The sequence below is a fragment of the Coleofasciculus sp. F4-SAH-05 genome, assembly GCF_040222985.1.
GTDB lineage: Bacteria > Cyanobacteriota > Cyanobacteriia > Cyanobacteriales > Coleofasciculaceae > Coleofasciculus > Coleofasciculus chthonoplastes.
The window spans coordinates 1-57671 of record NZ_JAVKBY010000127.1; the positions used below are offsets into that span (position 1 = coordinate 1).

The following is a 57671-nucleotide window of genomic DNA, read 5'->3' on the forward strand; positions in this document are numbered from 1 at the left end:
GCCAAAAAAGCGAAGAATCCTTAGTCCTCCCCCGTGCCAAAAAAGCGAAGCATCCTTAGTCCTCCCCCGTGCCAAAAAAGCGAAGCATCCTTAGTCCTCCCCCGTGCCAAAAAAGCGAAGCATCCTTAGTCCTCCCCCCTCTTGTAGGGGGGAACGAGGGGGGTAGGGGGGAACGAGGGGGGTCCGGAGTTGGGGTTAGGGGATGAGGGGGAAATGTCGAGGAGTAAATAGACACAGCTTAAAACCTTGCCAGCATTAGTTTTCGCCTTAAGTTGACACCAATGCACGTCTATGCACCCCTACGATTGATGTATTAACAATAGAATAAATGTTGTATCATTTTATTAATACATAAGCCCCCAATGATTAAGAATAAGCGAAACTATCTAAAATAGCACGAAAAAGATTGTCCATTATGAAATCGTCTGGGTTGGTTTTCCGCTGCTTGTTTACTCTTGTGTCTCTATGCCAAGCGATTCTCTGTGGAGTTGCGGCACTAATTGGAGATTCCGCCGCCCTAGCCCAATCCATCACCCCAGCCGCAGACGGTACGGGTACAAATGTTACACAAAATGGTATCCAATATAATATTGACGGTGGCAGTGTTTCTGGAGAGGGGAGTAATTTATTCCATAGTTTTGAGCAGTTTGGCTTAGATGCGAACCAAATTGCCAATTTTCTGGCAAATCCTAACCTGGAAAATATTCTCAGTCGCGTCACGGGGGGAAATGCGTCGATTATTAACGGTTTGATTCAGGTGACTGGGGGAACGCCTAATTTATATTTAATGAATCCGGCGGGAATTATTTTTGGGGAAGGTGCGAGTTTAAACGTTCCCGCTGATTTTACCGCTACAACCGCCACAGGGATTGGATTTGAGAATAACAGTTGGTTTAATGCCAGTGGTGCGAATAACTATCAGACGTTAATTGGCACACCCAATCAGTTTTCTTTTAACGTATCCCAACCTGGAACTATTGTTAATGCTGGTGATTTATCCGTATCACCCGGGCAAACTATCACCTTACTCGGCGGTACTGTAATCAATACGGGAACAATCACAGCGACAGGAGGAACCGTTACCGTTGCAGCGGTTCCGGGTTCCAATTTAGTCAAGATATCTCAGCCAGGAAAATTACTATCCTTAGAAATTGAACAACCCACGAATGGTATGGGAGAACCCTTACCCGTTACCCCTCTAGATTTACCTGAGTTGTTAACCGGTAAGGAGGATGTTGAGACTAGGCTTGATGTAACGCGATCGGGAGAGGTTAAATTAGCCGATACTGGGGTCATTTTACCGCAGGAGACAGGGGTTGCGATCGTTTCTGGCACAATTGATGTTTCTTCTGTAGAACCTGTAGGGGCGCACCGACGTGCGCCCTCATCAGCAACTGGCGGTGAAATTAATGTTATTGGCAATAAAGTTGGTTTAATTTCTGCCAATATAGACGCTTATGGGATGAATGGTGGAGGCAATGTTCGCATTGGTGGCGGGTATCAAGGGAAAGATTTTGTGCCAAATGCCTCTCGCACGTTTGTAAGTAGTGACTCCGTGATTCATGCTGATGCTTTAACAGAAGGGGATGGGGGTAAAGTCATTGTTTGGGCAGATGATACGACTGGATTCTATGGAAACATTAGTGCTCGTGGTGGCAATAATACTGGAGATGGTGGATTGGTTGAAGTTTCAGGGAAGCAAAACCTGCTATTTCAAGGCTTTGTAGATACCAGTGCTGTTAATGGTAACCTAGGTACGCTACTCCTTGATCCAGTTAATCTGACTATCGTTAACGGTAGCGCTGGAGCGGATGATGCTCAACTGAATTTAGGTGTACCCGTAGGATCTTCCCTAGGTGAGATTCTATCAGGAGATGGTTTACCTAACAATTTCACCATTTCTGAAACGGCTTTAGAGACTTTACCTGCTACAACTAATGTAGTTTTGGAAGCAACAAACAATATCACCATTAATGATTTAGATGACAATTCTTTAACTTTTGGCTTTGGCTCTGGCAGCTCAATTCAGTTCATAGCTGACTCGGATGAAGACGGAATTGGTAACTTTTCAATGAATACTGGAGATACCATCAGGGCTGAATCTAGGGATATTATCATTTCGGCTGGAGGAAGTGTAACTTTAGGTGAGATTAGTACCTTTGTCAACTCTAGTGATAACGGAGGTGATATCAGTATCACCTCCGCCAACGGGAGCATCAGTGCTGAGACACTCGAAGCTCGTTCCTCAGATGGTAATGGTGGGGAAATTACCCTCAATGCTGATGGTGATATCACGGTGACAGACTCTATCTTTTCTCTGGCAGTGTTTGGTAATGGCAACGGTGGAGCCATTACAATTAACAGTATCAATGGTGGAGTTAATTTAGAGCGTGTCAACTCTAGCACCGGTGGTGGTATTGGCGGATATGTTACTATCTCTGCTGCGGATGACATTATCATCGATGATTTTGGTGATGCTCCTTTAAATACTGCAGCTTCTACCAGTGGATCTGGGGGAAATGTAACAATTAGCAGTAGTAATGGAAATATTTGGATTCCAGATGGTATAGATACTACGGGGGGCAATAACGGGGGGGGAGGCGACAAGGGTGGCAATATCAACCTTAATGCTGCTGGGAATATTTTAGTAACGAGTGATATAAACGCTATTGGTGGTTTTGGTACAGGAGGTACTGTTAATTTCAGGAGTAATAATGGTACGATCGCTGTTCAAGGTGACATCAGTGTCACTGGTGCGGATAATGATGGTGGCGATGTTACCCTGTATGCTGAGGATAATATTGATATCTTTCAAATCAACACCGGTAGTTATTATAATGGCGGAGCGATTACGATTATAAGTAATAGCGGTGGTATTCAAACCGCTGATATCCGATCTTCTGGTTCACCTTATAGCGGTGCTGGTGGCGCGATTAACCTAACAGCAACAGAGGAGATTAACACAGGTCAGATTGACTCAACTGGTATATTGGGTGGTGTAATCTCCATAAGTACGAATGGTAATATTAATACAGGTCAAATCGACTCTTTTGGTGAAAGTTTCTTTGGCACAGAGGATGCAGTAGGTGGAACAATTGACCTAACTAGCAACAATGGTGCAATTACTGTTCAAGGATTAAATGCTTCGGCGAGTACTGATGAAGGTACAGCAATTGCAGGTGATATCACTGTTATTGCTGGTGTCAGTGCTACTATAGGTGATGCAATCAATGCCACTGATTCATCAGAGGGGGGAATGATTATTGTCACCAGCGATGAAATTAACATTGGTGCAACCAGTAACGGTGGAACGATTCGACTGGAACCGTTTACACCGGATCAAACAATTGTTATTGGCACCTCTGACAATAATACAACAGCATTAGATTTGACTGAAACAGAACTTGATAATTTAGTCAATGGTTTTAGCTCGATTACTATTGGTGGTGGGCAGGGAGATAACACATTCATTTTCAATAGTAATGGGTTTTTCTTTAATCTGACTGTTGACGGTGTGGGCGGCAACAACACAATTGAATCAGACAGCATTAATTATTGGGATATCAATGAAGATAATGGCGGCAATGCTAAGTTTTTAGGGGATGATATTATTGTCGAAAAAATACCTATATTTTTAAATATTCAGAATTTGGTTGGCAGCAATCAAGATGACTTATTTAGATTTATCAACAACGCGACAATTAGTGGCACAATTGATGGTGGAGAGGGTATGGACACCCTCAACTATTCCAGTAACAATAATCCGGTCACAGTAAATTTAGCGTCAATTGGTGCAGAAAGTATTGAGTCAGTTATTGGCAATACGGGTAGCACCTTAATTGGCACAGATACAGCAAATATGTGGAATGTTACAGCTAATGATGCTGGAACGGTTAATGGAACCTTGAGTTTTGTAGATTTTACTAACTTGAGTGGCGGTAATGCTAACGATACATTTCAATTGAATACTGGAGTCACGTTTAACGGAACCATCAACGGGGGTGGAGGAAACAATACAATAATTGCTAGTGACACCCAGAACACCTGGAATTTAACCAACTCTAATGCTGGCACTATTAATGGCAGTAACTTTACCGCAATTAATAACCTTACAGGGGGAAGTAATAACGACACATTTAGTTTTAATGATGGCGTTACCTTTACCGGAAACGTTGATGGCGGTGCAGGAACAGATACCCTAGACTACTCCGCTTATACCAGTCCCCTAACCGTCAATTTAGCCGCGTTGGGTGGGGTAAATATCGAACAAGTTCAAGGAACCGCTAACGCTACCAGTACCCTAGTTGCCAATAACACTGCCAATAATTGGACGATTACGAATAGCAATAGCGGCACGATTAATGGCACAATTACTTTCAATACTTTCTCAAATCTGACCGGAGGGAGTAATAATGATACATTTCAGTTTAATGAAAACGTTACATTTTCGGGAACCATTGACGGGGGTGGAGGAAACAATACAATAATTGCTAGCAATGCACCGAACACTTGGAATTTAACCAACTCTAATGCTGGCACTATTAATGGCAGTAACTTTACCGCAATTAACAACCTGACAGGGGGGAATAATAATGATACGTTTAGTTTCAATGATGGCGTAACCTTTACCGGAAACGTTGATGGCGGTGCAGGAACAGATACCCTAGACTATTCAGCCTATACCAGTCCCCTAACTGTAAACTTAGCCGCGTTGGGTGGGGTAAATATCGAACAAGTCCAAGGAACCGCAAATGCAACCAGTACCCTAATTGCTAATAACACCACTAACACTTGGACGATTACCGGAAGCAATAGCGGTACAGTTAACGGACTCACCTTTAGTGACTTTTCTAACTTGACAGGTGGAACCTTAGATGATACCTTCCAATTCAATAACCCGGCGACTATCAGCAGCACTATTAATGGAGGTGCAGGAAATCTTACCTTAATCGGCGATGAGCTTAATTTTACAGGCAATATCTCTGGAACCGGAACTTTAACCCTACAACCATTGACTCCAACCCAAGGGATTCAACTCGGAGGTGCGGATAGTGGTAGCACAAGTATTTTAGATTTAACCGCATCAGAACTGAATTCTCTACAAAATACATTTACCTCAATCACCATTGGGGGAACAACTAGCAGTGGTGCAATTACCCTAGCCGATGATATTACATTTCAAACCCCGGTTACATTACAAGCACCTGTGGGTTCAGGTTCCATCAATACCACCGCCGGAACCATCACCGGAGAGGGGAATGCGACGATTACCTTGCTGGCGAATCAAGATATTATTACCGATGACATTATCAATCGCGATCGCACTCTTACCATTACCAGCAACAATGGTGCGATTACTACAGGCAATCTTACCGTCGGTGCGCTAACACTGACAACCAGTGGCGGCGATATTTCGGTCAATAGTTCTAATCCTACCGTCTTGTCCGGTTCCGGCATTATTCAAACCCGTGGCGGAACCGTTACCCTCAACACAACTGATTTGAAAGGGGTTGGGGTTACCTTAAATACCAGTAACCCCACGGGAGATGGGGGGGATATATACCTTAACGCAAATTCGGGTAAATTGGCGATCGCAAATCTGAATAGTTCTGGATTGACGGGTGGCGATATTGTCATTCAAGCTGAATTAGAGATAACCACAGGTGCAATTAATACCAGTGGGAGTTCCGGTGATGGGGGTCATGTTACCCTTGACCCTATCGGCGATATTCAGGTAACTTCGATTAACGCTCAAGGTGGTGATAATGGTACAGGGGGTAACGTCGATATCACCGCAGGCAAATACTTCCGCGCCACAGACACCTTTACTGACCAAAATGGGATAGACGCCAGTATCTCCACGGCTGGTAGTAACGGTGGGGGAGATATTACCATTCGCCATGGAGGTGACGCACTCACACCCTTTAAAGTCGGTGATGCAGAAATTAATGGTACGGCTGGCGTTCTCACCAGTGGAGACATTAGTATTATCCCACTGCGTTCCTTTCCCCTGACTCACCGAGAAGGAAATATTGCAATTATTCGCGGTGATATTCCCACCAGTACCGTCGATGATCCCCCGATAAATCCGGTTAATATCACTCAACCCAATCAAGTTAACGAATCTGCCGAGGAAGATAGCATCTCAGACGAAAGTAGTCCAATCGCAGTCTTATCCACAACCAACACAACTACTCCAACCGCTGAAGCTGAACTGACTCAACAAGAAGGCGATTTCACGAATGCGTATGAAAGCCACTTAGGGATTAGTAATACCCAAACGGCTACGCCTGAACAAGTGCAAACGACACTGAGTCAAATTGAACAACAAACTGGCATAAAACCTGCCTTAATTTACGCCTTCTTTAAACCCCAAACCCCAACTACAGAAAAACCCAATCCTAAAGACAAAACCGAAATTATTTGGCAATTTAATCCTTCCACCCCTCAACGCCAACAACTTTCTAGTAACCCCAATCCTCAACCCAGTGACCAACTGGAACTCGTCCTAGTTACTGCCTCTGGAGACATCATTCGCCGTCCTGTTCCCGGTGCAACACGGGACAAAGTGATGCAACAAGTACAACAACTACGTCGCGCTGTCACCGATGTTCGCATTCCGCGTCCTTATAAAGAGTCGGCGAAACAACTTTATGATTGGTTAGTTTCCCCCATTGCAGAAGAGTTACAAGCTCAACAGATTAATAATCTCAGCTTTGTTATGGATAGTGGTTTACGTTCCCTCCCTATTGCCACACTTTATGACGGAAACCAATTTATTATCGAGAACTATAGCGTGGGATTAATGCCAAGTTTTAGCCTCACCGATACCCGTTATGTGGATATCCGAAATGCTACTATCTTAGCCATGGGCGCATCTAAATTTGAAGAACAAAACCCTTTACCTGCTGTCCCCAAAGAGTTATCGATTATTACCAATCAATTATGGTCAGGTACATCTTTTCTGAATCAAGATTTTACCCTAGAAAATCTTAAACAAGCCCGGGCTAGTCAACCTTTTGGCATTCTCCATCTAGCCACCCATGGGGAATTCAAACCCGGAAAACCGAGTAACTCCTATATTCAGTTTTGGCATACCCGATTAACCCTAGACAAATTGCGGGAATTAAAATTAGATAATCCCCCGATAGAACTAATGGTATTAAGTGCCTGTCGTTCAGCCTTAGGGGATGAGGAAGCAGAATTAGGATTTACCGGATTAGCGGTACAAGCTGGGGTAAAATCGGCATTGGGTAGTCTCTGGTATGTCAGTGATACTGGGACATTAGGACTGATGACCACATTTTATCAACAGTTAAAACAAGCCCCAATTAAAGCTGAAGCCTTGCGACAGGCACAAGTCGCAATGATTCAGGGAGAAGTTCGATTAGAAAAGGGTCAAATTGTGACGCAGAATGGTATCTTTCCCCTACCTCCCCAGTTAACTGAATTACCGGATCAGGAACTTACTCATCCTTATTATTGGAGTGCGTTTACTCTAGTGGGGAGTCCCTGGTAGTCTACCAGGTTTTGGGGGAACTTTTAATCGGAAATGGCTGATTGAGTTGAGTGGGTTTAAAGGGTGTGCGATCGCAGGATACTGATGGATCAGATTCTATCAAATCCGCCTTGATTACCCCCTGTTACCTTAGTCAGGGCGGGTTTAGTTGCATTGGGGTGAGGTCAAAAACGGTAATCGTGAAACCCGCCCCTACATCAATTTATCTTAGCCCCATTGTAGTGCGATCGCGTCTCCAGATCGGGATAATATCGGGATAATAAGGTGAGGAGATCGCAAACCTTGGGTGCATCCCTAAGACCAAAGCCAAAACCCCGATCATCCTCCCGTAGGGGCGACCCGCTTGATTTAATTGACAACACCACTCCATTTAATTAGGTCGGGTCGCCCTGTCCTAGCCCAGTTATTGAGGTTTAATGGATGTGCGATCGCGTCTCCAGATCGGGATAATATCGGGATAATAAGGTGAGGCGATCGCAAACCTTGGGTGCATCCCTAAGACCAAAGTCAAAACCCCGATCATCCTCCTGTAGGAATGACCCGCTTGATTTAATTGACAACACCACTCCATTTAATTAGGTCGGGTCGCCCTAAATCTCCAATCATCTGGAATCCTTCAGCAATAAATAGTACAGGTTTCCATTCCCGCCAATGACGCCAGCGCGATCGCCCGCCAAAACTCCTGTCCCCATAAAGATATCCACTCGTCCGGGTCCTTTAATCGCACTTCCTGTATCTTGATCTAGAACATAGCGACTCACCCACCGCGATTCCAGTTGTCCTTGAGCATTAGGATAGGGAATCCGAGTTTGAATCAACGCCAACGCCCCTGGAGGCATTAAAGATTTATCCGTAGCAATCGATCGCTCGGCTGTCACAGGCACACCTAGGCTTCCGGTAGCGGGTGCGCCATTGGTTTCTCGGAAGAAGACAAAACTTTGATTCCGAGGTAAATACTGATCCAGTTCACTGGGAAATTGACTGAAATAATCAAGTAACACGGGTAAGGTTAACCCTTCCAGAGGCAACTTGCCATCTTTGACCAATTCTCGCCCCACACTGGTGTAAGGATAATCAGTCTTCCCCGCATACCCAACACTCATCACACTCCCATCGGGCAATTGCAACCGGGCAGAACCCTGAACATGAATCAAAAACGCCTGGAGGCGATCGCGCAACCAGACGAGTTCTAACCCATTCAGGGGACTATTTTCACCAAACCCATCCACGCCTTCTAAATCAGCGCGAGTTGGGTGAGGGGTTTTCCAGGTATTAAAGTTTGTCGGTAAACGGTACAGGGGATAGCGATACTCGGCACTAGGGGTACGACTCGCTGCATAAATGGGTTCAAAGTACCCCGTAAATAAAACCGTTCCCTGATCATCATTTCCCACCGACTGATAAACCTCAAACTCGCGATTTACCGCCGCTTGCAGTTCAGCCGGGGAATTGGATGTGAGCAGAAGTTGACGAAATCGCACCAGAGAACGGCGCACTCGTTCCAAGGTTATTCCGGGGATGGAATAGTTTTGGTAGGCGGCGGCTGCTGTCGGCGTCGCCAGATAGCGCAGGCTATGGTCAATCGACTTAAGTAAGGCTTGCCGATCGCCAGGTTGTTCAGGAGTCCCCCAGAGTTGCTGATCAAACCCCAGTGAGTTCAGTGTCACCGATGAGGTATCGGGATTGATTCGTTCTAAGGGAACATCAGGAACAGCCAAACTACTGCCACTGAATAACAATATCCCTAAACTCAGGGAGAGACTCGTCAGTTGTTTTCTCATGCTTGTCCAAACTTTGACGTCGTATCATTAATCATTAGCCATTGGATGTTGTACCAATGACCAATGACAAAAGACTTCATCCTAAAATCGCTCGACGCTACCCCCGAAGATGGGTTCCACCCGAATCGCTAAAACGCTGGAAGGGCGTATCACCATATATTCGCCCTGAATATTTTTAATCGGGACGTTGATAAAGTCCTTAGACTCAGATTTGGGTACGAGTTCACCACTGTACCATTTCTGAAACTCTTGAATCGTGGTAAAACGCACCTCTTCCCGGTGACCGCCAGCCATAAGAATGTGAACGGCAAACTCATCTGGAGTTCTAGGCATAAAATTTTCTCCTCAATCCATCCCAATTATTATCTGTGACCATGAGGGATAAATCACGTCCATAAATTAAACCGTTGCAGTAATGTTTCTAATACCACAGGCAAGGTCTTTTGTAAATCCTCAGGTTGGCGAAATAATAGCTGCTGGTGCTGGGGAACATCAAAGGGAAACTGTCCCGGTAAATCGGGGCGTTCCATCTGTACCAGTAAAATTTGTTCGCGGCGCTTGCTGGTGAGGGCGTAACCGATTTCGACACAGACTTGGGGATTGGGAATCACCAGAGGTGTCTGTTCTCTGTCCACTTTCGCGATCGCGGTACCATCGGCGATAAACAGCAAACTCTTACGGATGTGGCGCATCTGGGTACTGCTGAGGCGCATCGGTTCACCCGCAGGGCGACGAGACTGTTCTAGGGTTAGGGGAATACGCGATCGCTGATTGAAGCCCTCTAGGGTATCATTGAGGCTATCCCGTAGCGCTTCACTGGCACGAGAGCATTCAGTTTGATGACTCAAAAAGATAATTGGCTCAAGTTGCGCCATTACCTCTTGCTTAGTGAAGTAAATCTCGTGGGAGATCAAATCAATATTAGAAATGGCGTAGCCACCGCTCCCTTCGATGTAAAACTCCACCGTTTCCCCATCCAGGTAGCGTCCAAACCATTCCGATTGTTTGACATCCTGACTATCGTCTAAGAAGTCAGCCCTTAACCCTGATTTGAGCAAGCTGTTTTTGCTCAACCGCAAATCGTGAGGGCGTTTCTCCAGTTCTCTAATTGGTTCGTAGTCCTGGAGATACCAGGCTTTCAGAGCAATGATTGCCATGCTGTGTGATCAAGGATTCCGCGCCTAACATTAAAATTCCCAGTTTTGGAATTTTAGCAGTAAGCGGAAATATCTTCACCACATTCATCGGCTAAATAGCACAACGCCCGGAAGCGTAATCCCACAACTTCCTCATAGAAGGGATTCAGCTTACACAAGGGGGGAATGTGAAACAGGGTATGCCCAAATAGTTTAATGTCGCGCTCGAAGGGACATTGGGCGGGGATCAGATGGCAGATCAAGTGCGCCAGTTGGGGATTATGGACTTCAAACCCATCAATCCACTGTTTCATCGGTTTGAGCAAATCGAACCCTTGTTTCGGTTGGGGGGGTTGGATTGGAGTTGAGGATGGCTGTTTTGGCTCAATCCAAACCCACTTCGTAAAAATCAGTTTCTTTGTTGTAAAATCAGATACACTCATAACTCTTTCCTGTGCTAGCAACAAACCAACTAAACTACTTGTTATCCACCTACAACTACTCTGGCATTTACACCGGATGAATGTCCGTAAAGGTTTAGTGAAGTTTCAACGCGAATTTTGCACGTTCTGTAAACTTCAGATGAGCAAAAGCTGGTGTATTCCAAGTGTTTCGGTTCTGTTGGTAATCACCCAGATATTAAGAAAACTGGGTTTTATCGGCTCAAATACCTACGTCAACTCCAACGTTAAGTAGCCCATTTAAAACAGAAGAAAGTCAGGATAATTTTGCTTCCAGTTTCGATAGTAACACTCAAATGCAAGCCTTGAGCGACCCTCTACAGGATACAGAGGATGTAAAAATAGGGGAAATTCAGTATCTCCTATCTGAAACCGAACCAAACCCACAGCTAGAACAAGCTATTTTACAAACGATGCCCGATTATGCGAAACGGGTTGAGCCGGATGACTATAGCCGCTACTACTATAACTTTGTTGATATTAATGGTGATAAACAGCCGGAAGCAATAGTTTATTTAGTGGGAAAATATACTTGTGGTTCGGGAGGCTGTAATACCTTGATTTTTACTCAAGATGGTCAAGATTATCGGTTAGTGACAGAAATGACTGTAAGTCCATCTCCTATCCTAGTGACTAATCAACGCACAAATGGATGGAATGATATAGTTTTCCCGTATTCTAAAATAGTGCGCCAGGGTGATGATTATACTCAAAAACTGTACTACGCACGAATGCAGTTTGATGGTCAGGCTTATCCTTCTAACCCGTCAGTAGCACCAGAGGTAGAACCTGGCAACACTCTAAATGGTATAGCTGTAATTACTGATGACATATCTGTTGATTCGGGTATTCTCTTGCGTCCTAATACTCAATTATCCAATCTAGCAATTAATGGTAATGGCGATGAATTATATGTTGATGATCGCTGTCTTCCTAACCAAACCCTCGACCGGATAGACAGCTTCCGCGTTACCTACACATCTGAGTTTATCGCTCAAGGTCAAAGGTATTGGCTATCAGCAGCAACCTATCAAGATGGTGCATCAATTTTTTGTATATCTCAACCCAATTTTGCCGAAGCGAAACCATTAAATACCAGTGAATTTGACTATCAATTTGTTGAGAATATCGTCAGGGATGAAAACAGCGATACTGTCTTTATTGTTACCATCAGGGAAGGACAAAATTATCCTGTACCCCTGACAGATTACAGATTGGATTTAAGTAACCCTGAAAGACCAGTAGTGACCCGAATTGGTACTCGATAGATAATATATAGCTGTAGTAGAGACGTTCCGGCGGAACGTCTCTACTAAATGATGTGTCCTAACCGCTATGGCGGTTGCTATATAAGACTTGATGGCATCCTATCAATATTGTAGAGACGTACCATGGTACGTCTCTACAGCCGGAATAATCTAAGAAGCCGCCTTAGCCGCTGTACGCTGGCGACGACGTCCTACCGTTTTCACAGGTGCTTCCTCTGGATTTTGCAGTAAGAATACTACGAGAGGACGACTTTGCAGTTCGCGACGAGTTAACCGTTCTAAATCCCCCTCAATTTTCTGTTGCAATCCTGTCCAGTCAACTTCTGGTTGTTTTTTGCCATCTAAGGATTTGGCAAAGTCTGTCCACTGCTCACTCAATGTCCGCTCAATCCGCTTAATTACTAACTGCTGGAGTAGGGATTTCTCCACACTAGCCACGACACCCCGCAGGTGAATTTCGGGTTGGGCAAGGAGTTTACCCTCCCAACTCACGGCGGCGGCGACAGTTACTACACCGTCTCCCGCTAACTGCTGACGTTCTTTGAGGACTTCATGATGCACGATACCGGAGCGATCAACTAACTCAATACCGGAGGGGACTTGACCGACAACACTAATGCTATTTTCGGTTAATTCTACCATATCGCCGTTATTGGTAATCACGATATTTTCCGCTGGGATACCCATCTTTTGCGCCATTTTGCCATGTTGGATCAACATCCGGTGTTCCCCGTGAACAGGCATGAAAAATTTGGGTCGGGTTAAGGCGAGCATTAGTTTATGATCTTCTTGAGCGCCATGACCGGAAACGTGAATTCCTTGATGGCGTCCATAGATAACATTTGCTCCTTGCATCATTAGGCGATCAATGGTATTGACAACCGCGATCGTATTACCGGGAATGGGATTCGCGGAGAAGACTACCGTGTCACCCTCTTGAATTTTCAGTTTCCGGTGTTCCCCTTTGGAAATACGGGTGAGAGCAGCTAAAGGTTCACCTTGAGATCCAGTGGTGAGAATTAATACTTTTTCTGGGGGTAAACTATTGGCGGCGTGGAGTGGCTCGAATAAGCTATCGGGACATTTTATATACCCCAGATTACGAGCTTGGGCAATAACATTGAGCATGGATCGACCGACAACAGACACTACGCGGTTTTGTTTTTGTGCCAGATCTAAGATCAGTTGCACTCGATGAACTGATGAGGCGAATGTGGTGACCAGTATTCGTCCCGGTGCTTGGGAGAAAATACGATCCAGATTGGGATAAACAGACGCTTCAGACGGGGTGTGTCCGGGAACTTCGGCATTGGTGGAATCGCTGAGGAGACAAAGGACACCTTTTTCCCCGTGTTCGGCTAATCGTTGAAAATCAAAGTATTCACCATCGACGGGGGTATGATCAACTTTGAAGTCTCCGGTGTGGACAACGACGCCAATGGGGGTGTGAATCGCTACGGTAAAACTATCGGCAATGGAGTGAGTGTTGCGAATATATTCAACCATAAAGTAAGAACCGATCCGCACCATGTCACGAGGACTCACGGAATTTAACTTGGTGCGATCGCTAACTCCAGCCTCCTCAAGTTTGCCTTTCAGCAGCGCCATCGCCAGTCTAGGTCCGTGAATGACGGGAATATCGAATTGCTTCAAGTGATAGGGAAGTCCACCAATATGATCTTCGTGACCATGAGTGACAATCATGCCCTTAATTTTATGGCGATTTTCTCGCAAATAGGTCATATCGGGTAGAACGATATTAACCCCGTGCATTTCATCATTGGGAAATCCTAATCCTGCATCCAAAAGGATAATTTCGTCGTTGAACTCGAAAATGCAGGTATTTTTGCCAATTTCATGCAGCCCACCTAAGGGAATAATTTTTAGAGCGGGTGAAGATTTTTTGCTAGTCAATTTGCCTCCTTTGAGAGTTCTATTACTCATTAATTACAACCTTAAACCTGAATTGAAAATTGCCATTTCTTAGGAAATATTTTCTGGGCGATAAACTTGTCTTATTTAATCTAGACTAACTCAACTTGGTCAGAAATGGTAGCTTTTCTTATTTGAGTTATCAGTGAACCTATCGGAAAGAAAAAACATAAGATGTGATCCATCATTAAGAACGGCTATAAAAATCCAGACAATAAAGAACACGAGGTTACCATTCAAAATGGTATCCTTGGCTCAATGCCTGCTGTCATTAATTCAACTTGATTCACAAGTTTTATTAAAAAACTGAGCTGGTTTCTAGAGTTTATCGATAAAAACTATGGAATCATCGATAAATTATCTCTCTAGCACCTCAATGGGCAAGGAGCAGATAATAGGCTACTTTAGCCCAAAAATCAAGAGTAGTTCATAGATAAATGTTTCGTTGTATTTATTTTACGGTAAATTTAACTCTCCTATACATCTACATCAACAACATGAATGGCAATTTAAAGTAAAGAAAGGTCTTGGAGAACCGTCTTGACTTGTTGTTCCAATTCCATCGGCAGCTCACTCAATGGTGGGCGCGTTGAACCGACGTCCCATCCTTGAAGTTTTAATGCAGCTTTGAGTGGAATAGGATTGGCAGTACAAAACAATACTTTAAATAACGGAAAAAGCTTTAAGTGAATGTCTCTGGCTAGGTCAGTTTGACCCGCTTGGAAAGCCTGGATCATCTGCCGGAGTTCTAGACCAACGAGATGGGAGGAAACACTGACGACTCCACTTGCCCCTAGTGCTAATAAGGCTAAGGTAAAGGAATCTTCTCCTGAGTAAATGGCAAAATCCGGTGGCGTCAGACGCCGTACTTGACTGCCTTGCTCGAAGCTACCACTCGCCTCTTTAATCGCTACAATATTGGGAATTTCCGCTAAACGGGCAACGGTTTCCGGTTGGAGGTTTTGACCCGTGCGACCCGGTACATTGTAGAGCATCACAGGCAAGTCAGGACTAGATTTTGCAACTGCCTGGAAATGATTATAGAGTCCCTCTTGTGGGGGTTTATTGTAATAGGGAACAACTTGTAATGAACCATCTACCCCTAGTTTAGCGACTTTTTGGGTGGCTGAGATCGCTTCTTGGGTAGAATTTGACCCTGTGCCAGCAATTACCTTGGCTTTTCCCGCCACCGCTTTCTGCACGACCTGAAATAACTGAGACTCTTCATCCCATGTCAGTGTCGGTGATTCACCCGTCGTACCACAGACGACAACGGTATCGGTACCCTGTTCCACTAAGTGAGCCGCTAATTTCTCAGCAACCTGATAATTCACACTGCCGTCTTCTTTAAACGGCGTAATCATTGCCGTTAATACACGTCCAAAATTGACCACCCTTATTTCACTCCTATTTGGTCGTTAGTCATTGGTCATTGGTCATTGGTCATTGGTCATTAGTCATTAGTCATTAGTCATTAGGGATAGAGCTAAAATCAACTCTGAACTAACGACAATAGAAACACAACAGCTTTGCCACAGGATAGAACAAAGAACATCAGACCAATGACAAATTAATAAGCGGTTCTCCAGTTGGCTAAAATTCTGTGCAAATCTCGGCATAACTATACCCATCCTTTCTGTGCATAGGTTTAACCTGATCAGGTTTACAGTAGCAACGTTTACCATTCACGCGAACCTCGATGCGTTTCTCGTTTTGAACGACAACGCGACCAACAACTCCGTCAAGGGTTCGAGCAATATCACCTGTTTTCCACGGTGTTTTGTACGATTGGCGCGGCTTGGAGCAGGGGAAGCCGAATTTATCCATCCGACATAGCCGACGAGTACCATGCCCCGTTGCTTTGACTTGCAAAATCTTTTGAGTCAAGAGATAAAGCGTTTCTGTTACGCCAACACAGGCAGCGTCCAGCCAATGTGTCTTGGGAAGCCCTAGCCGAGTACGGTTGTACTTAGTTTGTCCGCCTGTCCCGGTCGTTACAACAAGCCCAGTCCGAGATAACGTCTCGAACAGTTTCCAGCGCGTTGCGTTAACCGCCGCAGTATCTTTGAGAGGTGATGAAGCCTGTTTGAGGATACGAGAAACCAAGTCAGGTTTACCTTTAAGGAAGTCCCGAATATCCTTTGTTCCCTTTTTTATGTTGCACTTTTCACACGCCAAACATAGGTTGGAAACACGGTCTGTTCCACCCTTTGCTCGCGCCAGAATATGCTCAACCTGCAACGGAACATTTTCTTTCAAGCAATAGGTACACTTGCGTCCCCATTTCTCTAAAAGGTATTCACGGACTTCGTAGCCCGCAAGAGTTCCTTGCTGATACTCTGCGCCAGAAATCTCTGGGTTTTCCATTTGCTGAGTATCAAATCGAACTAACTCCTGTCTGATTTCAGCAATTGGAGCAAACCTTATGAGTCGCTTTACCCAAGTCTCAGTTGTTAGAACACGGTGCAACAGAGAAGGTGCTAACCAACCTTTAGGTCGTCTACGGTTGAGAAACCGAGCTTGGCGGTATCGAGTATTGCGCTGTCTCCGTCCTCTGCGAACAGCTTGGCGAGTTAACAGAGAGTCCTTAATCTGTTGCCCTCGATGTTCTAGTTCCATACCCCAAATCACCTCATCCCGGTTGCTCACAAGTGAAATTCCGGTTGTTTTGGAACCTGGGTCAATCTTAAGCGTGAGTGGATAGGTGACAATATTCTCTACCACTCGATTCATGATCAGTGTGAACGGGTAACGACGGAAGACGGCGGCTTTGCCTGCTTCCATCAGTTTCCGAGCGTGAGCGGGATGAATCGGATTCATCGGTTTTTTGTTGGCATCAATTAGAAAAACGTAGTTTGACATAATTGGTCGGTTTGACCAGTCCTTAAGTAATGTGTGCTTCGGGGATGTTAGAGTCTGGCTTGTTCGGGTTGAAACACTTGCTCTATAAACCTTTCGAGCATTCCTTAATCTCAACCGACAGAGAAGAGCGAACTAGCAAATTCGTAGGTGTCTTGACCGCTCTAACGTAGGTCTAATCCTGCCCCTGGTGGGTGAATCAATCTGTTTACACAGATTTAAGTAGGTTTAATTCACCCCATCATTGCTGTTGCTGGCTTTAACCAATTTCGTTCCACCAACAACTCGGCAATTTGTACCGCATTCAACGCTGCCCCTTTGCGAATTTGGTCACCACTCAACCAAATCTCTAATCCACTGGGATGAGACAAGTCTTGTCGAATTCGCCCCACCAGTACATCGTCCTTACCCGTAGCATCTATCGGCATAGGAAAATAATTTGCCTGCCAATCTTCCACCAGTTGCACTCCCGGCGCATTAGCCAGTAACTCCTTGGCTGTGGCGACAGACATGGGTTGAGCAAACTCTAGATTAATCGCTTCTGAGTGAGCTCGCAGCACCGGAACTCGAACACAAGTGGCGCTGATGCGGATCTGGGGATCATCGAAAATCTTACGGGTTTCATTGACCATTTTCATCTCTTCGGTGCAATATCCCTGATCATTCAAGGGAGAATTGTGTGGAAACAGGTTAAATGCCAAGGGGTAGGGAAAGCTTTCCGTTGGTGGCGTTTGCTCCTGCAAAATGGCTTTAGCTTGGGCTTTGAGTTCTTCCATCGCCCGTCTACCTGCACCGCTAGCTGATTGATAGGTAGCCACGACAATTCGTTGGACAGGTTGCACCTGATGCAGGGGCCAAACGGCTACTGCCATTAATATCGTCGTGCAGTTGGGATTGGCGATAATCCCTTTATGCTTCGCCGCCGCTTCCGGATTGACCTCGGGAATAACCAGGGGGACGTCAGGATTCATGCGAAAAGCGCTGGAATTGTCAACCACCACAGCTCCCTGCTCAACGGCTTTAGATGCCCAAGCTTTGGATGTTGACCCCCCAGCCGAGGCTAAAACCAAATCCACCTCTTTAAACGAATCCTCCCCCACGGCTTCCACCGGTAGGGATTCGCCTCGAAACTGGAGAGTCCGTCCCGCCGAACGGGGTGAGGCTAAAAGCTTTAAATGGGTAAGGGGAAAGTTACGGCTTTCTAATAATTCCAGTAACTCGGCGCCGACTGCACCCGTTGCGCCCAGTATAGCAACGCGAACTTGACTAGACAAATGATCTACCTCCAATTTTTTAACACATCGATTCTGTGGACAGTGACTTAAAGTAGCCAAAAAAACAATTAAATTTTCTTAAGCTTAAAACATTATTTAAGGGAAATATGTAATCTATATTCTGACAAAATCCATAAGATTTGCACAAATGCGATTCTTGTCTTGTGATAACACGACAGACCGATAGTCGCGCCAATTGAATGAGATATTACCGTTGGCTTGCCCTTAACGGGACAAATTAACGATAACAGTTCTCGTTCAGAGTTGATGAGTAGGCAGATCAATTCATATCCCGGCTTCTAGACGTAGTTGGCTACGTCTGCTAGAACAGGCGGTTCGAGTTCTCCTGGCTTCGACAGTGGAAACCTTTTGCCTAGCCTAACTGGTTTAGGGGTAGATTCGCTGCTGTAGACGCTCTGAATGTACTATCATCAGATACGGAAACCCCGCCCGACCGATTCAATCTATGTCTCTTTTATACCCTGAAACAATGACTAGAAATCAAAATAACTCGTTGTTTAGACTAGCATATCATGAGGTGTTTGGATTACCCTCTAAAAGAACTCGATGATCACAAACCTGTTGAATCATTCGTTATTCATCTCACGCTCTACTGTTGAGTGAGCGTGATGCGTCCCCCCGAAAGAGCTAAAATTCAGTTGTCTCCAAAACAAGCGTCAGTCAACAACCCACCGTTAAATCGGAGTACCGATTATAACGGGGGCTGGTAAGATAGCCCGAGTTGACCCGACTCAGGCAGGAATGCCTACGTTAGTGGCAAGTGTTTAAGTTCTTACCTACGGATGCGTAGCTAGTCTGTAGCTCTAAAACTCAAAAGTTAAACAGTCATCTGGGAGGCAGTGCTTTTGAGAAAGTACCGACCACTAACATTGTCTAAGCTAACATTACCGGAGTAATCCGAGTTGGTTTTGTAGGTTTCCCATCAAAAAACCTGCACTGTATTTCAGTTGAAAAACCAATCAGTTATGGATATATTGCCTAGACCACTTGTATCGAGCGGAGTCGAGATCTGCCCCCCGTTTCCTCCCACCACCAAGCTGAGTACAGCTATGGTGGAGACCTCCACGGGGGAAGACAGATGAAAGTTACTCAGGAAAAACTCCCCAAGAGCCAACTCGGTCTGGAAATTGAAATTCCTGCCGAAACGACCAAGAAGGTCTACGAGAAGGTCGTGCAAAATCTTGCCCGCTCTGCCAACATTCCTGGGTTTCGCAAGGGAAAGGTACCGCGTCAAATTTTGCTCCAGCGTCTAGGTCCTGGACGGATCAAAGAAGCGGCGCTGGAAGATTTGGTACAAAATAGTTTACGGGACGCCCTGAGCCAAGAAACCATTGAGGCACTGGGCAACTACCAGCTAGTTTCCACCTTTGAAGAACTACTGAGTCAGTTCCAGCCGGGACAACCGTTAACCTTCTCGGCGTCGGTGGATGTGCCGCCAGACATCAATTTGGGAGACTACGGGAATCTCAGTGTTCAAGCTGAAGAAGTAAAACCCGATCCTGACGCGGTGGATAATTTTTTAGCAGAACGCCAGGTTCAGCACGCCACGCTGATTCCCGTCGAATCGCGCCCTGCCCAAATGGGTGATGTGACCGTTGTGGATTATAAAGGTCGTTTGACACCTGAGGGAGAGGAAGCCGTTGATATTTCTGGCGGTGAGGCGACTGACTTTCAGTTAGAACTCGAAGAAGGACGGTTTCTGGCTGACATTGTTCAAGGAATTGTGGGCATGACACCGGGGGAAACCAAAGAGGTGTCGGTGACATTTCCGGAGGATTATCCACGAGAGGATTTAGCCAACCAGAGTGCTGTCTTTACCCTTACCCTCAAAGAACTCAAGGAAAAAGAGTTACCGGAACTCGACGACGACTTCGCCCAAGACATTAGCGAAGAGGAAACCATCAGCGAATTGCGCGAATCCTTAGCCAAACAATTTACCGAAAAAGCTGAGCAAGACACCAAAACGAATAAGGAAAACGCTCTGCTCGAAGCGCTGGTGGCAAAAGTTGAGATTGACCTACCCGAAACCCTAATTGAGCGGGAAGTTCAAACGATATTAACCCAGACGGCGATCCAGATGGAAAACTATGGGATGGATCTGCAGAAAGTGTTCACAGCGGAAATGATGCCCCAACTGCGTCAGCGTTCCCGCCCTGATGCGATCGCACGGCTGCGCCAATCCCTTACCCTTGAGGAACTGGCGAAACGGGAATCCCTGACTGTGGATGATGAACAGATGGATGCCAAATGTCAGGAAGTGATGAAACAATTGGCAGGGCAAGATGTCGATCCACAACGCTTGCGGGAGTTCGTCAAGTCGGATTTGCTCAAAGAGAAAGCGGTTCAATGGTTGGAAGAACACGCTACCATTGAACTGGTTCCGGAAGGATCACTAGAGACCGAAGAAACAACGGAAGAAACAACGGATACACCGGAAACTGGCTCTGAGGCAAGTGAAGAGACCGCCGCTCAACCTGAAGCCACAGCTGATCAGGAAAGCGAGGAACCATCACCCACCCCTGATGCTTCTGAGCAAACGGCAACGAGCGAATAAACTTGGGGGTTGGGGAGTTAACCCAGAACAAGCAGGAGCGATCAGTCTTGGGCAAAAGATTTAATCGCTATCTTCAGCACTTATTGATGTTGCTAAGGCATAATGGTAACTAGAAGTTAACGTGGGTAACTCCCGCCCAAGGCTTCCGGAGAACATCTGTGTTCAAACCTGCCGGGAAAACCATTCACTTGTTGACACAAATACTTTAATCCTTGTTCTATGCTGCAATCCCAGTTCCCTGACTACTCATTTACAAGCTGCAGTTCCCCGGAAATTTACTCTGTTAGTACAAATAGTCATTCAAATTCAAGCAACATCGTCCCGATGGTGGTTGAACAGTCTGGCGTCGGGGAACGGGCGTTTGATATCTACTCGCGGCTGCTGCGGGAACGGATTGTGTTTCTGGGAACAAGAATCAATGATGTAGTGGCTGACTCGATCATTGCCCAGCTTTTGTATTTAGAAGCCGAAGATCCAACCAAGGATATCCAGCTTTACATTCACTCCCCCGGTGGTCCCATTCTCGGACTCGGGGGAGTGATTGCGGGAATGGCGATCTACGACACGATGCAACAGATTCGCCCCGATATTGTCACCATCTGTTTTGGTGCGGCGACGGATATGGGCGTGATTCTACTAACCGGGGGAACCCCTGGAAAACGTATGTCCCTGCCCAATGCCCGGATCATGATCAGTCAACCCCTAGGCGGTGCTCAAGGACAAGCCGTTGACATTGAAATCCAAGCGAAGGAAATTTTATATCATAAAAATCAGCTCAATGAGCTAATGGCGTATCATACGGGTCAACCTTATGAAAGAATCGCCACGGATACTGATCGCGACTTTTTTCTGTCAGCAGCGGAAGCCAAAGAGTATGGTTTAGTAGACCAAGTTATCTCGCGAGAAAATCTCAAGAGCGAAGCCACCGTCACTTCTATTAAGTAAGAGGCTCCTTATGTCTAAATACGACTCCCATCTAAAATGTTCATTTTGTGGCAAGTCTCAAGAGCAGGTTCGCAAGCTAATTGCGGGACCGGGAGTCTACATTTGCGACGAATGTGTAGATTTATGTAACGAAATTTTAGATGAGGAGTTGCTTGATTCCAGCGCTCCGGCTCCCCAGCAAGTCCCCCGCTCGGAACCCCCACAAAAACGTCGCACTCGGGCATCCGGTTTGTCACTGAATCAGATTCCTAAACCTCGGGAACTGAAAAACTATCTTGACGAACATGTCATCGGTCAGGACGATGCCAAAAAAGTCCTCTCCGTAGCAGTTTATAACCACTATAAGCGCCTAAGTTTTCTTGAAGCCAAGGCAAAGGGCAAAGCTGGGGCAGATGATCCGGTGGAACTGCAAAAGTCTAATATTTTGCTCCTCGGACCTACGGGTTGTGGTAAAACCTTACTGGCGCAAACCTTAGCGGCTGTACTTGATGTCCCCTTTGCCGTTGCCGATGCGACAACGCTGACGGAAGCGGGTTATGTGGGTGAAGATGTTGAGAACATCTTACTGCGGCTGTTGCAGGTAGCAGATTTGGATGTTGAAGAAGCACAACGGGGAATTATTTATATCGATGAAATTGATAAAATTGCCCGTAAGAGCGAAAACCCTTCGATTACGCGGGATGTTTCTGGGGAAGGGGTTCAGCAAGCGTTACTGAAGATGCTTGAGGGAACCGTTGCCAATGTGCCACCTCAGGGCGGACGCAAGCATCCCTATCAAGACTGCATTCAGATTGATACAGGCAATATATTATTCATTTGTGGTGGGGCTTTTGTCGGTTTAGAGAAGGTGATTGAACAGCGTTTTGGTAAGCGCTCAATCGGCTTTATTCAGCCGGGAGAAGGTCAGTCCAAAGAAAAACGGGCGGCGGATTTACTGCGGCATTTAGAACCCGATGACTTAGTGAAGTTCGGGATGATTCCGGAATTTATCGGTCGTATCCCCATCGCGGCGGTGGTTGATCCCTTGGATGAAGAAGCTCTGATCGCGATTTTGACCCAGCCGCGCAATGCTTTGGTGAAGCAATATCAGAAATTGTTGAAGATGGACAATGTGCAGCTTGGGTTTACCGAAGACTCGCTGCGAGCCATTGCACAGGAAGCCTATCGGCGGAAAACCGGAGCGCGAGCGCTGCGGGGTATTGTGGAAGAGTTGATGCTAGAGGTAATGTATGAATTACCCTCGCGCAAGGATGTGACTCGCTGTACGATTACGCGGGAAATGGTAGAGAAACGCTCGACAGCCGAACTGTTGCTGCATCCGTCATCCCTACCTAAACCAGAATCGGCATAAACTTTTATCAGTGGTGGTATCAAAACGAATCAAGAATGCCTCTAGTTAACGTTCGCGGCGTCGATCATTACTACGAGTGGATTGCTACGTCCCAGCCCTTGGATGAGAAGCCTGTCATGGTGTTCATTCATGGTTGGGGTGGTTCTGCTCGGTATTGGCAAAGTACGGCTGAAGCGCTGTCGGATCAGTTTAATTGTTTGCTTTACGATTTGCGCGGATTTGGGCGATCGCGACTTCCTGCAGAACCGGTTGGGTTACTCTATGAAATGGAGGACTATGCCGAAGATTTGGCGATATTGTTAGAGAAACTCACCCTCAAGCGCGTCTATATTAATGCTCATTCCCTGGGCGCGTCTGTGGCGACGATGTTTCTCAACCGCTATCCGGAGCAAGTGGAACGGGCTATTTTAACCTGTAGCGGTATTTTTGAATACGAGGAAAAATCCTTTGCCGCGTTTCATAAGTTTGGCGGTTATGTGGTAAAATATCGCCCCCGTTGGTTTTTACGCATTCCCTTTGCCGGGGCGTTGTTTATGGCACGATTTTTACATCGTCCCCTACCGGATACCATAAGTCGGGCATTTTTAGAAGATTTTATCATAGCGGATTATGATGCTGCATTGGGGACGATGTTAACGTCGGTGAGTAAGTATGCGGCGGAGGTAATGCCATCGGAATTTGCCCAGTTAACTGTACCAACGTTATTAGTGGCGGGGGAATATGATCAGATTATTCCATCGGTTTTGGGACAACGGGCAGCGGCGTTAAGTGAAAAGGTGGAGTATTGGGAAATTCCTGATACGGCTCATTTCCCGATGTTGGAAGCCCCGGATGTTTATCTTCAAGGGGTGCGGCAATTTTTAAAGTTAAGCCGATGACGATTTAAGGGCGTTGCGAAAGTCTTTGGCTGCCTCCAACCGAGAAGTCTGAGCCATCAACACGCAACGGGTGAGCAAGTCAATACTCAGCGTTGCCAGTTCGGGAATTTCGCTGCGGATAATTTTTTTGTACTGATTATTCCGTAGGCGATAGAGGCTAAATAAACCGTCTTGCCAAAACCAGACTTCTGGTACTCCTAATGCCTGATATCGCTTCAGTTTGTTAGTATCCCCACTGGTGACTACAACTTCGATAACGAGATCAGGAATGGGTTTGGATGAACCAAAACAGTAAGATTCATCGGCTTGAGCAGAAACGACTCCCTCTCGCTCTTGAGTCATGGAACCCGTGGGTTCAAATTCAATGGCGTTTTCTAGGCAAAATAACCCGATTAAAAAGCCGATGAGCCGACTAAACATTTCATGTTCGCGTCCCGGCATAATAATTTCAATCGTGCTGTTATAGTAAGCTAGTCGAATACCCGGAGAGTTGGCAAAACCAGCCTGAATTAGCTTGAAATTTTCCCAGGTAATGCTGGAATAGACAATACGTTGATCAGTCGAAGGTGGAGTAAGTAGGGAAGCTTGGGTCATAGACGTACTATCACCGGGCAAACATTGTATGATTTTATGATAACCAAGGAAGGATGTTGGACTGGAATAGAAACCTGCGATCGCACTTCAATCACTCCACTGGTGAACTCGTAGGGTGCGTTAACGAAGTAACGCACCGAACCAACCATCAGAACTCCTAGGGTACGTTAACGAAGAACCTGGCGACTAGAAGTCGCAGCTACACAAACAAAGTCCGCCTGCGCGGACTAGCTTACTCCCTTCCCACTATAAGATTAGGTACTGTTAAGGGCTGAAATACCTATTCAGGGAGAATGGCGTAATTTATCGCGCAGGAGTTGCAGATTCTTACGGAAAGTGACAGTATTGGGATGATTAGAGCCTAACGTGCGATCGGCAATGGCTAAAGCCTCTAAATAAACAGGTTCAGCTTCCTCGTACCGTCCTTGAGAATCGTAGAGTAATGCTAAATTATTTAGGCTAATAGCAACATCGGGATGATTTCCTCCCAGCAGGCGTTTTCTCAGTGCTAAAGCGTCTAGATAAACAGGTTCAGCTTCCTCGTAGCGTCCTTGAGAATCGTAGAGTCCTGCTAAATTATTCAGGCTAATAGCGACATCGGGATGGTTTTCTCCCAGCAGGCGTTTTCTCAGTGCTAAAGCCTCTAGATAAAGAGGTTCCGCTTCCTTATAGCGTCCTTGACTATCGTATAGTGCTGCCAAATTATTCAGGCTGGTGGCGACATCGGGATGCTTTTCTCCCAGCAGGCGTTTTCTCAGTGCTAAAGCCTCTAGATAAACAGGTTCCGCTTCCTCATACCGTCCTTGAGAGTAGTATAGATATGCTAGATTATTCAAGCTGGAAGCGATATGGGGATGATTTTCTCCCAGCAGGCGTTTTCTCAGTTCTAAGGCTTCTAGATAAAGAGGTTCCGCTTCCTCGTACCGTCCTTTATTATCGTATAGTACCGCTAAATTATTCAGGCTTTGTGCAACATCGGGATGGTTTTCTCCCAGCAGGCGTTTTTTCAGTGCTAAGGCTTCTAGATAAAGAGGTTCCGCTTCCTGATAGCGTCCTTGAGATTTGTAGAGTGCTGCTAAATTATTCAGGCTAGTAGCAACATCAGGATGATTTTCTCCCAAACGCTGGATAGTGACAGATAGACAATCCTTACGCCAAGGTTCAGCTTGATTATAGAGTCCTTGACCTTCATAAAAACGACCCAAACCAGCAAAAGGCACAATTAAATCATTATCCATTAACCAGTCTTGTTGACTCGTCGCCGCTTCTGCAATATGAGGAATCACCGGAGTTACCGCTTTAATCTCTACCAATGTCGGCGTCTGTGGAATTTTATCGGCTTCCCCTACCATCACCCGACAAAAATCCCGCTTCAACTTATCCGCTATCCCTGACGCTTCCCGCTTACTGATCAAAAATTCTCGAATCAGCGGATGTAATTGATACAACTCCTTCCCTTGACGCTGCACTAAATGCAGATTCACCAACCCATAATCCCTAATTTCCTCCAACTCCTCCTCATCAATCTCCGCCAAACACCCCTCCACCAATCGCCAGGGAATTGGCGTAGCCGCAAATAAACTTAACCCTATCCCCAATTCCCGCGCCGACTCATCTAATTCTTGCCAACTCAACTCAAAGGCATCTTTTACCCCCCAATCATACCTCATATCCTGCTCTGACTTCGGCTTTTTCAGCGCTAACTGTTCCAACTGTTTCGCCTGCAACCGAGATAACATTTCCTGTAACGATAAATCCGGTTTTCGCCGCAAATATCGCCCCACCAATTCCAAACCCAAAGGCAAATATCCCAACCAGCGACAGAGTTTTCGCGCTTCCCAGGGTTCCAGTTTCAGCCGTTCTCGTCCAATCAGCGATTCTAACAACGCCAATGCTGCTCTCGGTTTCAGCACATCCAGGGGTAACTGACGAATAGACGCCCCCAAATCTAACCGCGTCGTGATGAGCATCCTAAACCGAGAAGCATCCGAGGGCAAATACTGCCGCACCTGCTGATAATCGGTGACATCATCAATAATAATCAGCACCTGTCCCGGCGGTACCCAATTTCGCCAGCAGTACGCCACCTGAAGCGGTAACTCTAACCCCTCTGGAATCGATAACGGCAAATACGCCCTGGCAAATTGGACAATCTGAATCCCCAAATCCACACCTCGCCCATCCAACCAGCACACCCCGCCTTGGTAAACGGGTTGGGGCGGGAGAGGTTCCACCGGGAGCTTACTTTTCACCGAATCTGGAAAACCTCTCTCCAAACCTCTCTCCTGCAAGGAGAGAGGCTTTGAATTCTCCTCCTTCCGTGCAAAAAAATCCACCGGGAGACGTTCTACCGGAACGTCTCTACGATTCATGGCATAGCGCCGAGCATATTGCAGCGCCAACTCCGTTTTCCCCACACCTCCCATCCCCGCAACCGCAGAAATGGCAATTTGCTGATTTTCCTGTAACTGTTGATGTAATAACCAGAGTTGCGATCGCTGCTGCCGATAGCGTCAGTGGTTCCATATTTTTATCCTAAGTCACCGCCATAGTTTTATTCTAAATTAGAACCGTAGGGTGCGTTAGCGACAGCGTAACGCACCGAACCCAAGCTACAAACCCTACAAATAGATCTCATCGGTGGTATTTTAAAACAAACAACTCACCCCAAAATACCCATGCCTAACTACCGCCGAACCAAACATCCTGGTGGTACTTATTTTCTCACCCAAGTCACACATCATCGTCAACCTTGGCTAATCAGCGATATCGCACGACTTGCACTCCGCACGGCAATCACCCATGTACGTCAAAACTATCCCTTCACCATCAACGCCTTTGTACTTTTACCCAATCATTTCCATTGTTTATGGACATTACCAGCAGGAGATAGCGATTTATCAACTCGACTGCGATTAATTAAAACCTTTGTTACGAAACGATACGGTAACCAATTGGAAATTTATGCCGATATTTCTCCCTCTCGACAAAAACGACAAGAAGCCAATCTATGGCAAAGACGATTTTGGGAACATCTGATTCGGGATGATAGGGATTTTGCTAATCATTGCGATTATATCCATTACAATCCGGTGCGACATCAATTATGCCAGAGTCCGCAGGATTGGCAATTTTCAACGATTCATCGATTTATCGCTCAAGGTATTTATCCGCCTAATTGGGGGATGAGTGAAGTTCCAGAGATGTTTAACAGTATTTGGGATATATAGTTACGCTGCTAAAAATGGTGCGTTACGCTGTCGCTAACGCACCCTACGATTTTACAATTTTACTTAAAAACGGTGCGTTACGCTGTCGCTAACGCACCCTACGATTTTGCGATTTTGCGATTTTGCGATTTTGCGATTTTGCGATTTTGCGATTTTGCGATTTTGCGATTTTACGATTCTACGAATTACGAACTCTTCTCTATCCTAATCTCTCCTGCACGGGCAATATTCCCGAAATTTACATTACCTGAACCCGAACTATCAACGGTTTGAGTTCCTGACGCTATAGCAACATCTCTACCTGCGATAACTCTCCCCATTGTCTCAGCCACATCTGCTTCTACCGCTTCCCATCCATTCTCCGGTAAACCTTTACCTCCCCGCAATAATGACACGGCAAAATCCTCGGTGGCTAAATCAAAGAAAGGGATTTGTTCTTGCTGATACTCCTGCTGCACCGTTTCGGGTACAGTCTTACCCAGATAATTCATCAAATTCGACACCCGCACCACCGTATCTCCCGGTTGATTTCCCGCCCCTTGTAGCGCTTCAATTAAATGATAGGTGTAGACACTCATCGCCCCATCTGCACGAATCCAAGACGACTGTGTGCCTCTCGACGACGTAAAAACAACCCGCCCTTCCCCCTGTTTCAGTTCCTCAATAAACTGTTTCGGTAACGCCGTCTGTGCAAAATGTGTGGGCAGTTTAATTGGTACAATTTTATCCTTTGCTGTCGCCATCCCTTGAGCATGACAACTATCAATAATCACCAGCAATCGTTTGGCTGCAATCTGGCGTAGTGCTTCCGTAAAGGCTTGAGCCGACACTGCCGAATCTGGGATATCCACGGCTTCAATATCATGTTGAATTAAGTAGTATTCACCCGTCGATTGATCCAGCCACCCATGACCAGAATAATAGATAATAATTGTCGCCTCAGTATCCGCCGCCGCTTGTTCTTTCAGCCAGGTTAATCCATCAACTATTGCCTGACGGGTTGCCCCAGCATCATACAATAAACGGATATGCTGTTCATCATTCAGATACCCACAAAGATTCGCGTCAGTGAGAATCGACTGAATAGCGTGCATATCCTTTACTGTCACCGGGAGTGACCATTTCGGGTAAGCGGATTCACCTACACCAATGAGTAAAGCGTAACCATGAGAGAATGTATTGGTCATTGATTAGTCGTTGAAGTACCTGGATATTCCATTTATTTACAGTTTAAAAGAGATTATTGCCAAAGGAACGGTTTTATGTCTCAATGGCTTGACCAATACGCTTTAAAATTCTCAGCACATCATACAGACGATTGCGTAACGGTACAGGCGAAAATATATCCGAAACATCATATTGCGGCGTACTTTGTCGAGATGCCTTCACAAACATAATCTCATTCCCGTTTGTTACCATGCCAAATACGGCTTTATCCGACTGGGGATTTGCCATCATATAGGCTAGGGTTTGAGGAATGGCTGACATCACCGAAATCGTTGTCCGTTTTGACTCCAACAGCGTTACCCAAAACCGATTTTGCACGACTAATATATCAATTCGACCCCGTAAGGTTTCAATCTCTTTATCTTCTGCATCTAAAACAATCTCAATTGATGCCTCGCCTCGCATTTTGAAAGGAGGATCGTAAAAATTTGCTTTTTCCAATAACGGCGAACCCAGCAATAGCGTTACCGTTCCTTCAGTGAGATGTCCATCGGCTAGATGATAAAGATATCGGCGTCGAATTAAATCCAGAGATTCTTGTTCCACATCGTTAATCTCTGGCAAATCCTCATACCATTCGGTGAAAAATTGCTCATCTTCCGTGCGCCGGAGATGAAAGCGATTTTCTACATCGGCTAAGGTTTTAATTGCATCAGTAATGGCTCGTTGTTGTACCATGTTTTAACTCACTGTCTCCATTTCCCAAGGATAGCAAAAGCCAAAAGTCACTTGTGGGGGTGGATGCAAGCCACTAACGTAATCACAATCCTCTAAAATCTAGATAAAGCAGTGCTGGCGATCGCAGGGTTCGGTTGCCGGAACAAGATTAGGTTAAGTATCACTTTTTCAACCCATACTGACATAGCGGCGAGGAGAGTGAACCAATGAGTTTAGCTAGTGTTGGTGCGTTACGCTTCGCTAACGCACCCTACAATCTACAATTTTACTTAAAAACGGTGCGTTACGCTGTCGCTAACGCACCCTACAATTAAGGTACAATTAAGGTACAATTAAGGTAGAATTAAGGTAGAATTAAGCGCTGAAATATTTGGCTACGGGGTGATAGGTAACGATCGCGGTGGTTGATTGTTCGGGATACAGTTGTTCACTTTCATCCATGTACAGGTTGATGCGATCGCACTCCAGTAACTCCAGTTGCTTGTATTGATCCTGGATATTTGGACAAGCGGGATAGCCGAAGCTGTAGCGCGAACCTTGATATCGTTGCGCTAAGACATCCCGAATTGTTTCTGGTTCCTCTCCAGCCAAGCCTAACTCCCGGCGAATTCGGGCGTGTATCCATTCGGCTAAGGCTTCTGCCATTTGCACCGCTAAACCGTGATAGTAGAGATAATCGGTATACTGATCCGATTCAAATAACTGCTTGGCGTATCGGGTAGCGACTTCCCCCACGGTTACCGCTTGCATCGGGAAAACATCGATAATTCCGGAGTCTTTAGGCGCGAAGAAATCAGCAATACACAGACGCCGCCCCGATTTTTGGCGCGGGAATTTAAAGGTGGCAATCGGTTCCCATTTCTCTGGATGTTTCTCACCTGCTTGATTCATCAACTCCGGATCGAATAGATGCAGAGAATTTCCTTCCGATTGACAAGGAAAATAGCCATAAATAATTTGCGAGTGCAACAAGTTCTCCGCTACAACCCGCTGTTTCCAGTCGTCGAGAATCGGATACACTGTCTCTTCCAGAAACTGATTATACTCCTCACGGGATTGGTCTTTAGGTTTGCGGAATTGCCATTGTCCGGCAATTAGCGCCTGTAAATCTAGATACCAAAATATCTCATTGATGGGAATATCTTCGGGTTGCAAGATCCGAGTTCCCCAGAAGGGTGGGGTTGGGCGATTAATCTCTAAGCTGATATGTTCAGAACGGCGGGTATCTTCTACCTCTGGAACCGATTGTTTCGCCGATGACTTCTTAGTTTTCTTCTGTTTATCGGATTTGCCGTTTTCTGATGGTTCATCGGTTCCGTCTGGAATTTCATCCGTTGTCACTTCATCTAAGAAGCCTTTTAAATCATCCCACTCTTCGGCGGCTTTAGCGGGCATGAGTTTATCCATAAAGTGTAAGTCGGAAAACGCATCTTTGCCATACACGACTTTCCCTTTATAAGCAGACTGACAATCCTGATAAACAAACTTTGGCGTCAACGCCGCACCGCCTAAAATGACAGGAACCGTGATTTCCTTTTCGTTAAACGTCTCCAGGTTATCTTTCATAAATGCCGTGGATTTGACCAAGAGTCCACTCATAGCAATACAATCGGCATTATGTTCTTTGTACGCCTCAATAATATTGTCTACGGGTTGCTTAATTCCCAGATTGATCACCTTATACCCATTATTGGTGAGGATGATATCCACCAGGTTTTTACCAATATCGTGAACATCCCCTTTCACCGTGGCAATCACCATGATTCCCTTGGCATTATTTTCCCCGTCTTCTTTTTCCATATACGGTTCTAAATATGCCACCGCCGCTTTCATGGTTTCGGCGGATTGCAAGACAAAGGGGAGTTGCATTTGTCCGGAACCGAAGAGTTCGCCGACGACTTTCATCCCATCTAAAAGGAAGGTGTTGATAATCTCTAACGGTTGATAGGTTTCTAAGGCTTTCGCCAGACTATTATCCAAGCCAATCCGTTCTCCGTCGATGATGTGGCGCTTGAGGCGTTCCTCAATCGGTAGATTTTCATCCACCGTGCGATCGCGCTTTGTGGTTTTGCCTTCAAAGAGTTGGGTAATCTCCCCTAACGGATCATAGGTGCAAATATCTCCATCAAATTCCCGTTGATCATAAATCAGTTTCCGGCAAATCTCTTGATGATCGGGTTCAATTTTGGCTACGGGTAATATCTTACTGGCGCTAACAATCGCTGCATCTAACCCCACCGCCATGGCTTCATGGAGGAACATGGAGTTTAATACCACCCTAGCAGCGGGATTGAGTCCAAAGGAAATATTAGAAACACCGAGAATAATATGACATCCGGGTAATTCTTCCCGCATCCGGCGAATGGATTCAATTGTCGCTTTCCCGTTGCTTCTGTCTTCTTCAATCCCCGTCGAAATCGGTAACGCCAGGGGGTCAAAAAAGATCTCATGGGCGGGAATTCCATAGTCTATGGCTTGATGATACGCCCGTTGTGCGATCGCGAATTTTCGGTCAGCGGTTCGCGCCATCCCCTCTTCGTCAATCGTACCAACAATCACACCCGCCCCATACATTTTGGCTAAGTCTAAGACTTTCAGGAATCGTTCCTCCCCATCTTCATAGTTGGTGGAATTGAGGATACATTTCCCCCCGGCGACTTTTAACCCCGCCTCCATCTTTTGCCATTCCGTGGAGTCTAGCACTAGAGGTAAGGTAACATTGGTTACCAAACGGGAGACCAATTCATGCATATCATGTTCGCCATCCCGTCCCACATAGTCCACATTCACATCCAGAACATGGGCACCTTCGCGTACCTGCGCCCTGGCTAAGGCGACTAATCCATCCCAGTCTTCTTCATTTAATAAAGTACGGCATTTTTTCGAGCCACTGGCATTTAAGCGTTCACCGACAATTAGGAAGGAGTTATCTTGTTCGTAGGGTTGGGTGGAATAAATCGAAGCAGCGGCGGGTTCGTATTCGGGATGACGTTCTTTTGGCGTCAGGGTTTGGGCAATTTCGGCTAATTGTTGAATATGTTCCGGGCGAGTACCGCAACAGCCGCCAATTACCTGAACGCCCAAGTCTTCGATAAAATGCATTAACGCCATTTTTAGTTCCATCGGCGTTAACTTATAATGAGCTTGTCCACCCACATTTTCCGGTAACCCGGCATTGGGGATACAAGACACCACAAAGGGCGAATGCTGGGACAAATACTTGATATGATCCTTCATGCGATCGGGTCCCGTGGCGCAATTCAGACCGAGAATATCAATGGGATAGCGTTCCAAAATCGCCAGGGCTGCGCCAATTTCCGTTCCCACCAGCATCGTTCCCTGAACTTCCACGGTTACCGATACCATAATCGGGCGGCGTTCCCCTTTTTTACGAAACACCTCCTCTACCCCATTCAGTGCGGCTTTAATTTGCAGCACATCCTGACAGGTTTCAATAATAAATAAATCGACACCGCCGTCATAGAGTCCTTCGGCTTGTTCAGCAAAGGTGGCTTGCATTGTGTCAAAATCAATATGCCCCAATGTGGGGAGTTTGGTGGTGGGTCCGATGGAACCAGCGACAAATCGGGGTTTTTCGGGTGTGGAGAATTCTGCTGCAACCGTTTTAGCGAGTTCGGCTGCGGCTTTATTCAGGGAATAGGCTTGATCGGCTAAATCATATTCTGCCAGAACAATCGACGCCCCCCCAAAGGTATCCGTTTCAATCACATCCGCCCCCGCTTCCAGGAAACGACGATGTACTGTAGCTACAGCTTCGGGTTTAGTGTGAACCAGATACTCATTACATCCTTCATACTTCGCCCCACCAAAATCGGCGGCGGTAAGGTTTTGGGTTTGCAGGTTGGTACCCATGGCACCATCAAAGACAATAACCGGGCGTTGGGGACTATGAAGGCGAGTTAGGAAGGCACTGTTCATAACTGTCTTGGCAATCTGGATATAGATATTAGTGTAGGTGCAATGTATGACTATGCACAACCTGGGGTGAGGGAGTGATGGGGCGCGATCGCACGATTAGACCCCATCCATACTCTACCTTGCCTCTACGGATTAAAAGCTCGTGAACGGGAATTCCATTGTCAAACCCTTTTAATGTAAGCACTCAGAAATATCAGTTGATTAATCATCTCTTCGGATGAATTATCGGTAGCTAATTTCAACACTCGTTATTGGTGGGTTACGGCGGATATCAAATTAAAGGGTAACAATTGAAAGGGTATAACCGCCTAACCCACCCTACCTGTTTGAAAAAGAGGACGGATGAGGAAGACAAAAGGACAAAAGATAAGTCGCTCATGTAGGGTGCGTTAGCGAAGCGTAACGCACCAAGGGTAAAAAAATATCAGCTTCGCTGTCAGTTATTAACCACATACAGACTCAAAAGGGCATAACCTTTGTCGGGTTGATATTGGCTACAGTTCTAGCTTTATGATTGGTGGGTTACGGCGGATATCAAAGTAAAGGGTGACAATTGAAAGGGTATAACCGCCTAACCCACCCTACCTGTTTGAAAAAGAGGACGGATGAGGAGGACAAGGAGATGGAGGATAAGGCAGAATGAACAGATGATCATTCGTACAGGTGAAGAGTTTCCAAGACTAACAAATACCTATCCTGTAGATCAGTGAGGATACAACCATGAATTTTAAGGAAATTGAAATGAACCTAAGTAGGTGGACACCATGAAAGTTAAAGGTGGAGATAGTCATTAGTCATTTGTCCTTAGAGGGAAATGCGTTATCGTTGTGATTAACGATCGCTATCTCAAATCCCCTAACTGTTTAACAGACACGTTGCAAAATATGAATACCCTCACCCCATATATTCACAGTGAATCCGATTTTAATGTTTTAATTAATGCAATTCAGCAGCAACTTGATAGATAATACCTGGTGAATATTTACTCAAGTTTGGTTGTTGGTGGGTTACGGCGGATATTAAATTAAAGGGTAACAATTGAGATGGTATAACCGCCTAACCAACCCTACTTACTGCTTAGAGCTTAAGGAAGAAAGTTGGCATTTAGACATCGGCAAGTTATCACACCGCTGCAAACTCAGCAAATACTTTCTCAATCACCTTTTGCGCCTTAATATCCAGAGAATGCCAATCTACTTCACCGTCTTCATCAATTAGGCTGGTATCAATGTCAACCTCTTGGCTTTCTAGTTCAGAATGAACGGGGGCGTACTCACGAAAACAAACTTGAAAGCATAACTCCCACAAGTTAATACAGGTTGAATAATCAGGCTTTTCTAAACATACTGCATGACCCGGTATCGGTGTCTGCACATCCTTGTACGTAGCTTTCCATGTGGTTGGTTCAAGCTGCTGGCGAATATGATCAACGATACGGATTAACGCGGGTTGCATTAATAGTCCCGCTTGTTCCCACGCCTGGGTTGTTTTAAATTTGGGTTTCATTCTGAACGTCAAGAGGGAGGAATTAGGCAAACTAACGATGTTAAGACTACTGAGTGGATTTGGATTCGTGACGGGAGCAACTTACCCGTTGCGCGTGTTGGCAGTTTTCCGACGCACGCCACGTCTGTGGGGATACATGATTACTCCAATTTTGGTCAATGTGTTCATCGGTATTGCTCTGTATGCCGGATTACTGGTGTTTGGGTGGCAACAGGTTGACAGTATTACGCTTAGTTTATCGCAATGGTTGAATAATGCGATCGCGAGTCTTCCCCCCTGGCTGAGTTTCCTGGGTGTCTTGGCGACGGGGATCAACTGGTTGCTGGATTTGATCTTGGTGATTGGCTTATTGCTGATTACGGGATTTTTGCTCGTCCAGTTTGGCGTCTTACTGGGTGCGCCGTGGTATGGTCAACTTTCGGAACAGTTGGAAGAAATCCGCACAGGTGAAATTCACACGGTAGAGGTGGGCTTTATCCAGGATATTTGGCGGGCGATTTTATTTGAGTTGAAGAAGCTGGTATTGGGAATCGGCGTCGGCGTCTTGTTACTAATGTTGAATATTCTGCCAGGGATTGGCACCTTAGCTGCCGCGATTGGCGGGATTATCCTCACCGCCACTATAACTTGTCTTGACTTTCTCGACGCACCCTTAGAACGCCGCCGTTTACGATTTCGCTACAAGTTAGGGATTGTGTTTAAAAGTTTACCTGCCAGTGCGGGGTTTAGTTTAGTCTGTATGGCGTTGATTACGATACCCTTGGTGAATCTTTTTACCATTCCTTTATGTGTCGCATCCGGGACGTTGTTTTTTTGCGATCGCGTATTACCTAGATTACCGCAATCTTTGACGTTCGATCATTAGTCTAAAGCGTAATTATGACTCGGCTGCGTTTACGAGGTTTTATTGCACGGAAGGGGGATAATTCAAAGCCTCTCTCCTTGCAGGAGAGAGGTTTGGAGAGAGGTTTATTGGCTTTTTCGGCTCGTGCGGCTTCAAAAATTTCGATATCTTGAACATCTCGCAGTCCCAAATCCCGCAATGCAGACGCTTCTAAACCAAAGATGTCTATCAGCCATTGCGCCAGTGCTGGAGGTAATTGAGCATCAATCCAAATTTTCATGCCGTCAGCCTGGGAAAATCAGTGCGCCGTGCGGCGAAAAGTAGGCAAGCTTGAATGTCTGCCAGTTCTAAATCCGGGAAGTCTTCTAATATCTCAGTAAAACTAACATTCTCAGCTAACATTTCCAAAATATCAGTGACTCGAATTCGCATACCTCGAATACAGGGACGACCGCCACACTGACCAGAGGTTTGGGTAATACGATTTAATAAACCAGTCGTTGAATTCATAAGGTTATCGCTGCAAGTATTGACTTCAGTGTAACGAAAAATCAGTCGTTTCTAGTGTTGAATTTCGATTCAGTGACTCGAATTCACATCCCTATAGCTTTTGGCGATCGCGTGTTACCTAGATTACCGCAATCTTTAAGGTTCGATCATTAGTCTAAAGCGCAATTATGACTAGGCTGCGTTTACGAGATCTTATTGCACCGAAGGGGGAGAATTCAAAGCATCCCCCCTCCCAAGGGGGGATGGAGAGAGGTTTGGTCTGATTTATGAGTAAAATGTACAATAAGGCGATAGATAGGAGAAATAAAATGAGAACCCTTGAAACAACAGCCAACGTCACATCAGATGGTAAAATCACTCTACAACTCCCCCCTGATATTCCAGCCGGAGAGTATCAGGTTGTGTTGGTGTTTGATCAGACCATTGTTCCAGAAACATCAGAAACTCGTAAGAAACGTCCTCCTTTAAATTTTCCTGTGGATAGTTACGGTTCTTGGTCTCCTAATCTTTCCCTAAGACGTGAGGATATGTATGATGAATGGGGTCGATAATGCGGTATTTCTCGATACCAATATTCTGGTGTACGCCAATGTTGAAGAATCTCTATTTCACCAATCGGCACTAGAAGCCATTCAAACTCGTTATGAAGCCGGAATCAATTTATGGATTAGCCGACAAGTTTTGCGAGAATATTTGACAACTCTCACCCGCCCTCAAGCTTTTGTGAATCCTCGACCTGTAGAAATTGTGATTGCACGAGTGCGATTTTTTCAAGACCATTTTCGTGTCGCTGAAGACAACGCACAAGTGACAGAACGGCTGTTAAGGTTGATGGAGGAAATTCCTATAGGTGGTCGGCAAGTTCATGATGCCAATATTGTGGCAACGATGCTGGTTTATGGGATTGACCAGCTATTGACCCATAATGTTGCTGATTTCAACCGCTTTTCAGAATTAATCACGGTATTGCCATTGGTTAGGGATCAAGGGTAGTTTTGTCGGGTGGGTTACCTTATCTCAACCCTTAACTTGAATTGTGTCCGACTATTTATAAATCAGTGATTGCTCAATAAATGGGCTTTGCTAACCTTTAATTTATCCTTCATATAGCCGAGTATTTGCAATTCCCGACCTGCGATTTCATGAAACTGCTGCACCTCTGATTCAGTTAACTCTTTTTTCCAGCGCCCTTGACTCGACTTATCAATGGATTTGGATAGTTTGCGAAACTCTTGGCGAGTGTCTTTAGTAATCCTGTTCTGGGAATAGTATTGAGGCTCAATCTGTCTGGCATCATACTCTTCTCCAAGAAAATTCATGATTTGCTGAACTAGCTGTTCCGGGTTAGTCGTTAAGTCTTCATACTTAACATCCAAAATATTGTCATTTTCTCCCTGTTGGAGTCTCGCGTTTACACATTTTTTCCAGTAGTAAGCATAGCGGACAATACTCTTTCCTTGGGGAACATTTTGGTGATGGCGTGCGGAACAATAACCATCTCGACCATCGCGGAACATATTGATAAACTTGGCGTTGGGAAAGTGCTTTAATAAAAACTTCAGCCTCAAAACGTGTTGGGGAGTTTTTTCAATAAAACGCTGACCTCCTGTTTGTTGAGTGATCTGTTGAGTAAATTTATCGTAAAATCGCACAATATCTGGGGACTGATTAATTAAATTGGCTATGTCTGTAGCGGTAAATCCTTCATAAGTAAACCCATAAATATCCCGGTACATAAACAAGCCCGTTTCATACCCAAAACTACTCAAATTAGGATGAGCGCCTAAAATTAATTTCATCAGGGTTGTGCCACTGCGAGGCGCACCAAACACGAAAATATGGGGATTGTAAGAAATCGTCTTCGGTAGGCGCATGAAAATATTTTTAGGAATGGCTTGGGGATGTTTTAAAAAAGAGCGAATGGCTGTAATAAGAGGCATGGAGCTAACCTTTGCGTATTTTTATTCGATCTGATAATAATAAAATAGTAATAAATGATAATTAAGACTTAACCTAGACTCAACAAAAATTAATAATTCCTTGAGTTGAATAATATCTTAACATTTTGTATTAACATAGAAGAATGACAATTATTTAATAATCAGGTATGGAGTACAAACAACTGGGGGAAAGCGACCTACGGGTTTCAGAAATCTGCTTGGGAACCATGACCTATGGTCAGCAGAACACTATAGAAGATGCGAGAGAGCAACTGGACTATGGGATTTCCCAAGGGGTTAACTTCATTGACACCGCAGAAATGTATCCTGTACCGGGACGGGCTCAAACGCAGGGGAAGACGGAAGAGTATATTGGCGAGTGGTTAGTTAAGCAACAGCGCGATCAGCTAATTGTGGCGACTAAAATTGCCGGTCCTGCGTCTCGGATAAGCTGGATTCGGGGAGAAAATCACCGGATTGATCGCCCCAATATTGAGCAGGCGGTAGAAGATAGTCTTAAGCGCCTGCGTACTGATTATATTGACCTCTATCAAATCCATTGGCCCGATCGCTATGTTCCCTTGTTTGGCGCACCTGATTATGATCCGAAGCAGGAACGGGATAGCGTACCCATTGCGGAACAACTACAGGTATTCGCTGACTTAATTAAAGCTGGGAAAATTCGCTATTTGGGGTTGAGTAATGAAACCCCTTGGGGCGTGTGTGAGTTTTGCCATATCGCCAAGCAGCTAGGATTACCCAAAGTGGTGTCGATTCAAAATGCCTACAGCTTAGTTAACCGCATCTTTGATATTCACCTGGCGGAAGCCTGTCGATTTAATCAGGTTGGCTTACTGGTGTATAGTCCCCTAGCCTTTGGCTTGCTGACGGGTAAATATCTCAACGGTATCCCAGAAAAGTCACGGCTAGCCCTATTTCAAGGATTTGGGGGGCGGTATGAGAAACCCAATCTCACTGAAGCGGTGAAAGAGTATATGGCAATTGCCCATAAGCACAACCTGACACCCGCCCAGTTAGCCTTAGCCTTTGTGCGATCGCGTTGGTTTGTCACCAGTACGATTATCGGTGCAACTACGATGGAACAACTTAAGGAAAATCTGAGCGCGGCTGAGGTGACATTGGAGCAGGATATCTTGGCAGAAATTAATGCCGTTCACGATCGCTATCCGAATCCTACCCCTTAAGGGGAATTGTATTGAAATTTTGGTGGGTGGGCATTGCCCACCCTACTCTGAAAAGGTACAGACGCGATGGGAGAAGTGTCTGGGAGACAGGGGAATTTTCTGCTGCTGAAAAAGGCAATTAGGGATAAAATCACCAGGGGACATGATAGGATTTGAGAATTCTAAATCATTTAAGGGAGTACTATTTTGGCAATTGTGCAAGAAACCAAGGAGAATCTCAGTTCGACCGAAGAGCGTCTAGAGATTAATTACCTTGACCGTTCCTACGGGGCGACGACTATTATAGATGGACAAGATATTATTAGCGGATTAACCCAAACGCCTAAATCCTTACCGCCGCGATACTTCTATGATGACCGAGGTTCGCAGTTATTTGAGCAAATCTGTGAGTTACCGGAATATTACCCAACTCGCACAGAAAGCTGGATTCTCCGCCAGTATGCTGGTGAAATAGCCCAGAAGACGGGAGCGTGCGAACTTGTCGAACTCGGGAGTGGGAGTTCAACTAAAACTCGCCAGTTGCTTGACGCTTATCAAACCCTAGGAAATGGGGTGGTATATGTACCGATTGATGTCAGTGGCGGTATTTTAATCGAAAGTGCCCACCAGTTACTCCGAGATTATCCGACGTTGCAGATTCAGGGGTTGGTGGGGACTTATCAACAAGCCCTCGCCCAACTTAAGCCGACGTCTTTGCCATCTCGGATGATTTTCTTCTTGGGAAGTACCTTAGGAAATTTGACGCCACAGGAGTGCGATCGCTTTTTCTGCCAAATTGTAGAGGCTTTGGATACAGGGGAGTATTTCTTATTGGGAGTCGATTTACAAAAGCCTAAACAGGTATTGGAAGCGGCTTACAATGATGCTCAGGGAGTAACAGCCCAATTCAATCTGAATATGTTGGATCATCTCAACCAGCGTTTTGCGGCTAAGTTCGACAGGAAACGGTTTGAACATTGGGCGTTTTACAATGAGCAGCTTAATCAAATTGAGATGCATTTGCGCTGTAGAGAAGCTCATACTGTTTGCCTAGAAGCCCTTGATCTTCAGGTTGAGTTTGAAGCTGGGGAGACGATCAAGACGGAAATTTCCCGCAAGTTTAATTTAGAGGTAATCCAAGGGGAACTTCAAGCAAAAGGGTTAAAACCCCTGGCTGTCTGGACTAATCCCAAACAATGGTTTGGCTTGATCCTGTCTCAGAAGTCAATGTAGTGGATCTGCACACCTAATTGGGTGTATTAGCATTTTCTGGGGCGCAAGAACCTGCGCCCTATTTTACCGTAAAATCTATCCCACACTTTTCCCAGAAAACCTATGAAATTAAGGGCTAAAGCCCTTACTACAGACAATCGCATATCTGGTGTGACTACGCTGTATGTCCAGGTACTTATGACTGTTTAAATCAAGAACTTGACGACAAAATGAAAAAGGATAACAAGGCTTTCTATTTTGAGCAATATTTTACCAAACCTCATGTAGCACAAGATAGCGTTCAAATTATTTTGGCAGATCTCAAAGAGAATTTCAACATAGATGTTTTTGGTGATCCGAAGATTCACTTGATAGAACCATCTTGTGGAGAAGGTGTTTTTGTTAAAGAATTAAACAAAAAAGAAACTAATCTTAGGATAACGAGTTTGGACATATATCCTCTTTTTGAAGAGGCAATTGCTGATAATTTCTTAAGGGCTGATCCAAAAATATTAAATATAAAATCAGAAGAAAAATTGGTGTTTTTCGGTTGCCCACCATCTGATTTAACCAAAGAATTTTTACTACACTGCAAAGAAATATATCGGAGCGCAAAGGTGTATTTTTTGTTAAGAAAAGACAAGATAACAGAGTATATACATCAAAAAAATATTGTTGATATGGCGATATTGAAAGACTATGGTCATGAGGCCTTCTTGTTTATGAACAATGAATTTATAACTCAATACCCATATCTTTTGACAAGAGTTTTGTTTTGAAATAATATAGTCAACGTACTTTGGTGAAAAGCTGCTGAAAATCATGATTAAATCAATTCAACCGCCCCGACTGGATAAGTGCGATCGCGAAACCCTATTCGACTACTTTGAGAATTCCTGGGAATTGGAATAAATTCTCATGAAAAGTCTGATAGGGGATGAGACATTCTATGTCAACCCTGACGCCTTAAGAAATCCTTTAATTTTTTACTTAGGACATTCCCCTGTCTTCTATATCAATAAATTAGTTCGGGTTGGCTTACTCGATAAACGCATTAACCCTGACTACGAAATCCTATTTGAGATGGGAGTCGATCCGACAACCCCAGCCGAATTGAATCAAGCCATGGCAGATGTCCCTTGGCCCCCAGTAGACGAGGTGTGGCAGTATCGAGAAAAAGCCAAAGCCGAAGTTGCAGCCCTGATCCACAATACACCACTGAACCTACCCATTAACCAAAATCATCCCCTCTGGGCGCTGATCATGGGCATGGAACACAACCGGATTCATTTTGAAACCTCCTCCATGCTGATTCGACAACTGCCCGTAGATAGACTAGAACGCCCAGAATCTTGGCAATATGCCAGATCTGATGGTAAGATTCCCGCCAATAAAATGATTCAGATGGAAGAGTGAATATAACATCAAACATCCGAAGTTCTGGATACCTAGTCATGGGAGCTACAAATATCGAGCCATGTTTGATCAAATTGACTTACCCCTTGATTGGCCCGTAGAAGTCAATCACAATGAAGCCATGGCTTACTGTCGCTGGCAGGGTAAGGGAGTTCGCTTAATCAGTGAAGCCGAGTGGAAGGTTGCGGCAGCTAACTGTGAGGATGAGCAGGAGTTTAATCTTCATATTAAGTATGGTTCCCCGATGCCAGTGGGTAGTGTAGAAACAGCTAAAAGTCCTTCTGGACTCTATGATATTCGGGGTAATGTTTGGGAGTGGCTGAGTGATGATTTCAAACCTCTACCGGGATTCAAGCCTCATTTCCTTTATGAAGATTATTCGGCTCCCTTTTTTGATACTCAGCATAAGGTAATGCGTGGTGGGGCTTGGGCAAGTACAGGAACTTACGCCTCGACATCCTGTCGGAATTGGTTCCGCCCCAATTTTTATCAACATGCAGGGTTTCGGATTGCTCAAGACTTAGAAGAGGAAAACTAGATGAGTAATGTTATATTTGTCCGCTAAATAATTAATGGGCGCTAAATCAAACAAAGGCAAAAAAAGGCAAAAAAAGGCAAATTATTTTTGATTTATTTTTTGAGCTATAATTTTAAATAAAAATTGCTATGAGCTGTGCAATTTTACAACAGTTTTTATATTGGGTATTGCACGATGTAGAACTCAACTTTATTACTCAGGTAGTTTTATACTGGGGTGTTAGCTCTTTGTCATTTTATGGGATTGGACTTTTCAGTGAATATATTATAGTCACCATTACAGATATTTTACCTATCTTTATATTTGGATATGATATTACTCAACTCTTGGCTTGGACTGTTATCGGTAATGCGTACAACTTGGAAGGTCATAGTTCGTTGTCTATATTTTTCATTGCATCCGATTTTCACGATCTGCATCACACCAGCTTTAAGGGAAACTATGGTATTCATGGATTTTGGGACAGGGTATTTAATACTTTGAACCCTCCTACCAAAAAATCGGGAATTATATCTCCTGTCGCCTCTCTGGAGAAAAAGGTGGTGAATTTGTCAAGTCGTGGCAGTAAAGTTATGACTTGACTCCCGCCATTTTCCCTGCCCTAGAGTTCCCTGACAAATGACAAATGATAAATGATAAATGATAACCTATTGCATTTGTTGCAACTGGCGAGTCCCACTTTACCCGTCGGTGCCTATAGCTATTCAGAAGGATTAGAAATACTGGTGGAACGGGGGGTGATTGATAAACCCAACCAATTAAAAGCCTGGATCGACCAAGAATTGAGGTATGGGGCGATTCGCTTAGAAGCCGCGATGATGGTACGAGCCTATGAGAGTTTCCAGGCTGAGGATTTAGAACGATTGCAGTATTGGAATGCTTGGGCGAGTGCGGCGAAGGAAACCTCAGAGTTGCGATCGCAAAGTTGGCAAATGGGCAATTCCCTGATCCGCTTACTCGTGGAGTTAGAACCGGAACTTCAGTCTGTGGCGGGAATAGTGGGAACTCCCTGCAATTATGCGATCGCGTTTGGGATTGCTTCAGCTTACTGGCAAATTCCCCTCATGGCTGCTGTATTGGGCTATTTACACAGTTGGGCATCCAATCTGATTAATACAGGTGTGAAATTGATTCCTCTGGGTCAAACCGCCGGACAACAACTGCTGCTGGAACTTGCTCCTCAGCTATCGGGTGCTAGCCAAGACATTTTAGCCCTAGAAGACGATGAACAGTTACACAGTTGCACCTGGGGATTAGCCCTCTCCAGCATGGCTCACGAGACCCAATATACGCGATTATTTCGCAGTTGACCATAGTAGGGGCACGGCATTGCCCATTGGTATCAACTTAAGCGCTAAAAGCAATATTGGCAAGCATTTCACCCTCATCCCCTAACCCCCAGCCCCTCTCCCCGGCGTGGGAGAGGGGCTGGGGGTGAGGGGTTGAGCTTAAGTTGACACGGGTGGGCATTGCCGTGCCCCTAAGACGTTATTCTGTGTCGTAGTGAGTTGTCTATCGGATAGTTATATGCTACCTTAAAAGTTTTTCAATTTTGAGGAAGCTATGACCCAACGAACCCAGATCAATCTTCGCATAGACAACGAATTACTCCAAGCGCTACGCGAAAAATGTGCCGCTGAAGGCTGCACGCAGACGGAGTTTATTACCAATGCGATCAAATCGTCATTAGGTATCCCGATTACCCAAGCCAATCTGATTGAGATCGATGAACGAATTGCCGCCCACATTCAACCCATTCGAGAAGAGTTAGATCAGTTGAGGGCAGCCTTGGGGGAATTCGCAGCCTGAGGGTGAACAATGGAACTCTCAGGCAACAAGTTCCACCAGTATCCAACTTAGAGGCAATTCGTGATCGCATTCTCGGCAACTTGAATCTCGGTAGAAATGCACTCGCCTACAAAGCCGCCCAGAAAGTACTCAATGAGTTTATTGGCGAATTGTACAGAAAATAAGTGATCACCAAAAGCGGCAACTGGTATAGTTCCTTTGTTCATGGTTCATCAACCTTGAACAATCAACGATGAACCATTTGGCTTTCTTGGTGCTTCGCCAGTCTCATTGCTCTTGCCTCTGGTAAAATCCCACGTTTTTTAGCGTGGGATACATTTTCTTTATCCCTTTTTTTTTATATCATTAAACTATACATTATGCTATATTTTAAGCCAAAGCCTGATAATCAAAAATACTTAATATCTAGGGAGAAAGATTAATACTCTCAGAGAAATTACGCAAATATTTGATAAAAAACCTCCCTACACCTAAGCCATTTAGCTTAAGTAAATCTCCCTATTTTCTGGGTGTCGGGGCGCTGAAACGCTTATGGTAAAAGATTAACCGCTTGTCTTCCTGCTAAAGAACTACAGGCAGCAAACTTACGCCATTATGCTGAGGTGATTGGGGCAAGATTAGCCAAAAATAGGAGAAGGTGATGATTTAAACAAGAAAACCTGAACAAAGCTTTACAAAAAATTGATAATCACTTTACCGAATAGCTAGTGAAATCCTATATTATAAAGATAGAGTCAGTTCAAATCGGTTGTGAAATGGCAATCCTTGCTGGATAAGCTTTTCAGTCTAATTTACTTTCACAAATGATTGAGACTGGTGATAGTGAGTGTAAGCAACTCCCTCTAAACGTCTACGTAGAATTACGCAGGGTATAAGGTAACCCGAACTGTCCTAAAGCAGTGCATCTTCACAACACCTAAACAAAGGGCTGACTCACGTCTGTCGGCAACAGCAAAGACTTATTTAATCCGGGTGATTTACCAAATTCTCTAATACTAATGGCAAAAGCTTGATGCAAATGCCAACGGGAGCATGTCAGAGCAAACCCAAAATATCCTAGCTAACGATGCCGTATTCCCAGAAGTTTAAGCTAAAATTATGACAAATCAATTCGAGCGAGCAATTGGATACTCACACAACTGGACTGAATTTATTAGCACTAGCGCTTTCCCCTTCACCCCTTGTCCAATTATCAATCCTGAAAATCTGGCGACCCAACTTTTCTCCTGCGCCAGTGAGAAATTTACAGGTTGCTTAGATATTGAAGCCCCTCAACAGCAACACTGGAGTTTATATTTTTGTCAAGGTTTAATCTGTGGTGGAAGTGGGATACATCCACGTCGGAGTTGGTTGCGCCAGCTTTATCGCTACTGTCCCCAATTGGTTAAGGATACGACTGTCAATCCTTCCCAACAGTTCCCTAGCTACAACTACGATACCTTAACGGAATTAGTAACCAAGGGAAAAATTCGGTCAGAGCAAATGACAGAAGTTGTCGAAAGCTATATTACAGAAATTTTTTTTGATCTGATTCAACACCTGGAACAGATATCTCCTTCCTCCAACTGGCAACTCAGTTATAGTCAAATCCCTCAAGCTCAGATGGAGTCTACCTTAGTCACCATAGATGTTGATGAAAGGTGGCGGCAAGCGGTAAAACTTTGGCGAAGTTGGCAAAGCGCCGATTTAACAGACATTTCTCCTAATTTAGCGCCTAAGGCATTAAACCCGAAGCAATTGCAACAACAGTTTTCCCAGATGCTCTACAATAACCTCAGTGGTTTGGGAGGTATGAATCAGATGTTTAAAGCGTTGCCAGAGGAAACCTCTGACGTTACATCTGATAACCTGATTGCTTCGATGGATGGCAATCAAACATTACGGGATTTAGCCGTTCATTTGAATCGGAATCTTGTACTCCTAACTCAGCCCATCATGCCCTATATTCGTCAAGGGTTAGTTGAATTGATTGAGGTTGAGGATGTGAGTTTCAGTGCTGCATCACTGACAAAGCCAGACTCTTCATCTCCTGAAACCCCAGCCACTCCAAGAGAATCGAAATCGGCGAATCCCTTAATTGCCTGTATTGAGGATAGCTCAGTTGATCTGCTACTGATGAATCATATTCTCACTCAAGCAGGCTATCAATTTATCAATATTGAGGATCAGGAAAAAGCATTATCGATATTGATAGAACAAAAACCCGACCTGATTTTATTAGATTTAATTATGCCCATTGCTAATGGGTATGAAATCTGCTCCCAAATTCGTCGGGTTTCCTTTTTCAAATCCACCCCAGTGATTATTGTGACGGGTAAGGATGGGATTATTGACCGGACAAGGGCAAAAATGGTCGGTGCGTCAGATTTTATCACCAAACCCATTAATAAAGATAAAATGCTCCAAGCGTTACACACTTATCTCCCCAAGCCCCCGGTTAACCAATTTCAGGATACATCAATGTTTGGAGATTGGTACGCTCAACCGCCGATGCAATACTCTCCAATGTAAATGCCAACTTACAGCAGATTTCAGGTTGATGAGGTACAGTCTCTAAGCAAAATCCCGGACTTCTCCAAGAAGTCGGGGATCTGTCTGTGTTATGTCAAGCCCTTCTGTTCCCCAATCTTAACCGCCAACTTCAATGTTGTCTGTTAAAGCCCCATGATTAATATTAACGGTGAATACCGTCATACAGCAGTTTTAGTCTCGATGTAATACAGCTAAAAAAGAGTAGAAAAGGGCTTTTTTATGGCGGCTGTACTACACCGTGTTATATCAAGCCCTGTTGAATACTCACACTTTGGTAAAGACAAAGCAGATGGCAGATGGTAGATGGCAGAAGTGTATTACTGGTACGGAATCATTTCAGCCGTTACATCTGTCCTAAGCTGAATGGAATTGACTGGTATGCTGGTGGGCAATGCCTACGGTAGATAAAGGGTTTCGGCGGTCACCAAATGCTTATTGAGCGTGCCATTCGTCCTAAGCTTTATGACAACAGCTATCCACTAAAAAATAGTTGTATTCTTATCTATTTTTCATTTATTGAATAAAAAAATCTGCAATTTATGTTAAAGGTTTTATTGCTAAATTTTGACAAACTCACCTTTAGATAAGCTACAATTAAGCCTGTCAGGTATGTCGTTTATAGTTGAATATTTTGCCCATAAAAAATAGTTAAAATCATGAATCTACTATTTTTTTTAAGTTTAATGGTAAAAAAAAGTCATATTTATATCCAGGTTGCTGACGATACTATCCGATTTAGCGAGACAAATAATAATCAAAAATGCTGGCTCCTTTATCTGTTCGATCAACTCATTGGACTATAAGCAAACATGATGTCGTTTTTACCACAGAAGAACTACTAAAACGTATTCAAAATTGTGCTAGTCAACAATTTACAGGTCAGTTAGATTTCAACATAACCAATCCTCAACAACAGCAGTGGAAGCTATTCTTTAGCGTCGGCAGTTTGATTGGTTGTGACAGTAAGGTACATCCCGTGCGTCGTTGGTTTCGTCAGCTATCATTGCACTGTCCTTCGATGGCTGTTAATGCTGTGACGCAAGAAGGAGAGCCGATTCAATATCAAGATTATGAGTCATTAGCTACACAAGCGAAACAAGGACAAATCCCCTTGGGACAAATGGCAGCACTTGTTGAAGGTCATACCAGCGAGGTTCTTTTTGATATTATCCAAGCAGGGGAAAAACAAAACTATCATTCTGGAATGTATCTAAGCTACCGAGTAATTCCTCAAGATTCTATCGATTTAGGGTGGGTTGTGGTACGGGCGGAGCGCGTTTGGCAGCAAGTTTTTCAGGATTGGCAAGCTTGGCAACAAGCGGGTTTAGCTGACATTTCACCGAATCTCGCCCCCAAAATTTTGCAGGCAGATCAGTTGCGCCAGCAAACATCACCCTCTGCTTATCGTAATCTAACAGCTTTTGCGGACGGGACACAAACGCTTAGGGATTTAGCGGTTAAGTTAAAACAAAGTCCTCTGCCCCTAACTCACTCGATTGCCCCTTATATTCAGAAAAACTTAATTGGATTAATTGAAGTTGAGGACTTGAAGCGTTCTATTTTACCTCGTAAACTTGTTGAGGATAAATCTTATGAAAATGGCAAACTTACATCACGAAAGCCTTCTCGCCCCTCATCCTCCTCTAAATCAGCAAATGTGGTAATTGCTTACATTGATGATAGTAAAATTGACACTCAAATGATGGGTTATATTTTAGAGGAAGGGGGTTATAAGTTTGTCTCAATCCAGGATTCAGTGCAAGCCCTAGTTAAGCTTCTAGAAAATAAGCCGGATCTGATATTCCTGGATTTGGTGATGCCTGTCGCTAATGGTTATGAAATTTGTTCTCAAATTCGCCGTGTTTCGGTTTTTCAGGATATCCCCGTGATTATTCTGACCGGAAATGATGGCATTGTAGACCGGGTGCGTGCCAAGATGGTCGGGGCTTCTGGTTTTTTGCCTAAGCCGATTACTCAACAAAAAGTGTTGAGTACTTTGCAGAAATATTTACCGACCAAATCTGTACCGATGAGTAATTAAATATTGTTCAGTATTTATAACTGAACAAAAAAACTGCAAAGGTTGTGTATCGCAAAAATTGGATTAACTATGACAACTGTTCTTTTAGTGGAAGATAGTGTAACAGAAACCCAGGTGCTGACTCGTTATTTAAGACAAGCGGGATTTAACGTGGTAAGTGTAACAAGTGGAGAGGAAGCGCATATAAAACTTCAAGGTCAAAAGCCTGATTTAGTGATTCTTGATGTTATTTTACCCGGTCAAAGTGGTTTTGAACTTTGCCGCGAGATTAAAACTAACATTGACACGAAGAAGATTCCTGTGGTGATTTGTTCAACCAAAGGCACGGATGCTGATAAGTTATGGGGTTCGATGCTGGGAGCAGACGCCTATATTTCTAAGCCCGTAGACCAACAGGAATTAATGAAAATTATTAATAAGTTTACGTTGGTTTAGATTAGTAATGGTTCATTGTACCCCTGTTCCCTGTTCCCTAAAAAATGACAAATTCACTTGACTCAATCTTATTAACAACAAGTCTTGAGCCACTCACTCTTAAACCGTTATCCCCGGAGACACAGCGACGGTTACTTCGCTTTCCTCTGAGTTACCAAGAAGATAGTGCATTATTGCCCTTAGAACAAATTGGGGAAGTGCTACGAGTCAATGTAGCCAACATTCTACCTGTTCCGGAAATGCCCAGTTGTGTTTTAGGAATCTGTAACTGGCGTGGCGATATGCTTTGGCTGGTTGATCTGAGTCAGTTGCTGGGCTATTTATCGTTAGATCAACAAGGGCAGTTTGCTGATGTTTTGGTGGTTTTAGTGGTTCAGGTGAATGACCAATCAATAGGACTTGTTGTTTCCCAGGTTAATGACATTGAATACCATAACTTGCAACATTTGCAACCTGCTGTCCCGGGTGTATTTCCACCTAAACTTTTGCCGTTTATTCTGGGTTCCTTGCCTGACAATAAGGGCATTGTCCTGAATATTCACGCCATTAGCCACTATCCTCTTTGGCAAATACACCGTGGGTGAAATGCTGGATGGCTAATTGAAAACTTAGCCAGGGCGGGTTTAGTTACATTAGGGGTTTTCTCCTGAGCGTTATTGGTAAAACCCGCCCCTACACAATCACACGCTATGCCCTCTTTCCGAAGTGGAGGGTCAACATTTTTCCGATCGCAGATCGCGGACATATTAGGACTAGACACATCGAATTATGCAAGAACTCGAACAATCCAAGCAAGTACTCAACCCAGACTTACAAAGCGATTCCGCTCATACAATCAGTAATGGCGATCGCGTGATGGATCAGTCTCAGTCGGAGATGACAACCATTGAGACTTATTTTCAGGAACAACGGAAGTGGCTGTTAGCGGTTGCTCAACGGATGCGTCGGGCGTCTACGATTGAAACCGTTGATACGCTGCTAGAAACCACTGTGGCTGAAGTGCGGGAGCATTTCCAGGTAGATCGCGTCCTAATTTATCAATTTCAGACGGATACCGAGGGTGTGGTTCGCGCTGAATCTATGGTTGCGGGGTATACTCCCTGTTTGGGTGAATCCTTACCCGCGTTAACCTTTGGCGCCAATAGTCAAATCGAGTATCAGCAGCAACAGGTTGTCACCTTGAGTCATCTGTATCAAGGCGTTACCAGTCCCTATCAACTGCAACTGCTGAAACGGTTTCAAATTAAAGCCTGTTTAAGTTTGCCTATTGTGTTTAGTAAACAAGTGTGGGGGTTACTGATTGTCCAGCAATGTTCCGGAACCCGCACCTTCCAAGACTCCGAAATCAACCTGCTGTATCAAGTGACAACGGAACTGGCTTTGAACCTGCAACCGGGGGAACTGTTTAGCCAACTCCGTACCCAAAACAAAAATACCAAAGTTGTCGGTCAAGTCGCGGCAAAAATCCTGAAGAACATATTGCGATCGCTCAATGTTCCCCAAGTCTTTAGCAGCGCCACCCGGGACATCCGTCAGCAATTGCAGTGCGATCGCGTGGCGGTGTATCGGTTTAATCAAGATTGGAGTGGCGAATTCATCGCTGAATCCGTTGCACCAGGCTGGGTTCCCTTAGTTGGTTCGGACATCAAAACAGTTTGGACAGATACTCATCTCCAAGAAACTCGGGGTGGGCGTTATCGTAACGAACAAACCAATGGGGTGAATGACATTTACGCCGCTGGGTTAGCCGATTGTCACATCGAACTGTTGGAACAATTTGAGGCAAAAGCTTACGCGATCGCGCCAATTTTTGAGGGAGACAAACTGTGGGGATTACTCGCCGCCTTCCAAAACTCAAGTCCGCGTCAATGGGACACATCAGAGCTTAACATGCTCGCCTTAGTCGGGCGTCAGTTTGGTGTCGCACTCCAGCAAGCCGAATATTTAGACAGTTTACAAGCGCGAACCGGACAATTAGCAAAAGCAGCAGAACGGGAACGCACCATCGCCCGGGTGATTGACAAAATTCGTCAAACTACAGACTTAGAGACGATTTTCCAAACCACTACCAAAGAAGTGCGTAAACTGCTCAATATTGAGCGCGTCACCATTTATAAATTCCGCGACGATTACTTAGGTGATTTTGTCAGTGAATCCCAAACCGGAGGATTTCCCAAACTCGTGGGCAGTGGTTGGGAAGATCCCTATCTCAACGAACATCGAGGCGGACGGTTCCTCGACAATGAAGCCTTAGTAGTCGATGATGTTTATACCGCCAATCTCACCGATTGTCACGTCGAGGCTTTAGAATATTTTGAAGTCAAATCCTGCGCCGTCGTCTCTATCTTCCAAGGGCAAAAACTGTGGGGATTACTGAGTGCCTTTCAAAACACCAGTACCCGCCATTGGGAAGAGGGCGAAGTCCAATTACTCAAGCAAATTGCCAACCAACTCGGCTTAGCGATACAACAAAGCGAATATGTGCATCAGATTCACCGGCAATCCGAGCAACAGGCGAAAGAGGCGGAACGAGAGCGGGCGTTAGCCAAAGTCGTAGATAAGATTCGTCAACCAGTCGGGATTGACAAGGTGTTTGAAACCACTACTCAGGAAGTGCGACGACTGCTGAATGTGGAACGGGTGACAATTTATAAGTTCCGGGAGGACTATTTCGGTGACTTTATTTGTGAATCTGAGTCGGGGGGATTTCCTAAATTAGTCGGGAGTGGCTGGGAAGATCCCTATCTGAATGAATACCAAGGGGGGCGCTTCCGGGATAATGAACCGTTTGTGGTAGACGACGTTGATGATGGCACGCTGACAGATTGTCATGTCGAGGCGTTAGACGACTTTGGCGTCAAATCCTGTGCGGTGGTTTCTATCTTCCAAGGGCAAAAACTCTGGGGATTACTCAGTGCGTTTCAAAACACAGGTACACGCCACTGGGAAGAGGGTGAAGTCCGCTTGCTTACCCAAGTGGCGGCTCAACTGGGTGTGGCGCTGCAACAGAACGAGTATTTAGAAACATTGCAAGCCCAATCCGCGCAACTGGTTAAAACCGCTGACTTAGAACGAGTCACGGCGCAAATTATCACCAAAATTAGCCAATCTCAAGACTTGGATCAGATTTTTTTGTCCGCTTGTACAGAGGTGCAAACCTTTTTAGGTGCCGATCGCGTGGGCATCTTTCGCTTTGATTCCGACTCTGGGTTTAATCGGGGAGAAATGGTGTCTGAGCGGGTTGTCGCTGGTTTACAATCAGCCTTGTCGATGAAAATCGACGATCACTGTTTTGGTGACAAACATGCGGAAAATTATCGTAAGGGACGGGTTTGGGCAGTTGCGGATATTTATAACGCCAATTTAGCCCCCTGTTATCTTGATACCCTCTCCAAATTCCAAGTGCGCGGGAATTTGGTCGCACCTGTTATGCAAGGAATGGAATTGTGGGGATTGCTCTGTATTCACCAGTGCAGTCGTCCCCGGAAGTGGAAAAACCAAGAGGTGGAATTTGTCAAGCAGGTGGCGTATCAATTGTCCATCGCCTTGAAACAAGCGGATTACCTGCAGCAGTTAGAAACCCAATCGACTCAGCTAGCCACCATTGCCCAAACCCAGGAAACGGTATCCAGCGTTCTCACTAAGTTGAGCTATGGCGAGGATGTCCCCTATATCTACAACACGTCTACTCGGGAACTGCGGAAACTGCTCAACTGCGATCGCGCGGCGGTGTATCAGTTTGAGCCGGATTGGAGTGGTGTGTTTGTGGCGGAGTCGGTTACGGCGGCTTGGACGCCCTTAGTCGGTCCGGATATCCGCACGGTTTGGGAAGACAGCTATTTACAGGAAACCCAAGGAGGACGTTATCGGAATCGGGAAAGCTTTGCCGTGGATGATATTTATACCGTGGGTCATTCTGATTGTCACGTTGAGATCTTAGAGCAATTTGAGGTCAGAGCTTACGCCTTGGCACCAATTTTCGTGGCTGATGAATTATGGGGTATTCTCTGTGCTTATCAAAATAGTGGATCTCGCCATTGGAGCAGTACAGATATGACCGCACTCACCCAACTAGGTCAAGGGGTGGGAACGGCATTACAACGGCTCTACTACTTAGATCAGGCGCGACAGCAGTCGGATCAATTCGCCAAGTTAGCCCAGCGCGAAAGTAACTTTATCAACCTGCTGTACAAAACTGGACAACGGATTGCCGAACGCTTGCAGAAAGGAAACTTGAAGCCAGAGATGCTGTTGCAAGCGACTTGTCAGGAACTGCGACTCTTGCTGCATCTGGATCGGGTGGCGGTGTATCGCTTTAACCCCGATTGGAGTGGTCAAGTTGTGATTGAAGATGTCGATGGTTCCTCAATCAAGGTTGTCGGTACAGAACTGGCAAACATTAATGATCCAGTATTACAGGAAACCCGGGGCGGTTCCTATCGCAAAAATCAACCCAGTGCGGTGAGTGACATTAACCAAACCACGGAGTTGACGTTTAACCGTCAAATGTTACAGCAGTGGGGGACAAAGGCTTATATCATGACGCCTCTATTCCAAGGGGAACAACTCTGGGGATTACTGGGAGTGTATCAAAACAGTGAACCCCGTACCTGGGAAGAGGGTGAGATTAAGCTTTTAGCTCAAATGGCAACCCAGTTAGGAATTGCGATTCAGCAAGCGTACTCCTTGGAACAAGTTCAGGAACAGTCCCAACAGCTTATGGAAGCGGCGCAACGGGAGAAAGCGGCGAAGGAAGAATTACAACAGGGTGTAATTCAATTGTTAATGGCGGTACGTCCGGCGTTACAAGGGGATCTGACGGTGCGAGCGCCGATTACTGAAGATGAAGTGGGAACGGTGGCTGATGCCTATAATAATACCCTGCAAAGTCTGCGGGCGATTGTGAAACAGGTGCAGGACTCCTCGCGCCAAGTGGCACAAACCTCCCAAGCCAGCGAAGCCGCGATCGCGGGATTGGCGCAACAAGCCCAACGTCAGTTCCAGGCGCTGGAACAAACTCTGGAACAGATTCAGATGATGGTGAATACCACTGAAGCCGTGGGTGTTAGCGCTCAACAGGTGGAAGACGCGGTGCAACGCGCTAACCAAACGGTTCAGGCGGGGGATGAGGCGATGAACCGCACGGTGGATGGGATTATGGATATCCGGGAAACTGTGGCGGAAACCAGTAAGCGGCTGAAGCGTTTGAGTGAATCGACGCAAAAGGTATCGCGAGTGGTGAATTTGATTAGTAATTTTACGACTCAAACTCAACTGCTGGCGTTGAATGCGTCAATTGAAGCCACCCGCGCGGGGGAATATGGACGGGGTTTTGTAGTGGTTGCGGATGAAGTCCGTTCTCTGGCGCGTCAATCGGCGGAAGCGACGACGGAGATTGCCCAATTGGTGCAGGAAATTCAGATGGGTACGGCTGAGGTGTCATCGGTTATGGAAACGGGGATTCAGCAGGTTGCATCGGGTACGAACCAAGTGAATGAAGCGCGGGAGTATTTGTATGCGATCGTGGAAGCTACGAGTCAGATTAGTCAGGTGGTAGCGGGAATTACTCAAGCGACTCAAATTCAGAGTCAAGAGTTGCAGTCTGTTACCCGAACGATGACTCAGGTGGCGACGATTGCTAATCAAACGGCGGAAAATTCGATGGAGATGTCTTCATCGTTCCAAGGTTTGTTGACGATGGCGCAAAATCTGCAAATGAGTGCGGATCAGTTTAAGGTTGAATAGTCATTTGTCATTTGTCATTTGTCATTTGTCATTTGTCATTGGTCATTGGTCATTGGTCATTTGTCATTGGTCATTGGTCATTTGTCATTGGTCATTGGTCATTGGTCATTGGTCATTGGTCATTGGTCATTGGTCATTGGTCATTTGTCATTGGTCATTGGTCATTGGTCATTGGTCATTGGTCATTGGTCATTTGTCATTGGTCATTTGTCATTGGTCATTGGTCATTGGTCATTTGTCATTGGTCATTGGTCATTGGTCATTTGTCATTGGTCATTTGTCATTGACGCTGTAGGGGCGGGTTTCACAACTATCGTTTTTTCTCTCACCCAGATGTGAATAAACCCGCCCCTAAACCCAACTATTTAGTCAGGGCGGGTTTTGTATCAAGGTTATCAGCAATCGCCAACAGAAAGTCCCTAAACCCGCCCCTACACATTCAAAATTCAACACTTAGTCAGGGCGGGTTTTGTACCAACGTTATCAGCCATAGCCAAAGGGAAGTCCCTAAACTCGCCCCTACATCCTTCGCAATCCAACAGTTTTCCCATGAATGATCCTAATATTCGCGAACAAAGTTACCAATATTTTCTGGAGGAAGCGCCAGAACTTATGGGTATTATCGAAGAAGAGTTACTAGATTTACGGGCTAATTTTAGTGTCAATAAAGTTCATAACTTAATGCGAACAACTCACACCCTCAAAGGTGCGGCGGCGAGTGTGGAGTTGGACACGATTAAAACGGTGGCTCACTCGTTGGAGGATATTTTTAAAACTCTGTTTAATCCTGATGTAGTGATTGATGCCGAGGTGGAGGCGTTACTGTTTGAGGGCTATGAATGTTTGCGCTTACCCCTGACAGCGGAAGTGATGGGGGGAAAGATTAATGAGACGGAAGTTCTCGATCGCACGGCGGCGGTGTTTGCTAAGTTACAAGAAAAGTTGGGGGATTGTTTTGACCAACAAGCGAATATTCCGAGTTCGTTGGAGTTGGGATTTGATGTGACTCAATCCATTTTTGAAGTGGGGGTGAGTCAGCGGTTAGAGCAAATTACTGAGGCTTTGGCGAGTAATGATCCGTCAGTGATGGCGGACACCTTGCGATCGCAGGCACAAGTGTTGCTGGGTGTGGCAGAATCGATGAATTTACCGGGATTTGCAGCAATTGCGAGTAGTGCGATCGCGGCGTTGAATAATTATCCAGATCAGGCGGAAATGATTACTCAGATCGCCCTAGCGGACTTCCAGGCGGGACAACAGGCGGTGCTGGATGGCGATCGCACTCAAGGGGGTCAACCGTCTCAATCGCTGCAAGAGTTGGCGGGTGTGGTGGCTGGGGATCTGGAGGAGACTGCGCCAGCAACTACGCCAGAGAATGTCTGGGAAGCGGATCTGAGTCAGTTAGAGGGGAGTGGAGATTTTGCGATCGCCTCGGATACAGAGGTGACTGATTCACCTGAGTTTGAGGGGGATTTCTCAGAACTTCCGATTAACGATTCGCCAGAGTTTTCACTGGATGCGCCTGATCTAACGCCTTTACTGGATATCGATGTTAATGAGTATGAAGATGAGAGTCCATCGGAACCCGATATGGAAGGCGGGGAGGAACCCGATGCGGTGAATTTATTAGATAGTGTGTGGGGAAATGTTTCCCTGTCAGAATCGGCGACTGATGCTGATGTTGAGGTAGAATCTGAATCTGAGGAAGTCTTTCCTGTCTTCGATACTGCCGCCGAAAATGTTCAGGAATCAATCCCTGACGTTCAACCCAAGGCTTCAGAGGAGGCGGAGGAACCCTTAACCGATTATGGTGTACCCTCTGGGAGAACACAACGAGACTCTGTGTCAGAGACTCAGCGGCAAACGGTACGAGTTAATATTGATCATTTAGAACATTTGAATTACGCGGTGGGTGAACTTTTAACCTACCAAAATCGCCAATCCCTCCAGGATGAGCAATTGCAAACGGCGGTTCGTTTGGTGTTAATTCGGCTGCAACAACATCAGCAACTCTTGGATGAATTGCAAGATTGGCATGACCGTCAAGTGCATCGATCGCAACAAAAACGGATGAGTCTCCGGGGAAGACAACATCGAGAAGGAATGCCAGAAAAGCCGTCATGGGCGTGGCAAAATCCTCTAGTGCAAATGCCTAATCAATTTGACTCGTTAGAACTGGATAGTTATACCGAACCGCAGCTTTTAATCCAGTCGTTGATGGAGGATACAGCCCAACTGACGGAAGCAACGGAGTCGATTGAACTCTTTGCCAATGAATTCAATCAAACCTTTGATAAACAACGGCGACTACT

The 57671-nt window shown here is 45.3% G+C and carries 43 protein-coding genes and 2 pseudogenes (1 of these 45 running past the window's edge); 25 read left to right on the forward strand and 20 right to left on the reverse strand.

The window, feature by feature from the left end:
• Positions 1-415: 415 nt before the first annotated feature.
• Entirely contained in the window at positions 416-7519 is a 7104-nt protein-coding gene (locus RIG27_RS15275) for a CHAT domain-containing protein (RefSeq protein WP_446346474.1), read from the forward strand.
• 197 nt (positions 7520-7716) lie between these two features.
• Here RIG27_RS15275 and RIG27_RS15280 read toward each other — a convergent pair whose 3' ends face one another.
• The 6 genes from RIG27_RS15280 to RIG27_RS15305 all read right to left on the reverse strand — a co-directional run bounded on the left by RIG27_RS15280 (position 7717) and on the right by RIG27_RS15305 (position 10879).
• Positions 7717-7878 carry a hypothetical protein gene (locus RIG27_RS15280; RefSeq protein ID WP_446346476.1) on the reverse strand — a complete coding sequence of 54 codons (162 nt, stop codon included), beginning with the start codon at positions 7876-7878 and terminating at the stop codon, positions 7717-7719.
• A 54-nt stretch (positions 7879-7932) separates the two neighbouring features.
• Entirely contained in the window at positions 7933-8079 is a 147-nt protein-coding gene (locus RIG27_RS15285; RefSeq protein WP_446346478.1) for a hypothetical protein, read from the reverse strand.
• A 42-nt stretch (positions 8080-8121) separates the two neighbouring features.
• Positions 8122-9300, reverse strand: a complete 1179-nt coding sequence (mltA, locus tag RIG27_RS15290; protein ID WP_446346480.1) for a murein transglycosylase A — start codon at positions 9298-9300, stop codon at positions 8122-8124.
• A gap of 81 nt (positions 9301-9381) precedes the next feature.
• Positions 9382-9633, reverse strand: coding sequence for a hypothetical protein (locus RIG27_RS15295; protein WP_446346482.1), 252 nt, complete (start codon positions 9631-9633; stop codon positions 9382-9384).
• Positions 9634-9686: 53 nt separating this feature from the next.
• Entirely contained in the window at positions 9687-10457 is a 771-nt protein-coding gene (locus tag RIG27_RS15300) for a hypothetical protein (protein ID WP_446346484.1), read from the reverse strand.
• A 53-nt stretch (positions 10458-10510) separates the two neighbouring features.
• Complete coding sequence (locus tag RIG27_RS15305) at positions 10511-10879, reverse strand: Mo-dependent nitrogenase C-terminal domain-containing protein (RefSeq protein WP_446346486.1); 369 nt, start codon at positions 10877-10879, stop codon at positions 10511-10513.
• 314 nt (positions 10880-11193) lie between these two features.
• Between RIG27_RS15305 and RIG27_RS15310 the strand changes: the two genes are divergently transcribed.
• Complete coding sequence (locus RIG27_RS15310; RefSeq protein ID WP_446346488.1) at positions 11194-12165, forward strand: hypothetical protein; 972 nt, start codon at positions 11194-11196, stop codon at positions 12163-12165.
• A 150-nt stretch (positions 12166-12315) separates the two neighbouring features.
• On the opposite strand, the gene RIG27_RS15315 is transcribed toward RIG27_RS15310, so the two are convergent.
• From RIG27_RS15315 to RIG27_RS15335, 5 genes are all read right to left on the reverse strand, one after another.
• Positions 12316-14109 carry a ribonuclease J gene (locus tag RIG27_RS15315; RefSeq protein WP_446346490.1) on the reverse strand — a complete coding sequence of 598 codons (1794 nt, stop codon included), beginning with the start codon at positions 14107-14109 and terminating at the stop codon, positions 12316-12318.
• A gap of 497 nt (positions 14110-14606) precedes the next feature.
• Positions 14607-15491, reverse strand: coding sequence for a 4-hydroxy-tetrahydrodipicolinate synthase (dapA, locus tag RIG27_RS15320; protein ID WP_446346492.1), 885 nt, complete (start codon positions 15489-15491; stop codon positions 14607-14609).
• A gap of 66 nt (positions 15492-15557) precedes the next feature.
• On the reverse strand, positions 15558-15716 hold the full coding sequence (locus tag RIG27_RS15325) for a hypothetical protein (protein ID WP_446346494.1): 159 nt from the start codon (positions 15714-15716) through the stop codon (positions 15558-15560).
• Positions 15691-16959, reverse strand: a complete 1269-nt coding sequence (gene iscB, locus RIG27_RS15330) for an RNA-guided endonuclease IscB (RefSeq protein WP_446346496.1) — start codon at positions 16957-16959, stop codon at positions 15691-15693. Before iscB ends, RIG27_RS15325 begins: the two co-directional genes overlap by 26 nt.
• A 230-nt stretch (positions 16960-17189) precedes the next feature.
• Positions 17190-18230 carry an aspartate-semialdehyde dehydrogenase gene (locus RIG27_RS15335; protein WP_446346498.1) on the reverse strand — a complete coding sequence of 347 codons (1041 nt, stop codon included), beginning with the start codon at positions 18228-18230 and terminating at the stop codon, positions 17190-17192.
• Between the two features lie 1099 nt (positions 18231-19329).
• On the opposite strand from RIG27_RS15335, the gene tig reads away from it, so the two are divergent.
• The 4 genes from tig to RIG27_RS15355 all read left to right on the forward strand — a co-directional run bounded on the left by tig (position 19330) and on the right by RIG27_RS15355 (position 23979).
• On the forward strand, positions 19330-20805 hold the full coding sequence (gene tig / locus RIG27_RS15340; protein ID WP_446346500.1) for a trigger factor: 1476 nt from the start codon (positions 19330-19332) through the stop codon (positions 20803-20805).
• 219 nt (positions 20806-21024) lie between these two features.
• Positions 21025-21750 (forward strand): ATP-dependent Clp endopeptidase proteolytic subunit ClpP, encoded by a 726-nt coding sequence (gene clpP, locus RIG27_RS15345; RefSeq protein ID WP_446346502.1) that lies wholly within the window; start codon positions 21025-21027, stop codon positions 21748-21750.
• A gap of 10 nt (positions 21751-21760) precedes the next feature.
• A complete protein-coding gene (gene clpX / locus RIG27_RS15350; protein ID WP_446346504.1) occupies positions 21761-23101 on the forward strand; it encodes an ATP-dependent protease ATP-binding subunit ClpX in 1341 nt (446 codons plus the stop codon).
• Positions 23102-23136: 35 nt separating this feature from the next.
• Entirely contained in the window at positions 23137-23979 is an 843-nt protein-coding gene (locus tag RIG27_RS15355; RefSeq protein ID WP_446346506.1) for an alpha/beta fold hydrolase, read from the forward strand.
• On the opposite strand, the gene RIG27_RS15360 is transcribed toward RIG27_RS15355, so the two are convergent.
• Both RIG27_RS15360 and RIG27_RS15365 read right to left on the reverse strand, forming a co-directional pair.
• A complete protein-coding gene (locus RIG27_RS15360) occupies positions 23968-24573 on the reverse strand; it encodes a Uma2 family endonuclease (protein ID WP_446346508.1) in 606 nt (201 codons plus the stop codon). The two genes, RIG27_RS15355 and RIG27_RS15360, sit on opposite strands and share 12 nt — an antisense overlap.
• A 284-nt stretch (positions 24574-24857) precedes the next feature.
• Complete coding sequence (locus tag RIG27_RS15365; RefSeq protein WP_446346610.1) at positions 24858-27023, reverse strand: tetratricopeptide repeat protein; 2166 nt, start codon at positions 27021-27023, stop codon at positions 24858-24860.
• A gap of 228 nt (positions 27024-27251) precedes the next feature.
• Here RIG27_RS15365 and RIG27_RS15370 point away from each other — a divergent pair, with 228 nt between their 5' ends.
• On the forward strand, positions 27252-27803 hold the full coding sequence (locus tag RIG27_RS15370; protein WP_446346510.1) for an REP-associated tyrosine transposase: 552 nt from the start codon (positions 27252-27254) through the stop codon (positions 27801-27803).
• Between the two features lie 185 nt (positions 27804-27988).
• Here the strand turns inward: RIG27_RS15370 and RIG27_RS15375 are convergent, their stop codons facing one another.
• The 4 genes from RIG27_RS15375 to RIG27_RS15390 all read right to left on the reverse strand — a co-directional run bounded on the left by RIG27_RS15375 (position 27989) and on the right by RIG27_RS15390 (position 35153).
• On the reverse strand, positions 27989-28990 hold the full coding sequence (locus RIG27_RS15375; protein ID WP_446346512.1) for a caspase family protein: 1002 nt from the start codon (positions 28988-28990) through the stop codon (positions 27989-27991).
• 73 nt (positions 28991-29063) lie between these two features.
• Positions 29064-29708: a type I restriction endonuclease subunit R gene (locus RIG27_RS15380; RefSeq protein ID WP_446346514.1), complete on the reverse strand. Its 645-nt coding sequence runs from the start codon at positions 29706-29708 to the stop codon at positions 29064-29066.
• Between the two features lie 354 nt (positions 29709-30062).
• Positions 30063-33647: a methionine synthase gene (gene metH / locus RIG27_RS15385; RefSeq protein ID WP_446346516.1), complete on the reverse strand. Its 3585-nt coding sequence runs from the start codon at positions 33645-33647 to the stop codon at positions 30063-30065.
• A gap of 1122 nt (positions 33648-34769) precedes the next feature.
• Complete coding sequence (locus tag RIG27_RS15390) at positions 34770-35153, reverse strand: hypothetical protein (RefSeq protein WP_446346517.1); 384 nt, start codon at positions 35151-35153, stop codon at positions 34770-34772.
• 37 nt (positions 35154-35190) lie between these two features.
• Here RIG27_RS15390 and RIG27_RS15395 point away from each other — a divergent pair, with 37 nt between their 5' ends.
• A complete protein-coding gene (locus tag RIG27_RS15395; protein ID WP_446346519.1) occupies positions 35191-36018 on the forward strand; it encodes an EI24 domain-containing protein in 828 nt (275 codons plus the stop codon).
• 115 nt (positions 36019-36133) lie between these two features.
• Here the strand turns inward: RIG27_RS15395 and RIG27_RS15400 are convergent.
• Positions 36134-36277 (reverse strand): annotated as a pseudogene (locus RIG27_RS15400) (DUF5615 family PIN-like protein); the annotation flags it as partial.
• A complete protein-coding gene (locus RIG27_RS15405) occupies positions 36274-36507 on the reverse strand; it encodes a DUF433 domain-containing protein (protein WP_446346521.1) in 234 nt (77 codons plus the stop codon). The gene RIG27_RS15405 and the pseudogene RIG27_RS15400, both read right to left, overlap by 4 nt.
• Positions 36508-36815: 308 nt before the next feature.
• Between RIG27_RS15405 and RIG27_RS15410 the strand changes: the two genes are divergently transcribed.
• Positions 36816-37058: a hypothetical protein gene (locus RIG27_RS15410; RefSeq protein WP_446346523.1), complete on the forward strand. Its 243-nt coding sequence runs from the start codon at positions 36816-36818 to the stop codon at positions 37056-37058.
• A complete protein-coding gene (locus tag RIG27_RS15415) occupies positions 37039-37500 on the forward strand; it encodes a type II toxin-antitoxin system VapC family toxin (protein ID WP_446346525.1) in 462 nt (153 codons plus the stop codon). The genes RIG27_RS15410 and RIG27_RS15415 overlap by 20 nt, the downstream gene beginning before the upstream one ends.
• A gap of 62 nt (positions 37501-37562) precedes the next feature.
• On the opposite strand, the gene RIG27_RS15420 is transcribed toward RIG27_RS15415, so the two are convergent.
• Complete coding sequence (locus RIG27_RS15420) at positions 37563-38447, reverse strand: sulfotransferase family protein (protein ID WP_446346527.1); 885 nt, start codon at positions 38445-38447, stop codon at positions 37563-37565.
• A 167-nt stretch (positions 38448-38614) separates the two neighbouring features.
• Here RIG27_RS15420 and RIG27_RS15425 point away from each other — a divergent pair, with 167 nt between their 5' ends.
• From RIG27_RS15425 to RIG27_RS15495, 15 genes and pseudogenes are all read left to right on the forward strand, one after another.
• Positions 38615-39652 carry an aldo/keto reductase gene (locus RIG27_RS15425; protein ID WP_446346529.1) on the forward strand — a complete coding sequence of 346 codons (1038 nt, stop codon included), beginning with the start codon at positions 38615-38617 and terminating at the stop codon, positions 39650-39652.
• A 183-nt stretch (positions 39653-39835) separates the two neighbouring features.
• Positions 39836-40864 (forward strand): L-histidine N(alpha)-methyltransferase, encoded by a 1029-nt coding sequence (gene egtD / locus RIG27_RS15430; RefSeq protein WP_446346612.1) that lies wholly within the window; start codon positions 39836-39838, stop codon positions 40862-40864.
• Positions 40865-41073: 209 nt separating this feature from the next.
• On the forward strand, positions 41074-41622 hold the full coding sequence (locus RIG27_RS15435) for a hypothetical protein (protein WP_446346531.1): 549 nt from the start codon (positions 41074-41076) through the stop codon (positions 41620-41622).
• Between the two features lie 43 nt (positions 41623-41665).
• Positions 41666-42797, forward strand: a pseudogene (locus RIG27_RS15440) (SUMF1/EgtB/PvdO family nonheme iron enzyme).
• Positions 42798-42925: 128 nt separating this feature from the next.
• Positions 42926-43378, forward strand: a complete 453-nt coding sequence (locus RIG27_RS15445) for a sterol desaturase family protein (RefSeq protein WP_446346533.1) — start codon at positions 42926-42928, stop codon at positions 43376-43378.
• 51 nt (positions 43379-43429) lie between these two features.
• The gene (locus RIG27_RS15450; RefSeq protein WP_446346535.1) at positions 43430-44107 is read left to right on the forward strand and encodes an urease accessory protein UreF; all 678 of its coding nucleotides are present in this window, start codon (positions 43430-43432) and stop codon (positions 44105-44107) included.
• Positions 44108-44360: 253 nt separating this feature from the next.
• Entirely contained in the window at positions 44361-44606 is a 246-nt protein-coding gene (locus RIG27_RS15455) for a hypothetical protein (RefSeq protein ID WP_006104453.1), read from the forward strand.
• 2 nt (positions 44607-44608) lie between these two features.
• Positions 44609-44770: a hypothetical protein gene (locus tag RIG27_RS15460; protein ID WP_446346538.1), complete on the forward strand. Its 162-nt coding sequence runs from the start codon at positions 44609-44611 to the stop codon at positions 44768-44770.
• Positions 44771-45704: 934 nt separating this feature from the next.
• The gene (locus RIG27_RS15465; RefSeq protein ID WP_446346540.1) at positions 45705-47117 is read left to right on the forward strand and encodes a response regulator; all 1413 of its coding nucleotides are present in this window, start codon (positions 45705-45707) and stop codon (positions 47115-47117) included.
• Between the two features lie 781 nt (positions 47118-47898).
• Positions 47899-49179 carry a response regulator gene (locus RIG27_RS15470; RefSeq protein WP_446346542.1) on the forward strand — a complete coding sequence of 427 codons (1281 nt, stop codon included), beginning with the start codon at positions 47899-47901 and terminating at the stop codon, positions 49177-49179.
• 69 nt (positions 49180-49248) lie between these two features.
• Positions 49249-49614 (forward strand): response regulator transcription factor, encoded by a 366-nt coding sequence (locus tag RIG27_RS15475; protein ID WP_446346544.1) that lies wholly within the window; start codon positions 49249-49251, stop codon positions 49612-49614.
• A gap of 44 nt (positions 49615-49658) precedes the next feature.
• Positions 49659-50198 (forward strand): chemotaxis protein CheW, encoded by a 540-nt coding sequence (locus RIG27_RS15480; protein ID WP_446346545.1) that lies wholly within the window; start codon positions 49659-49661, stop codon positions 50196-50198.
• Positions 50199-50382: 184 nt separating this feature from the next.
• Complete coding sequence (locus tag RIG27_RS15485) at positions 50383-55359, forward strand: GAF domain-containing protein (RefSeq protein WP_446346547.1); 4977 nt, start codon at positions 50383-50385, stop codon at positions 55357-55359.
• Between the two features lie 18 nt (positions 55360-55377).
• Positions 55378-55698, forward strand: a complete 321-nt coding sequence (locus tag RIG27_RS15490; protein WP_446346549.1) for a hypothetical protein — start codon at positions 55378-55380, stop codon at positions 55696-55698.
• Positions 55699-55908: 210 nt separating this feature from the next.
• Positions 55909-57671, forward strand: the 5' portion of a protein-coding gene (locus tag RIG27_RS15495; RefSeq protein ID WP_446346551.1) for a response regulator. The gene runs 1597 nt beyond the window's last position; only the first 1763 of its 3360 coding nucleotides appear in the window; it begins with the start codon at positions 55909-55911; its stop codon lies off the right edge, out of view.

Excerpts from the sequence above, each read along its gene's own strand:
- RIG27_RS15275 (WP_446346474.1), top strand. The coding sequence starts at position 416 with ATGAAATCGTCTGGGTTGGTTTTCCGCTGCTTGTTTACTCTTGTGTCT.
- mltA (WP_446346480.1), bottom strand. The coding sequence starts at position 9,300 with ATGAGAAAACAACTGACGAGTCTCTCCCTGAGTTTAGGGATATTGTTA.
- RIG27_RS15295 (WP_446346482.1), bottom strand. The coding sequence starts at position 9,633 with ATGCCTAGAACTCCAGATGAGTTTGCCGTTCACATTCTTATGGCTGGC.
- RIG27_RS15300 (WP_446346484.1), bottom strand. The coding sequence starts at position 10,457 with ATGGCAATCATTGCTCTGAAAGCCTGGTATCTCCAGGACTACGAACCA.
- RIG27_RS15305 (WP_446346486.1), bottom strand. The coding sequence starts at position 10,879 with ATGAGTGTATCTGATTTTACAACAAAGAAACTGATTTTTACGAAGTGG.
- RIG27_RS15310 (WP_446346488.1), top strand. The coding sequence starts at position 11,194 with ATGCAAGCCTTGAGCGACCCTCTACAGGATACAGAGGATGTAAAAATA.
- RIG27_RS15315 (WP_446346490.1), bottom strand. The coding sequence starts at position 14,109 with ATGAGTAATAGAACTCTCAAAGGAGGCAAATTGACTAGCAAAAAATCT.
- RIG27_RS15325 (WP_446346494.1), bottom strand. The coding sequence starts at position 15,716 with ATGCCGAGATTTGCACAGAATTTTAGCCAACTGGAGAACCGCTTATTA.
- iscB (WP_446346496.1), bottom strand. The coding sequence starts at position 16,959 with ATGTCAAACTACGTTTTTCTAATTGATGCCAACAAAAAACCGATGAAT.
- tig (WP_446346500.1), top strand. The coding sequence starts at position 19,330 with ATGAAAGTTACTCAGGAAAAACTCCCCAAGAGCCAACTCGGTCTGGAA.
- clpP (WP_446346502.1), top strand. The coding sequence starts at position 21,025 with ATGCTGCAATCCCAGTTCCCTGACTACTCATTTACAAGCTGCAGTTCC.
- clpX (WP_446346504.1), top strand. The coding sequence starts at position 21,761 with ATGTCTAAATACGACTCCCATCTAAAATGTTCATTTTGTGGCAAGTCT.
- RIG27_RS15355 (WP_446346506.1), top strand. The coding sequence starts at position 23,137 with ATGCCTCTAGTTAACGTTCGCGGCGTCGATCATTACTACGAGTGGATT.
- RIG27_RS15360 (WP_446346508.1), bottom strand. The coding sequence starts at position 24,573 with ATGACCCAAGCTTCCCTACTTACTCCACCTTCGACTGATCAACGTATT.
- RIG27_RS15370 (WP_446346510.1), top strand. The coding sequence starts at position 27,252 with ATGCCTAACTACCGCCGAACCAAACATCCTGGTGGTACTTATTTTCTC.
- RIG27_RS15375 (WP_446346512.1), bottom strand. The coding sequence starts at position 28,990 with ATGACCAATACATTCTCTCATGGTTACGCTTTACTCATTGGTGTAGGT.
- RIG27_RS15380 (WP_446346514.1), bottom strand. The coding sequence starts at position 29,708 with ATGGTACAACAACGAGCCATTACTGATGCAATTAAAACCTTAGCCGAT.
- metH (WP_446346516.1), bottom strand. The coding sequence starts at position 33,647 with ATGAACAGTGCCTTCCTAACTCGCCTTCATAGTCCCCAACGCCCGGTT.
- RIG27_RS15390 (WP_446346517.1), bottom strand. The coding sequence starts at position 35,153 with ATGAAACCCAAATTTAAAACAACCCAGGCGTGGGAACAAGCGGGACTA.
- RIG27_RS15395 (WP_446346519.1), top strand. The coding sequence starts at position 35,191 with ATGTTAAGACTACTGAGTGGATTTGGATTCGTGACGGGAGCAACTTAC.
- RIG27_RS15405 (WP_446346521.1), bottom strand. The coding sequence starts at position 36,507 with ATGAATTCAACGACTGGTTTATTAAATCGTATTACCCAAACCTCTGGT.
- RIG27_RS15410 (WP_446346523.1), top strand. The coding sequence starts at position 36,816 with ATGAGAACCCTTGAAACAACAGCCAACGTCACATCAGATGGTAAAATC.
- RIG27_RS15415 (WP_446346525.1), top strand. The coding sequence starts at position 37,039 with ATGATGAATGGGGTCGATAATGCGGTATTTCTCGATACCAATATTCTG.
- RIG27_RS15420 (WP_446346527.1), bottom strand. The coding sequence starts at position 38,447 with ATGCCTCTTATTACAGCCATTCGCTCTTTTTTAAAACATCCCCAAGCC.
- RIG27_RS15425 (WP_446346529.1), top strand. The coding sequence starts at position 38,615 with ATGGAGTACAAACAACTGGGGGAAAGCGACCTACGGGTTTCAGAAATC.
- RIG27_RS15435 (WP_446346531.1), top strand. The coding sequence starts at position 41,074 with ATGAAAAAGGATAACAAGGCTTTCTATTTTGAGCAATATTTTACCAAA.
- RIG27_RS15445 (WP_446346533.1), top strand. The coding sequence starts at position 42,926 with ATGAGCTGTGCAATTTTACAACAGTTTTTATATTGGGTATTGCACGAT.
- RIG27_RS15450 (WP_446346535.1), top strand. The coding sequence starts at position 43,430 with ATGATAAATGATAACCTATTGCATTTGTTGCAACTGGCGAGTCCCACT.
- RIG27_RS15455 (WP_006104453.1), top strand. The coding sequence starts at position 44,361 with ATGACCCAACGAACCCAGATCAATCTTCGCATAGACAACGAATTACTC.
- RIG27_RS15465 (WP_446346540.1), top strand. The coding sequence starts at position 45,705 with ATGACAAATCAATTCGAGCGAGCAATTGGATACTCACACAACTGGACT.
- RIG27_RS15470 (WP_446346542.1), top strand. The coding sequence starts at position 47,899 with ATGCTGGCTCCTTTATCTGTTCGATCAACTCATTGGACTATAAGCAAA.
- RIG27_RS15475 (WP_446346544.1), top strand. The coding sequence starts at position 49,249 with ATGACAACTGTTCTTTTAGTGGAAGATAGTGTAACAGAAACCCAGGTG.
- RIG27_RS15480 (WP_446346545.1), top strand. The coding sequence starts at position 49,659 with ATGACAAATTCACTTGACTCAATCTTATTAACAACAAGTCTTGAGCCA.
- RIG27_RS15485 (WP_446346547.1), top strand. The coding sequence starts at position 50,383 with ATGCAAGAACTCGAACAATCCAAGCAAGTACTCAACCCAGACTTACAA.